The sequence below is a fragment of the Streptomyces sp. CA-249302 genome (genome assembly GCF_050936785.1).
Lineage (GTDB): Bacteria > Actinomycetota > Actinomycetes > Streptomycetales > Streptomycetaceae > Streptomyces.
This window is the reverse complement of the sequence record NZ_JBNJMG010000001.1, coordinates 6,055,001-6,110,031: the sequence shown is the minus strand read 5'-3', so window position 1 is coordinate 6,110,031 and position 55,031 is coordinate 6,055,001. Positions and strand designations below refer to the sequence as shown.

The 55,031-nt window shown below is 69.8% G+C and carries 52 protein-coding genes, 2 rRNA genes and 1 pseudogene (2 of these 55 running past the window's edge); 23 read left to right on the top strand and 32 right to left on the bottom strand.

Annotated features, from left to right (window positions below):
* A protein-coding gene (locus ACQEWB_RS27580) for a helix-turn-helix domain-containing protein (protein ID WP_432835517.1) crosses the window boundary here: on the bottom strand, nucleotides 1-350 show its start. The gene continues 619 nt to the left of window position 1, outside the view; the window shows 350 of its 969 coding nt (coding positions 1-350); the start codon lies at nucleotides 348-350; the stop codon falls past the left edge of the window.
* 129 nt (nucleotides 351-479) lie between these two features.
* Here ACQEWB_RS27580 and ACQEWB_RS27575 point away from each other — a divergent pair, with 129 nt between their 5' ends.
* Nucleotides 480-1,517, top strand: a complete 1,038-nt coding sequence (locus ACQEWB_RS27575; protein ID WP_432835515.1) for a saccharopine dehydrogenase family protein — start codon at nucleotides 480-482, stop codon at nucleotides 1,515-1,517.
* Nucleotides 1,518-1,554: 37 nt separating this feature from the next.
* Here the strand turns inward: ACQEWB_RS27575 and ACQEWB_RS27570 are convergent, their stop codons facing one another.
* Nucleotides 1,555-2,019 carry a hypothetical protein gene (locus tag ACQEWB_RS27570; protein ID WP_432835513.1) on the bottom strand — a complete coding sequence of 155 codons (465 nt, stop codon included), beginning with the start codon at nucleotides 2,017-2,019 and terminating at the stop codon, nucleotides 1,555-1,557.
* Nucleotides 2,020-2,118: 99 nt separating this feature from the next.
* Between ACQEWB_RS27570 and ACQEWB_RS27565 the strand changes: the two genes are divergently transcribed.
* From ACQEWB_RS27565 to ACQEWB_RS27550, 4 genes are all read left to right on the top strand, one after another.
* Complete coding sequence (locus ACQEWB_RS27565; protein WP_432835511.1) at nucleotides 2,119-2,451, top strand: YnfA family protein; 333 nt, start codon at nucleotides 2,119-2,121, stop codon at nucleotides 2,449-2,451.
* A gap of 141 nt (nucleotides 2,452-2,592) precedes the next feature.
* Entirely contained in the window at nucleotides 2,593-3,378 is a 786-nt protein-coding gene (locus ACQEWB_RS27560; RefSeq protein ID WP_432835509.1) for an SDR family NAD(P)-dependent oxidoreductase, read from the top strand.
* Nucleotides 3,378-3,530 carry a hypothetical protein gene (locus tag ACQEWB_RS27555; RefSeq protein WP_432835507.1) on the top strand — a complete coding sequence of 51 codons (153 nt, stop codon included), beginning with the start codon at nucleotides 3,378-3,380 and terminating at the stop codon, nucleotides 3,528-3,530. Before ACQEWB_RS27560 ends, ACQEWB_RS27555 begins: the two co-directional genes overlap by 1 nt.
* 9 nt (nucleotides 3,531-3,539) lie before the next feature.
* The gene (locus ACQEWB_RS27550) at nucleotides 3,540-4,814 is read left to right on the top strand and encodes a tyrosine-protein phosphatase (RefSeq protein ID WP_432835505.1); all 1,275 of its coding nucleotides are present in this window, start codon (nucleotides 3,540-3,542) and stop codon (nucleotides 4,812-4,814) included.
* Here ACQEWB_RS27550 and ACQEWB_RS27545 read toward each other — a convergent pair.
* Nucleotides 4,811-6,004, bottom strand: coding sequence for an RtcB family protein (locus ACQEWB_RS27545; protein WP_432835503.1), 1,194 nt, complete (start codon nucleotides 6,002-6,004; stop codon nucleotides 4,811-4,813). The genes ACQEWB_RS27550 and ACQEWB_RS27545 overlap by 4 nt on opposite strands.
* Before the next feature lie 194 nt (nucleotides 6,005-6,198).
* On the opposite strand from ACQEWB_RS27545, the gene ACQEWB_RS27540 reads away from it, so the two are divergent.
* The 3 genes from ACQEWB_RS27540 (at nucleotide 6,199) to ACQEWB_RS27530 (ending at nucleotide 9,510) form a co-directional block, all read left to right on the top strand.
* Nucleotides 6,199-7,065, top strand: a complete 867-nt coding sequence (locus ACQEWB_RS27540; protein WP_432835501.1) for a DUF3558 domain-containing protein — start codon at nucleotides 6,199-6,201, stop codon at nucleotides 7,063-7,065.
* Nucleotides 7,066-7,197: 132 nt separating this feature from the next.
* Complete coding sequence (locus tag ACQEWB_RS27535; RefSeq protein ID WP_432835499.1) at nucleotides 7,198-8,082, top strand: DUF3558 family protein; 885 nt, start codon at nucleotides 7,198-7,200, stop codon at nucleotides 8,080-8,082.
* A gap of 156 nt (nucleotides 8,083-8,238) precedes the next feature.
* Entirely contained in the window at nucleotides 8,239-9,510 is a 1,272-nt protein-coding gene (locus ACQEWB_RS27530; protein ID WP_432835497.1) for a DUF2637 domain-containing protein, read from the top strand.
* 79 nt (nucleotides 9,511-9,589) lie between these two features.
* Here ACQEWB_RS27530 and lysS read toward each other — a convergent pair whose 3' ends face one another.
* Nucleotides 9,590-11,335, bottom strand: a complete 1,746-nt coding sequence (lysS, locus tag ACQEWB_RS27525) for a lysine--tRNA ligase (RefSeq protein ID WP_432835495.1) — start codon at nucleotides 11,333-11,335, stop codon at nucleotides 9,590-9,592.
* A gap of 127 nt (nucleotides 11,336-11,462) precedes the next feature.
* On the opposite strand from lysS, the gene argS reads away from it, so the two are divergent.
* The gene (gene argS, locus ACQEWB_RS27520) at nucleotides 11,463-13,220 is read left to right on the top strand and encodes an arginine--tRNA ligase (protein ID WP_432835493.1); all 1,758 of its coding nucleotides are present in this window, start codon (nucleotides 11,463-11,465) and stop codon (nucleotides 13,218-13,220) included.
* A 16-nt stretch (nucleotides 13,221-13,236) separates the two neighbouring features.
* Here argS and ACQEWB_RS27515 read toward each other — a convergent pair whose 3' ends face one another.
* Complete coding sequence (locus ACQEWB_RS27515; protein ID WP_432835491.1) at nucleotides 13,237-14,511, bottom strand: serine/threonine-protein kinase; 1,275 nt, start codon at nucleotides 14,509-14,511, stop codon at nucleotides 13,237-13,239.
* A gap of 156 nt (nucleotides 14,512-14,667) precedes the next feature.
* Complete coding sequence (locus ACQEWB_RS27510) at nucleotides 14,668-15,132, bottom strand: peptidoglycan-binding domain-containing protein (RefSeq protein WP_432835488.1); 465 nt, start codon at nucleotides 15,130-15,132, stop codon at nucleotides 14,668-14,670.
* A gap of 286 nt (nucleotides 15,133-15,418) precedes the next feature.
* Between ACQEWB_RS27510 and ACQEWB_RS27505 the strand changes: the two genes are divergently transcribed.
* The gene (locus tag ACQEWB_RS27505) at nucleotides 15,419-16,195 is read left to right on the top strand and encodes a peptidoglycan-binding protein (protein WP_432835486.1); all 777 of its coding nucleotides are present in this window, start codon (nucleotides 15,419-15,421) and stop codon (nucleotides 16,193-16,195) included.
* Nucleotides 16,192-17,085 carry a helix-turn-helix domain-containing protein gene (locus ACQEWB_RS27500; RefSeq protein WP_432835484.1) on the top strand — a complete coding sequence of 298 codons (894 nt, stop codon included), beginning with the start codon at nucleotides 16,192-16,194 and terminating at the stop codon, nucleotides 17,083-17,085. The genes ACQEWB_RS27505 and ACQEWB_RS27500 overlap by 4 nt, the downstream gene beginning before the upstream one ends.
* On the opposite strand, the gene ACQEWB_RS27495 is transcribed toward ACQEWB_RS27500, so the two are convergent.
* The gene (locus ACQEWB_RS27495; protein WP_432835482.1) at nucleotides 17,082-17,480 is read right to left on the bottom strand and encodes an ATP-binding protein; all 399 of its coding nucleotides are present in this window, start codon (nucleotides 17,478-17,480) and stop codon (nucleotides 17,082-17,084) included. The genes ACQEWB_RS27500 and ACQEWB_RS27495 overlap by 4 nt on opposite strands.
* Nucleotides 17,481-17,592: 112 nt before the next feature.
* Here ACQEWB_RS27495 and ACQEWB_RS27490 point away from each other — a divergent pair, with 112 nt between their 5' ends.
* Together ACQEWB_RS27490 and ACQEWB_RS27485 are read left to right on the top strand one after the other, a co-directional pair.
* Nucleotides 17,593-18,420: a helix-turn-helix domain-containing protein gene (locus ACQEWB_RS27490; RefSeq protein WP_432835480.1), complete on the top strand. Its 828-nt coding sequence runs from the start codon at nucleotides 17,593-17,595 to the stop codon at nucleotides 18,418-18,420.
* On the top strand, nucleotides 18,417-18,596 hold the full coding sequence (locus tag ACQEWB_RS27485; protein WP_432835478.1) for a DUF397 domain-containing protein: 180 nt from the start codon (nucleotides 18,417-18,419) through the stop codon (nucleotides 18,594-18,596). The genes ACQEWB_RS27490 and ACQEWB_RS27485 overlap by 4 nt, the downstream gene beginning before the upstream one ends.
* Here the strand turns inward: ACQEWB_RS27485 and ACQEWB_RS27480 are convergent.
* Entirely contained in the window at nucleotides 18,580-19,329 is a 750-nt protein-coding gene (locus ACQEWB_RS27480; protein WP_432835476.1) for a helix-turn-helix domain-containing protein, read from the bottom strand. The genes ACQEWB_RS27485 and ACQEWB_RS27480 overlap by 17 nt on opposite strands.
* Before the next feature lie 223 nt (nucleotides 19,330-19,552).
* Here ACQEWB_RS27480 and ACQEWB_RS27475 point away from each other — a divergent pair, with 223 nt between their 5' ends.
* From ACQEWB_RS27475 to ACQEWB_RS27465, 3 genes are read left to right on the top strand one after another with little or no spacing between them, the layout of a single operon-like run.
* The gene (locus ACQEWB_RS27475) at nucleotides 19,553-20,224 is read left to right on the top strand and encodes a DUF4097 family beta strand repeat-containing protein (RefSeq protein ID WP_432835474.1); all 672 of its coding nucleotides are present in this window, start codon (nucleotides 19,553-19,555) and stop codon (nucleotides 20,222-20,224) included.
* Nucleotides 20,225-20,253: 29 nt separating this feature from the next.
* Nucleotides 20,254-21,216: an ATP-binding cassette domain-containing protein gene (locus ACQEWB_RS27470; RefSeq protein WP_432835472.1), complete on the top strand. Its 963-nt coding sequence runs from the start codon at nucleotides 20,254-20,256 to the stop codon at nucleotides 21,214-21,216.
* Complete coding sequence (locus ACQEWB_RS27465) at nucleotides 21,213-21,998, top strand: ABC transporter permease (RefSeq protein ID WP_432835470.1); 786 nt, start codon at nucleotides 21,213-21,215, stop codon at nucleotides 21,996-21,998. Before ACQEWB_RS27470 ends, ACQEWB_RS27465 begins: the two co-directional genes overlap by 4 nt.
* 8 nt (nucleotides 21,999-22,006) lie before the next feature.
* Here ACQEWB_RS27465 and ACQEWB_RS27460 read toward each other — a convergent pair whose 3' ends face one another.
* Nucleotides 22,007-22,831, bottom strand: a complete 825-nt coding sequence (locus tag ACQEWB_RS27460; protein WP_432835468.1) for a class I SAM-dependent methyltransferase — start codon at nucleotides 22,829-22,831, stop codon at nucleotides 22,007-22,009.
* A 65-nt stretch (nucleotides 22,832-22,896) separates the two neighbouring features.
* On the opposite strand from ACQEWB_RS27460, the gene ACQEWB_RS27455 reads away from it, so the two are divergent.
* On the top strand, nucleotides 22,897-23,481 hold the full coding sequence (locus ACQEWB_RS27455; RefSeq protein WP_432835466.1) for a TetR/AcrR family transcriptional regulator: 585 nt from the start codon (nucleotides 22,897-22,899) through the stop codon (nucleotides 23,479-23,481).
* A gap of 8 nt (nucleotides 23,482-23,489) precedes the next feature.
* Here ACQEWB_RS27455 and ACQEWB_RS27450 read toward each other — a convergent pair whose 3' ends face one another.
* Nucleotides 23,490-25,085, bottom strand: a complete 1,596-nt coding sequence (locus tag ACQEWB_RS27450) for a protein kinase domain-containing protein (RefSeq protein WP_432835464.1) — start codon at nucleotides 25,083-25,085, stop codon at nucleotides 23,490-23,492.
* Nucleotides 25,086-25,169: 84 nt separating this feature from the next.
* Nucleotides 25,170-27,062, bottom strand: coding sequence for a P-loop ATPase, Sll1717 family (locus ACQEWB_RS27445; RefSeq protein WP_432835462.1), 1,893 nt, complete (start codon nucleotides 27,060-27,062; stop codon nucleotides 25,170-25,172).
* 127 nt (nucleotides 27,063-27,189) lie between these two features.
* On the opposite strand from ACQEWB_RS27445, the gene ACQEWB_RS27440 reads away from it, so the two are divergent.
* Nucleotides 27,190-27,996: a DUF4253 domain-containing protein gene (locus ACQEWB_RS27440; protein WP_432835460.1), complete on the top strand. Its 807-nt coding sequence runs from the start codon at nucleotides 27,190-27,192 to the stop codon at nucleotides 27,994-27,996.
* 43 nt (nucleotides 27,997-28,039) lie between these two features.
* Here the strand turns inward: ACQEWB_RS27440 and ACQEWB_RS27435 are convergent, their stop codons facing one another.
* The 3 genes from ACQEWB_RS27435 to ACQEWB_RS27425 all read right to left on the bottom strand — a co-directional run bounded on the left by ACQEWB_RS27435 (nucleotide 28,040) and on the right by ACQEWB_RS27425 (nucleotide 32,213).
* The gene (locus ACQEWB_RS27435) at nucleotides 28,040-29,953 is read right to left on the bottom strand and encodes a protein kinase domain-containing protein (protein WP_432835458.1); all 1,914 of its coding nucleotides are present in this window, start codon (nucleotides 29,951-29,953) and stop codon (nucleotides 28,040-28,042) included.
* Between the two features lie 39 nt (nucleotides 29,954-29,992).
* A complete protein-coding gene (locus ACQEWB_RS27430) occupies nucleotides 29,993-31,195 on the bottom strand; it encodes a PLP-dependent aminotransferase family protein (RefSeq protein WP_432835456.1) in 1,203 nt (400 codons plus the stop codon).
* 115 nt (nucleotides 31,196-31,310) lie between these two features.
* Nucleotides 31,311-32,213, bottom strand: a complete 903-nt coding sequence (locus tag ACQEWB_RS27425) for an SAM-dependent methyltransferase (RefSeq protein ID WP_432835454.1) — start codon at nucleotides 32,211-32,213, stop codon at nucleotides 31,311-31,313.
* 270 nt (nucleotides 32,214-32,483) lie between these two features.
* On the opposite strand from ACQEWB_RS27425, the gene ACQEWB_RS27420 reads away from it, so the two are divergent.
* The gene (locus ACQEWB_RS27420; RefSeq protein ID WP_432835452.1) at nucleotides 32,484-32,705 is read left to right on the top strand and encodes a hypothetical protein; all 222 of its coding nucleotides are present in this window, start codon (nucleotides 32,484-32,486) and stop codon (nucleotides 32,703-32,705) included.
* On the opposite strand, the gene ACQEWB_RS27415 is transcribed toward ACQEWB_RS27420, so the two are convergent.
* Together ACQEWB_RS27415 and hemB are read right to left on the bottom strand one after the other, a co-directional pair.
* The gene (locus ACQEWB_RS27415; protein WP_432835450.1) at nucleotides 32,706-33,077 is read right to left on the bottom strand and encodes a DUF805 domain-containing protein; all 372 of its coding nucleotides are present in this window, start codon (nucleotides 33,075-33,077) and stop codon (nucleotides 32,706-32,708) included. It abuts the gene before it with no gap.
* 289 nt (nucleotides 33,078-33,366) lie between these two features.
* On the bottom strand, nucleotides 33,367-34,359 hold the full coding sequence (hemB, locus tag ACQEWB_RS27410; RefSeq protein WP_432835448.1) for a porphobilinogen synthase: 993 nt from the start codon (nucleotides 34,357-34,359) through the stop codon (nucleotides 33,367-33,369).
* 182 nt (nucleotides 34,360-34,541) lie between these two features.
* Here hemB and ACQEWB_RS27405 point away from each other — a divergent pair, with 182 nt between their 5' ends.
* Nucleotides 34,542-35,936 carry an FAD-binding oxidoreductase gene (locus ACQEWB_RS27405; RefSeq protein WP_432835446.1) on the top strand — a complete coding sequence of 465 codons (1,395 nt, stop codon included), beginning with the start codon at nucleotides 34,542-34,544 and terminating at the stop codon, nucleotides 35,934-35,936.
* A gap of 16 nt (nucleotides 35,937-35,952) precedes the next feature.
* Here ACQEWB_RS27405 and ACQEWB_RS27400 read toward each other — a convergent pair whose 3' ends face one another.
* From ACQEWB_RS27400 to ACQEWB_RS27380, 5 genes and pseudogenes are all read right to left on the bottom strand, one after another.
* A complete protein-coding gene (locus ACQEWB_RS27400; RefSeq protein ID WP_432835444.1) occupies nucleotides 35,953-37,656 on the bottom strand; it encodes a uroporphyrinogen-III synthase in 1,704 nt (567 codons plus the stop codon).
* A pseudogene (gene hemC, locus ACQEWB_RS27395) lies at nucleotides 37,653-38,611 on the bottom strand (hydroxymethylbilane synthase). Before hemC ends, ACQEWB_RS27400 begins: the two are co-directional and overlap by 4 nt.
* Complete coding sequence (locus ACQEWB_RS27390) at nucleotides 38,608-40,371, bottom strand: glutamyl-tRNA reductase (protein ID WP_432835442.1); 1,764 nt, start codon at nucleotides 40,369-40,371, stop codon at nucleotides 38,608-38,610. Before ACQEWB_RS27390 ends, hemC begins: the two are co-directional and overlap by 4 nt.
* Nucleotides 40,368-41,135: a redox-sensing transcriptional repressor Rex gene (locus ACQEWB_RS27385; RefSeq protein ID WP_432835440.1), complete on the bottom strand. Its 768-nt coding sequence runs from the start codon at nucleotides 41,133-41,135 to the stop codon at nucleotides 40,368-40,370. The genes ACQEWB_RS27390 and ACQEWB_RS27385 overlap by 4 nt, the downstream gene beginning before the upstream one ends.
* A 247-nt stretch (nucleotides 41,136-41,382) precedes the next feature.
* Entirely contained in the window at nucleotides 41,383-41,664 is a 282-nt protein-coding gene (locus ACQEWB_RS27380; protein ID WP_432835438.1) for a glutaredoxin family protein, read from the bottom strand.
* A gap of 95 nt (nucleotides 41,665-41,759) precedes the next feature.
* Between ACQEWB_RS27380 and ACQEWB_RS27375 the strand changes: the two genes are divergently transcribed.
* The 3 genes from ACQEWB_RS27375 to ACQEWB_RS27365 all read left to right on the top strand — a co-directional run bounded on the left by ACQEWB_RS27375 (nucleotide 41,760) and on the right by ACQEWB_RS27365 (nucleotide 45,210).
* Complete coding sequence (locus ACQEWB_RS27375) at nucleotides 41,760-42,671, top strand: HAD family hydrolase (protein WP_432835436.1); 912 nt, start codon at nucleotides 41,760-41,762, stop codon at nucleotides 42,669-42,671.
* Between the two features lie 315 nt (nucleotides 42,672-42,986).
* Nucleotides 42,987-43,760 (top strand): ECF subfamily RNA polymerase sigma factor, BldN family, encoded by a 774-nt coding sequence (locus ACQEWB_RS27370; RefSeq protein WP_432835434.1) that lies wholly within the window; start codon nucleotides 42,987-42,989, stop codon nucleotides 43,758-43,760.
* 232 nt (nucleotides 43,761-43,992) lie between these two features.
* Nucleotides 43,993-45,210 carry a DUF5667 domain-containing protein gene (locus ACQEWB_RS27365; protein ID WP_432835432.1) on the top strand — a complete coding sequence of 406 codons (1,218 nt, stop codon included), beginning with the start codon at nucleotides 43,993-43,995 and terminating at the stop codon, nucleotides 45,208-45,210.
* A gap of 239 nt (nucleotides 45,211-45,449) precedes the next feature.
* On the opposite strand, the gene ACQEWB_RS27360 is transcribed toward ACQEWB_RS27365, so the two are convergent.
* The 11 genes from ACQEWB_RS27360 to ACQEWB_RS27310 form a co-directional block, all read right to left on the bottom strand.
* Nucleotides 45,450-46,502 carry a lysophospholipid acyltransferase family protein gene (locus ACQEWB_RS27360; protein ID WP_432835430.1) on the bottom strand — a complete coding sequence of 351 codons (1,053 nt, stop codon included), beginning with the start codon at nucleotides 46,500-46,502 and terminating at the stop codon, nucleotides 45,450-45,452.
* 26 nt (nucleotides 46,503-46,528) lie between these two features.
* Nucleotides 46,529-47,590 (bottom strand): NAD-dependent epimerase/dehydratase family protein, encoded by a 1,062-nt coding sequence (locus tag ACQEWB_RS27355; protein ID WP_432835428.1) that lies wholly within the window; start codon nucleotides 47,588-47,590, stop codon nucleotides 46,529-46,531.
* A 293-nt stretch (nucleotides 47,591-47,883) separates the two neighbouring features.
* Nucleotides 47,884-47,982: a 30S ribosomal protein bS22 gene (locus ACQEWB_RS27350; RefSeq protein WP_003948845.1), complete on the bottom strand. Its 99-nt coding sequence runs from the start codon at nucleotides 47,980-47,982 to the stop codon at nucleotides 47,884-47,886.
* A 153-nt stretch (nucleotides 47,983-48,135) separates the two neighbouring features.
* Entirely contained in the window at nucleotides 48,136-48,345 is a 210-nt protein-coding gene (locus tag ACQEWB_RS27345; protein ID WP_016437488.1) for a helix-turn-helix domain-containing protein, read from the bottom strand.
* 129 nt (nucleotides 48,346-48,474) lie between these two features.
* Nucleotides 48,475-49,290, bottom strand: coding sequence for a phosphatase (locus ACQEWB_RS27340; protein WP_432835424.1), 816 nt, complete (start codon nucleotides 49,288-49,290; stop codon nucleotides 48,475-48,477).
* Nucleotides 49,291-49,380: 90 nt separating this feature from the next.
* Entirely contained in the window at nucleotides 49,381-50,553 is a 1,173-nt protein-coding gene (locus ACQEWB_RS27335; protein WP_432835422.1) for an acetoin utilization protein AcuC, read from the bottom strand.
* On the bottom strand, nucleotides 50,504-51,721 hold the full coding sequence (locus ACQEWB_RS27330; protein WP_432835419.1) for an MFS transporter: 1,218 nt from the start codon (nucleotides 51,719-51,721) through the stop codon (nucleotides 50,504-50,506). Before ACQEWB_RS27330 ends, ACQEWB_RS27335 begins: the two co-directional genes overlap by 50 nt.
* A gap of 78 nt (nucleotides 51,722-51,799) precedes the next feature.
* Nucleotides 51,800-52,528: a VC0807 family protein gene (locus ACQEWB_RS27325; RefSeq protein ID WP_432835417.1), complete on the bottom strand. Its 729-nt coding sequence runs from the start codon at nucleotides 52,526-52,528 to the stop codon at nucleotides 51,800-51,802.
* Between the two features lie 69 nt (nucleotides 52,529-52,597).
* Nucleotides 52,598-53,242 (bottom strand): HAD family hydrolase, encoded by a 645-nt coding sequence (locus ACQEWB_RS27320; protein WP_432835415.1) that lies wholly within the window; start codon nucleotides 53,240-53,242, stop codon nucleotides 52,598-52,600.
* Nucleotides 53,243-53,304: 62 nt separating this feature from the next.
* Nucleotides 53,305-53,421: ribosomal RNA gene (gene rrf / locus ACQEWB_RS27315) — 5S ribosomal RNA — on the bottom strand.
* A 71-nt stretch (nucleotides 53,422-53,492) separates the two neighbouring features.
* Nucleotides 53,493-55,031: ribosomal RNA gene (locus tag ACQEWB_RS27310) — 23S ribosomal RNA — on the bottom strand (it continues 1,582 nt past the right edge of the window).

Below are 55,031 nucleotides of genomic sequence, written 5' to 3'. Positions count from 1 at the left end.
CTGCCGTCGAGCAGTCCGGCCGCGCCCAGGACGAAGGCGCCCGTGCACAGCGAGGCCACGCGGGCGCCGGCCTCGTGGGCGGCGCGCACCGCCTGGACCAGGGCGCCGGGCGGCTCACGGTCGGTGTCGGCCCAGGCGGGGACGATCACCGTGTCGGCGTGCGGGAGATGGTCGAGTCCGTGGTCGGGCGCCAGGAGGAAGCGGCCGACGTGCACCGGACCGCTTCCGCAGACGGAGAAGTCGTACCAGGGGTCCACGATGTGGGTCAGATCAGCGCCGAAGATCTCGATCGCCACGGACAGTTCGTAGTGGAGCATGCCGTCGGTGACGGCCAGCGCGACGGTGGGCATGTCCGAAACTGTACGCGCCTTGTCGTTTCCGACGCTCGTGCGGGGTGCTGCCACGGGGACAGGATGTGCGTGTCAGGCCGCGGCGGATCGACGTCACGGTGGGTGTGCCAGTACATGGGGGGCAGTCTCATGGGGTCAGGTCAGCAGGTGGCGGTGTTCGGCGCGTACGGTCACACCGGGCGGTTCGTGGTCGCGGAGCTGGCCGCGCGCGGATACGTGCCGGTGCCCTCCGGGCGCAACGCCCAGGCTCTGCGGGAGCTGGCCCAGGAGCACGGCCTTGAGGCCCGGGTGGCGTCGGCCGAGGACGCGGCGTCGCTGGACCGGGCCCTGGCGGGCGCGGTGGCCGTCATCAACTGCGCGGGCCCCTTCGCGACGACCACCGGTCCCGTGATCGAGGCCGCGCTCCGTGCGAAGATCCCGTATCTGGACGTGGCCGCCGAGCTCGAGGCCAACCTCGACACCTTCGCCCACTACCAGGAGCGAGCCCGGGAAGCGGGAGTGGTGATCGTCCCGGCCATGGCCTTCTTCGGCGGCCTCGGCGACCTGCTCACCACCGCGGCCATGGGCGACTGGACCGCGGCCGACGAGGCCCACATCGCCTACGCGCTCAGCAGCTGGCACCCCACCGCCGGCACCCGCCGGTCCGGTGCCGTCTCCCGCGAACGCCGCGGCGACGTCCGCCTGCGCTACCGCGGCGGCCAGTGGGAGCGCCGCACCGACGCCGCACCCACCCTTCAGTGGACCTTCCCGGAACCGATGGGAGTCCGGGAGGTGATCGGCGAGTTCACGATGGCGGACGTCGTCACCGTTCCCCAGCACCTGTCCATCCCCGACGTCACCACCTACATGACCGTTGAGGCGGTCCGTGATGTCGCCACCCCCGACACACCGGCCCCCACCGCCGCCGACCGGAGCGGGCGCTCGGACCAGACCTTCCTCGTCGACGCCGTCGTACGCTCCGGCGGAGTCGAACGCCGGGCCACGGCCGGCGGCCAGGACATCTACGCCGTCACCGCACCTCTCGTCGCCGAGGCCCTCGAACGCGTCCTGACCGGCCGCACCAGGGCTGTCGGCGTCGCCTCCGCCGGCGAGATCTTCGACGCACCGGACTTCCTGCACGCACTCGCCCCGTACCTCGCACTCGACCTCCACCCGCAAGACGCCTGACCGCGACGCTCCACGACGCAGGACGTGTGCGGAATGCTCAGAAGTAGTACTCGTCCCCGGTGTCGAGCACGAGCACCCGCTGCCGGTCATTGGCCCGGTTCCGGTCCACGGCACCGCCGTTCCACACGGTGTCCAGCTCCAGCACCACCTCGGTGGGCGCGCCCCGCAGCCGTACCCGAAGACTGATCTGCTCGCCCATGTCGTCGGCGCCCAACGCCCCCACCCGGCACAGCACCCCGCCGGGCCCGGACCGCGCACACCCCAGCGGCAGCACCTGCCGGTCGGCGAGGGGCTCCGACCAGCGCAGCCGTACCGTCGCGTCGGGCACGGCGGACGGGCCGTGGTTGCGCGGGGTGAACCGCACGTACGCCTGACCGGCCGACATCGACGCGGCACCGTGATAGGCGAGGTCGGCCTCCGGACCGCCTCCGACGGCACCGGCGGGCCCGGCCGCCCCGCAGACCGCCACCATCGCCGCGACCCCCGCAAGAACCTTCCGCATACCCGCTCCTCACTCCACGTGGACGTACGGATGTATCCCACGCGCGGCACGGGACAGGCGCCGTCCATCAGGTGACAGCACCCGTGCGAGGCTGCTGCCATGCTCATCGCCCGCTCCGCCGCCCTCTTCCTCGTCGCCGCCGTCTTCGAGATCGGCGGCGCCTGGCTGATCTGGCAGGGCGTACGCGAACACCGCGGCTGGCTGTGGATGGCGGGCGGAGTCCTCGCCCTGGGCGCCTACGGCTTCGTCGCCACCTTCCAGCCGGACGCCCACTTCGGCCGCATCCTGGCGGCGTACGGCGGCATCTTCGTGGCGGGCTCGATCGTGTGGGGGATGGTGGCGGACGGTTACCGTCCGGATCGCTGGGACGTGACGGGGGCCGTGATCTGCCTGACCGGAATGGCGGTAATCATGTGGGCACCAAGGAACTGACGCCGATCCGACCGACCCAAGGGGCGCGGGGCCGTATCGATATTCGGCTCCGCCGCGTGGGCGCGACCAGCCCCCACGGACCCGCAGCCGTCCGATTCCCCAATCCCCCACCGCGCCTAGACTCTCCAAGGCAACCCGTACATGAACCCCCGCCGAGGAGCGAACCCCATGGCCCCGTCCCGCATCGCGATCGTCACCGGCGCAAGCAGCGGAATCGGCGCCGCAACCGCCCGCCGGCTCGCCGAGGCCGGTTACCGAGTGGTCCTCACCGCCCGCCGCGAGGACCGCATCGAATCCCTCGCCAAGGAACTCAACGAGTCCGGCCACCAGGCGACGGCCTACACCCTGGACGTCACCGACAGGGCAGCCGTGGACGAGTTCGCGTCGGCCTTCAAGACGGTCGCCGTACTCGTCAACAACGCCGGCGGAGCCCTCGGCGCCGACCCCGTGGCCACCGGCGACCCCGCCGACTGGCGCTCGATGTACGAGACGAACGTCATCGGCACCCTGAACGTCACCCAGGCCCTGCTCCCCAAGCTGGTCGCGAGCGGCGACGGCACGATCGTCGTCGTCTCCTCCACCGCCGGCCTCGGCACCTACGAGGGCGGCGCGGGCTACGTCGCCGCCAAGCACGGCGAGCACGTACTCGCCGAGACGCTGCGCCTGGAGATCGTCGGCCAGCCGGTCCGCGTCATCGAGATCGCCCCCGGCATGGTGAAGACCGACGAGTTCGCCCTGACCCGCTTCGGCGGCGACGAGGAGAAGGCGGCGAAGGTCTACCAGGGCGTGGCCGAACCGCTCACCGCCGACGACGTCGCCGAGACCATCACCTGGGCGGTCACCCGCCCCCACCACGTCAACGTCGACCTCCTGGTCCTGCGCCCGCGCGCCCAGGCGTCGAACACGAAGGTCCACCGGGATCTGTGATGGCAGAGGACACCGAGCGGCAGGCCGAGCAGGCGCGTCTGCGACTGGAGAAGAAACGCGAGCGGTACGTCTGGTACTACCTCGCGTACTTCCTCTTCGGCATCCACATCGTGGCCTTCGTGATGATCTACGCGGTACTGCACGCGAAGTAGGGTCCCAAGGTGGACAGACACATAGCCTTCGACCAGCTGTGCAACTTCCGTGACCTGGGCGGCTACCGGACGACGGACGGCCGCCGCGTCCGCCCCGGCCGCCTGTACCGCACGGACTCCCTCGGCAAACTGGAGCCCGGCAGCGCGGACTGGTCCCGCTTCCTGTCCCTCGGCATCCGCACGGTGATCGACCTCCGCCACCCCTGGGAGGCGGAGTCGCGGGGCCGTGTCCCGTCCGACGCGTCGTTCACGTACCACAACCTCAGCATCGAGCACCGGCCGTACAACCAGCCGGCGCTGGCCCCGGAGGTCGACCCCGGCCCGTATCTGGCCGAGCGCTACATGGAGGTGGCGGAGGACGGTACGGCGGAGATCCGCGAGGCCCTGCAACTCATAGCGAAGTCGGCGGAGTCAGAGACCCCCCTCGCCTTCCACTGCGCCTCGGGCAAGGACCGCACGGGCCAACTGGCGGCGCTGGTCCTGGACTTGCTGGGGGTCCCCACCCCCACGATCATCGAGGACTTCAGCCTCACGGAACTGGCGGCCCCGGCCCTCCTCGCGGACTGGCAGTCCCGCAACAACGGCAACTCCCCGACCTGGCTGGGCTTCGGCCGCGCCCCCGAGTCGGTGATGCGCCTGTTCCTGAAGTCCTTCAAGTCCCGCTACGGCTCGACGGCGGACTACGTCACCGACGCCCTGGGCCTGGACGCCGACTCCCTGTCGACCATCCTCCGCGCCCACCTCCTGGAACCCCTCCCCACCACCTACCCACCCCTGACGTTCCGCAGGGCAACCCCGGCCGACGCCCCGTCCCTGGTCCGCCTCCGCGATACGGCGGCCCTCTGGCAACTGGCCCGAGGCATCGACCAATGGAAACCGCGCGAAAAGGACGAGACCCACTTCCGCAAGCGCATGGAACAGGGCGAGGTCTGGCTGACCCACACCGGCCCGCACCTCACCGGCGCCTGGGAAATCTGGTGGGACGACCCGGCGGCCTGGGGCCCCCGCCCCGCCGATGCGGGCTACATCCATCGCCTGATGACGACGCCCCACACGTCCCCACCGGGAACGGGCCGCGAAATGCTGGCCCAGGCAGAGTCCCGAATCACCGCAACGGGCCGCCCGTACGCCCGCCTGGACTGCCTGTCCGCCAACCCCCGCCTCCGCGCGTACTACGAGTCCGCGGGCTACCAGGTGGTCGGCGAACAGCAGGCCAAGGTGGACGGCACAGGCAGCCCGTACGCGGTGACCCTGCTGGAGAAGCGGCTGCTGCCGCCCCGCTAACCCTTCACGCAGATGACCTGCTTCAGCTTCGCCACGACCTCCACCAGGTCCCGCTGCTGGTCGATGACCTGCTCGATCGGCTTGTAGGCACCCGGGATCTCGTCCACGACACCGGAGTCCTTACGGCACTCCACGCCCCGCGTCTGCTCCTCCAGGTCCTTCGTCGAGAAGCGACGCTTCGCCGCGTTACGGCTCATGCGCCGACCCGCGCCGTGGGACGCCGAGTTGAAGGACTTCTCGTTGCCGAGACCCTTCACGATGTACGAGCCGGTGCCCATGGAGCCCGGGATGATGCCGTATTCGCCGCTGCCCGCACGGATGGCACCCTTCCGGGTGACCAGGAGGTCCATGCCCTCGTAGCGCTCGCGGCTCACATAGTTGTGGTGGCAGCTCACCTCGGGCTCGAAGGCCACCTTGGCCTTCCTGAACTCCTTACGGACGACGTCCTTGAGGAGCGCCATCATGATGGAGCGGTTGTATTTCGCGTACTCCTGAGCCCAGTAGAGATCGTGCTCATACGCCCCCATCTGCGGGGTGTCCGCGATGAAGACGGCGAGGTCACGGTCGACCAGGCCCTGGTTGTGCGAGAGCTTCTGGGCCACGCCGATGTGGTGCTCGGCCAGTTCCTTGCCGATGTTCCGGGAACCGGAGTGGAGCATGAGCCACACCGAACCGGTTGTATCCGTGCAAACTTCGACGAAGTGGTTTCCGGATCCGAGCGTTCCCATCTGCTTTCCGGCACGTTCATGGCGGAATTTGACCGATTCGGCGACCCCGTCGAACCGCCCCCAGAAGTCGTCCCACCCGCCCGTCGCGAACCCATGGAACCGACCCGGCTCCACCGGATCGTCATGCATCCCCCGCCCCACCGGAATCGCCTGCTCGATCTTCGACCGCAGTCGCGACAGGTCGCCCGGCAGGTCGTTCGCCGTCAGGGACGTCTTCACCGCCGACATTCCGCAGCCGATGTCCACCCCCACCGCCGCGGGGCAGACCGCGCCCTGCATCGCGATGACCGAGCCGACCGTCGCACCCTTTCCGTAGTGCACGTCCGGCATGACCGCCAGGCCCTTGATCCACGGGAGGGTCGCCACGTTGCGGAGTTGCTGGAGGGCGACGTCCTCGACCGTCGTGGGGTCGGTCCACATCCGGATGGGGACCTTCGCACCCGGTATCTCTACGTACGACATAACTTCCTCATTCCCCCGCGAACATAACAAAAGTAGCGAATCGCAAAACCTGCGCCAAGGTCGACAAACAGGACAGCGGACCGGCGTTCACGGTGTTGCGTGCGATACACATTGTCTGCCGGGGGTGCCCCCGTGCGGCAAGCGAATAACCAGCAGGGACACTGGACCTGGACCCCGTCGAGAGGAGCCTGACCGTGCAGCGGAAGGCGTACGTATCCGGCGTCGCAGCGCTCCTCGCGGCGTTGCTGGCCGGCTGCACCGGCGGCTCGGGGGACGGCGGTACGACCGACGACTCCAACCCGGGCGACGCCGGCACCGCGACCGCCGCCGCGCAGCCCGGCAAGTACGACTCGCTCCCGGAACCCTGCGGCGCGATCAGCCACGGCACCCTGGACTCCCTGCTCCCCGGCATCAAGCAGATGACCGACCAGGACCAGCGGGACAAGGCGTACGCCGGCGAGGCCACGCTCACCTACGACACGGACCGCAAGGTCGGCTGCCGTTGGAAGGTCGACTCGACGGACGCGACCGACCATCTCCTCGTCGACCTGGAGCGGGTCGTGTCGTACGACAACGCCGTCAGCGACGACACCCAGGCCAAGGAGTTGTTCGCCGCGAAGGAGGTGGCGGCCGACCTCCCCGAGCCGGCGAGCAGTTCGAGTGCCGACGACGGTGAGAGTGGGAGTGAGGGCGGTAGTGCGAGTGCCGACCCGAGTTCGTCGGCTTCGGGCTCCCCTTCGCCGTCCTCCTCCACCTCCACCTCGGCCTCGGCCTCTTCGTCCTCCTCCGCCTCCCCCTCCTCCTCCACCACCCCGGCCGACCTCCAGCCCCGCGCGCTCTCCGATCTCGGGGACGAGGCGTTCCTGGACGACGTGCTGAGCGGTTCCGGTTCTACGACCGAGCAGCGCACGGTGACTGTGGTGTTCCGCACGTCGAACGTCATCGTGACCATCCAGTACGAGGAGCAGCCGGCCACCGTCGGAGTCGTGCCGGACAGCAAGGAAATGCAGGACAGGGCCCGGAAACTGGCCGCACAGCTGGCCGACGTACTGGCGGGTTAGGGGCTGTTCGCCGCTCCCTCACACCCCTTCGCAAAGTTTTCGAAGCAAAAACGCACAGCCTTCTCACCGCGTACCGTGGCCCCTCGGACCCGATCCGACCGCAGGAACCCCAGCGTGATGAGTGAAGGAACCATGCAGAGAGCAGCAGAGCGAGACCAGCAGAACCGGCGTGAGCGGCGAGCGAAGGGGCGTGGCCGCGTCCTTGTCTGCGCGGCCGCCGTACCGGTGGTGCTGCTCGCGGCCGGCTGCTCGTCCGGCTCGGACTCCGGCTCCGGCGACAGTGGGAGCAAGAGCTCGGGCAGCGGTGGTACGTCGTCCTCGGCGGGCGGCGACGCGACTCCGACCGTGCAGGCGGCGGCGTACAAGAAGCTGCCGGACTCGTGTGCCGTGCTGTCGAAGAAGACCCTGACCTCGCTGGTGCCGAAGGGGGTCAAGGCCGGCAAGGCGGGCACGTCGAGTGATACCGCCACTCGGGCCAGCTGCTCCTGGAGCAGCCTGGACAACAACGGCGTGAAGGGCTCGCAGTTCCGCTGGCTGAACGTCTCGCTGCTGCGCTTCGACTCGGACGCCACGCGCGGCGAGGGCGACCAGCTGGCGCACGCGTACTTCTCCAAGCAGGTCAAGGAAGCCCAGGCCGTGGAGGGTGCGAAGAACACCAAGACGACGACCGTGGCCGCTACGGGCGACGAAGCGACGCTGGTGAGCTACGACCTGAAGAAGAAGGAAGGCGCCTTCAAGCAGCAGACGGTCGTGACGCGCGTCGAGAACGTCGTCGTCACCCTCGACTACAACGGCGCGGGTCTGGCCGGCGAGAAGACGCCGAGCGCGGCCACCCTGGCCAAGCTCGCCGAGCAGGCGGCGAAGGAGGCCGTGGCCACGGTGTCGGCGGCGAACGGCGAGGGCACGGCCCCCGCCGCGTCCGCCTCGCCGTCCAAGTCGGCCTCCAAGTCCCCCTCCGCCTCGCCCTCGAAGTCGTCCTCGGCGTCCCCCTCCGCCTCCGCTTCGAAGAAGAGCTGACCGTCACATCTGGACGCCAACTCGCAGCTCAACCCAGCTGTTTGCAGGAGCCCGGCCCCCTCGGGGGACCGGGCTCCTCCCGTACCGGCAACACGTATGGCGCACACATGTGCCACCCTGTTGCGCGCAACAGCACGCAATGGGAGGGGAGTACGGGTGGCCGCGCCACTGCAGCTGACTCGGATGCACCGCGTTCTCATCGGCGTCGTCGTGGCCGGCGCGGTGGTCATCGCCGGCATCGGCTTCGCCGGTTCGTACGCGGCGGTCCGCGAGTTGGCCATCAAGAAGGGCTTCGGGAACTTCGCGTACGTGTTCCCGATCGGCATCGACGCCGGTATCTGTGTCCTCCTCGCCCTGGACCTCCTCCTGACCTGGATCCGCATCCCGTTCCCGCTGCTGCGGCAGACGGCCTGGCTGCTGACGGCGGCCACGATCGCCTTCAACGGCGCGGCCGCCTGGCCGGACCCACTGGGCGTGGGCATGCACGGCGTCATCCCGGTCCTGTTCATCGTGGCCGTCGAGGCCGCCCGGCACGCCATCGGCCGGATCGCGGACATCACGGCCGACAAGCACATGGAGGGCGTGCGGCTGACCCGCTGGCTGCTGTCGCCCATCCCGACCTTCCTCCTCTGGCGCCGGATGAAGCTGTGGGAGCTGCGCTCCTACGAGCAGGTCATCAAGCTGGAGCAGGAACGACTCGTCTACCGGGCCCGTCTGCACTCCCGCTTCGGCCGCGCCTGGCGCCGCAAGGCCCCGGTGGAGTCCCTGATGCCGCTCAGGCTGGCCCGGTACGGCGTGCCGCTGGCGGAGACGGCCCCGGCGGGCCTGGCGGCGGCGGGCATCGAGCCGGTGCTGCTGCCTCCGGCCCCGGAGCCGGTGGCCCTGCCGGCCCAGGCTCAGGCTCCTCAGCAGGTCGCGCCGCCGGTGGTCAACCGTGCGGTGGAGGCGGCGCCGGTGGAGCAGTACGAGCCCGAGCCGGAGCAGAGCCCGTGGTTCAACGTCCCCCAGCAGGTGGACTACCAGGGCGGCTACGACCCGAGCTACGAGTACGAGTACGACCCCGAGCAGCACGCCGCGTGGTTCGCCGAGCAGCAGCAGGCGGCGCAGTACGGCTACCAGGAGGAGCCGCCGGTTGAGGAACCCTCGCCGGAGGAGACGGGCAGCTTCCCGATCCCGGTGGTCACCGGGGGCCGTACCCGCGAACTCGGTGAGGGCGGGGGCCCTCCGGAGCCTCAGCCGCCGACCGAAGAGGACTACTTCCTGGTCTTCAAGAAGTCGATAGACGGCAGCTACCCCACGGCGGGCCAGTTCCGGGGCGACGTGGAGGCGACATACGGCATCACGCTCCCGCAGCGCGAGGCCGACCGCATGGTCAACCGCTTCACCAACCGCCACACCGCGGAACTGCAGGAAGACCACATCGCCTGACCGGTGCAAAGGTGCATAAGAAAAGGGGCCCTCGATCCCGAGGGCCCCTTTCTCGTACCGCCTGTACCGCCTGTACCGCCTACTCGCCGAGCAGCCGCCGTACCCGCTCCTGACCCACCGCGAGGAGCAGTGTGGGCAGGCGCGGGCCCGTGTCTCGGGTGACCAGCAGCTGGTACAGCAGGGCGAAGAAGGTGCGCTGGGCCGTCTTGATCTCGGCGGGCAGCTCCTTCGGGCCCGCGTCCGCCGAGAAGCCGGCCTGCACCTTCGGGACGCCGTAGACGAGGTGGGTCAACCCGTCCAGGGACCAGTGCTCGGCGAGACCGTCGAGCAGCAGCCGTACCGACTGCTGGGACGCCTCGTCGAGGGACTTCAGCAGTTCGGCGTCGGGTTCGTCGCGCACGATGGTCCGCTGGTCGGCGGGGACGTGCGTGTTGATCCAGGCCTCGGCCTTGTCGTACCGCGGGCGGGCCTCGTCGAGCGATCCGATCGGGTCGGTCGGGTCGAGGTCGGTCAGGATCCGCAGCGCCTGGTCCGCGTGCCCGGCGGTGACGTCCGCGACGGAGGCGAGGGTCCGGTACGGCAGCGGGCGCGGGGTCCTCGGGAGTTCGGCGGCGGCCGTGCCCACCGCGCGGGCGTGCGCGGCGACGTCGGCCGGGAGGGCCGAGCCGTCGGCGACCTTCGCGTCGAGCTTGTCCCACTCGTCGTAGAGGCGCTGGATCTCCTGGTCGAAGGCGATCTTGAAGGACTGGTTGGGCCGGCGGCGGGCGTACAGCCAGCGCAGGATCTGCGGCTCCATGATCTTCAGCGCGTCGCCGGGGGTCGGCACCCCGCCCCTGGACGAGGACATCTTGGCCATGCCGCTGATGCCGACGAAGGCGTACATGGGGCCGATCGGCTGCTTGCCGCCGAAGATCCCGACGATCTGGCCGCCGACCTGGAACGAGGACCCCGGCGACGAGTGGTCGACCCCGCTCGGCTCGAAGACGACGCCCTCGTACGCCCAGCGCATCGGCCAGTCGACCTTCCAGACCAGCTTGCCGCGGTTGAACTCGCTGAGCCGGACCGTCTCGGAGAAGCCACAGGCGGTGCAGGTGTACGTCAGCTCGGTCGTGTCGTCGTCGTACGAGGTGACCGTGGTGAGGTCCTTCTCGCAGTTGCCGCAGTAGGGCTTGTACGGGAAGTACCCGGCGGAGCCGGACGAGCCGTCGTCCTCCTCGGCCGCGCCGGAGCCCTCCGCGGCCTCCAGCTCGGCCTCGTCGACCGGCTTCTGCTGCTGCTTGGGCTTGGCCGGGGCCTTCTTGGTGCGGTACTGGTCGAGGATCGCGTCGATGTCGCCGCGGTGCTTCATGGCGTGCAGGATCTGCTCGCGGTAGACACCGGCGTTGTACTGCGCGGTCTGGCTGATGCCGTCGAATTCCACGCCGAGTTCGGCCAGCGAGGCGACCATCGCGGCCTTGAAGTGCTCGGCCCAGTTCGGGTACGACGAGCCCTTCGGGGCCGGGACGGAGGTCAGCGGCTTGCCGATGTGCTCGGCCCAGGTCTCGTCGACGCCCGTGACGCCGGCCGGCACCTTGCGGTAGCGGTCGTAGTCGTCCCAGGAGATGAGGTGGCGCACCTGGAGGCCGCGGCGGCGGATCTCGTCGGCGACCAGGTGCGGGGTCATGACCTCGCGGAGGTTGCCGAGGTGGATCGGGCCGGACGGAGACAGTCCGGAGGCGACGACTACGGGTTTGCCCGGGGCCCGACGCTCCGACTCCTCGATGACGTCATCCGCGAAACGGGAGACCCAGTCGGCGGTCTCGGTGCTCTGAGCCACGATCGGCACGTCCTTCTTTCTGAACGGGGGACGCTCCATTGTCACAGACGGCCGTGCGACCGGGAAAACCGCTTTACCCCCCATGGGATACTGGCTGGGTATATCCATTCCCACGAGGAGAACGGCTCCCCTTCCTATGGCCCCGGTCACGTCCCTCAGCGACTCCGTCCAGCAGCAGCTCGCGTCCGCCCTCTCGGCTTCCCTGCCGGAGGCCGCCGGTGCCGACCCGCTCCTGCGACGCAGCGACCGGGCGGACTTCCAGGCGAACGGCATCCTGGCGCTCGCCAAGAAGGCCAAGGCCAACCCGCGGGAGCTGGCCACTCAGGTCGTCGCCAACATCGCGACCGGCGAGGTGATCAAGGACGTCGAGGTCTCCGGACCCGGCTTCCTGAACCTCACGATCGCGGACCGGGCGATCACCGAGAACCTGGCCGCCCGGTACGCGGACGGCGAGCGCCTCGGTGTGCCGCCGAAGGCGGAGCCCGGCATCACGGTCGTCGACTACGCGCAGCCGAACGTGGCCAAGGAGATGCACGTCGGCCACCTGCGCTCCGCGGTGATCGGCGACGCGCTGCGCGGCATGCTCGACTTCACCGGCGAGAAGACGATCGGCCGGCACCACATCGGCGACTGGGGCACCCAGTTCGGCATGCTCATCCAGTACCTGTTCGAGAACCCCGGCGAGCTGGCCCCGGCGGCCGACGTCGACGGCGAGCAGGCGATGTCGAACCTGAACCGGGTGTACAAGGCGTCGCGCGCGGTCTTCGACGCGGACGAGGAGTTCAAGGAGCGGGCCCGGAAGCGGGTCGTGGCGCTCCAGTCCGGCGACAAGGAGACCCTGGAGCTCTGGCAGCAGTTCGTGGACGAGTCGAAGGTCTACTTCTACTCGGTCTTCGAGAAGCTGGACATGGAGATCCGGGACGACGAGATCGTCGGCGAGTCCGCGTACAACGAGGGCATGCCAGAGACCGCCCGCCTCCTGGAGGAGATGGGCGTGGCGGTCCGCTCCGAGGGCGCGCTGGTCGTGTTCTTCGACGAGATCCGGGGCAAGGACGACCAGCCGGTGCCGCTGATCGTGCAGAAGGCGGACGGCGGCTTCGGCTACGCGGCCTCCGACCTGACGGCGATCCGCAACCGGGTCACCGACCTGCACGCGACCTCGCTCCTGTACGTGGTCGACGTACGCCAGTCGCTGCACTTCAAGATGGTCTTCGAGGCGGCACGGCGGGCGGGTTGGCTGACCGACGCGGTGACCGCGCACAACATGGGCTACGGCACGGTGCTGGGCGCGGACGGCAAGCCGTTCAAGACGCGTGAGGGCGAGACCGTACGGCTCGAGGATCTGCTGGACGAGGCGGTGCAGCGGGCGGCGGAGGTCGTGCGCGAGAAGGCGCAGGACCTCACCGAGGACGAGATCCAGGAGCGGGCGGCCCAGGTGGGCATCGGCGCGGTGAAGTACGCCGACCTGTCGACGTCCCCCAACCGGGACTACAAGTTCGACCTGGACCAGATGGTCTCGCTGAACGGCGACACGTCGGTCTACCTCCAGTACGCGTACGCCCGTATCCAGTCGATCCTGCGCAAGGCGGGCGAGACGAAGCCGGCCGCGCACCCGGAGCTGGAACTGCACGCGGCGGAGCGGGCGTTGGGCCTGCACCTGGACGCGTTCGGCGACACGGTCTTCGAGGCGGCGGCGGAGTACGCCCCGCACAAGCTGGCCGCGTACCTGTACCAACTGGCTTCGCTGTACACGACGTTCTACGACAAGTGCCCGGTCCTCAAGGCCGAGCAGCAGGAGCAGGTGGAGAACCGCCTCTTCCTGTGCGACCTCACGGCCCGCACCCTCCACCAGGGCATGTCCCTGCTGGGCATCCGGACGCCCGAGCGGCTCTGAGCGGCACGGTGAGGCCTTACGCGATGTGGTCTTCCTGAAGTTCCGCCGTGTGACGGTTCATGAAGCGGTTGACCAGGCGTTGGGCCTCATCCGGCGAGAGCGTGACGGCGTAGACCGCCGTCACGCTCTCCCGGAACAGATCCGGCGTGGGGTAACTGCCGTCGATCGACTGCTTGAAGACCTGGTAGTAGTTCTCCTCGTCCAGCCATAGGGGCTGGTCCACGGGCGTTGGCACGGTGATGTTCTGGATCACGGCCCCGAGTGCCTCGGCCTCCCGCTCCAGCGCGGTCTTCCTCCGCTCGATCACCGTCAGCAGTTCCTCGGCCCTGGCCCGTGTCTCGGCGAGCTGTTCCCAGGTGCGGCGCAGGATCCGGCCCGACGCCGAGTGGCTGTGGCCCAGCGCGGTGAGGCCCCGGAGGTTCTCGTCCGGCTCCATCGTCGCGTGGTCGACAAGGAGGGCGCTCAGGGTGTCGCAGACGGCCGCCGCGTCCGGCGGGCGGTTCTCGGGGTCCTTGGCGAGCAGGCTCAGGATCAGGTCGTCCAGTGCCTCGGGGAACCCGTCCACCATCATGTCGCTCGGCTCGACCGGCGCGTCATCCAGGTGCATCCGCAGCACCGCCAACGGATTGCCGCTCACGAACGGGGGCTGTCCCGTCACCGCGTGGTACAGCAGGCATCCCAGCGAGTACAGATCACTCCGGTGATCCAACTCCCGTATGCCCTCCGCCTGTTCGGGCGACATGTACGGCGGCGAGCCGAGCAGCGTGCCCGTCGCCGTCAGCCCGTGCGCGCTCATCGTCTCGCCCATGAACTTCGCGATCCCGAAGTCCAGGACCTTCACCGTCCCGTCCGGTGTGAGCAGCGCGTTGGCGGGCTTGATGTCCCGGTGGACGACGCCTTCCCGGTGGGCGGCGTGCAGCGCCTCCGCGATCTGCGCGGCCCATCCCACGGCGAGCGGCCAAGCGGGCGTCGCCTCCTTGAGCCGCCGGTCCAGGGACTGTCCCTTCACCAGTTCCATGACGAAGAACAGGGTGGGACGCCCGTCGACCGTCGTCTCCCCCCAGTCGTGCACGGTCACGATGTTCTGGTGTGTCAGCCGTCCCGCCAGCTGGACCTCACGCTCGAAGCGGGCCTGCGTCTCGGCTTCGTCCATGCCGTACGGCGGATGGACGACCTTCACCGCGACCAACCGCCGCATCCGCACGTCTTCGGCGGCCCACACCTGCCCCATCCCGCCGGCGCCCAGCCGGTGGTCGATCCGAAACCGCTCGTCGAGCAGTAAGCCCCGCACCGGTCCCCTCCCCGTCGGCGGACTGCCACCGCCGCACGACGGTCTGGCCCTGAACTCCGTTACAGGGGTACGAGTATGACGCCTCGGGCAGCACGGCACCTACCGGCGAACGCGTCGGCCCGTCCTCTCCCCCGAGAGGACGGGCCGTCGGCTGTGTCAGCACCAGCCTCCGCCGAGGTTGGCGAACGTCTTCCAGGCGGCCCTGGTCTTGGGGCCGGCGTCGCCGTCGATGCCGCCGGTGTCGTAGCCGATGTAGACGAGGAAGCGCTGGAGGGCGCGGATGGTGTTGGGGCCGGGGTCGCCGTCCACGGTTCCGGCGTTGTACCCGCGGTCGTTGAGGAAGGCCTGCCAGGCCTTCCAGCTCTTGGTGCCGAGCTGGCCGTCGATCGTGCCGGGGTCGAACTTCCCGACGGGTGTGGCGTCCCGGACGTAGCACTGGACGCTCTTGCCCTCGGCGGTGTTCAGGCCGAGGTTGTTCGTGGCGAGGATGGAGGCGCCCTGGGCGCTCGCGGCCGGCGCGGAGGCGGCGAAGGCGGTGCCCGCGGTGGCCAGGCCGCCGGTGGCGAGTCCGATCACGGCGGCGGCGCTGACCAGGGTCCTGGCCAAGGCGTTCGATCGCATGCGTTTGCCTTTCGGGTCGTGACTTGAGGTGGCGGGACGAGCCTGCGGGGCGGTCGGCAGGGGTCGCCACGGTTGCCGCGGAAGTGACGTCCAGGCGGGACGCCCAACCCTCCGACCTGCGGTGATGTCGTCCGGTGGGACGGTGGGACGGGACGGGCGGTGGCCGATTCCCATGGATGTGCGGTGCATGTTCCGGTGCGGTCCTGTGAATGCTGGTGCAGAATGCGGCGCGAGGTACGGGGGCCGCTGACCACGGCCGCCGTTTTCATGAACGCGTGGGGGGACCATGTCGCGTTGGAGAGTGCTGCCCGAACGACTCGACCCGCGTGTGCGGCAGTTGGTGGTGCGGCTACGACGCCTGAAGGACCACAGCGGGCTGAGTCTGCGCCAGCTGTCGGCGCGGACCGGGTACAGCCCGAAGTCCTGGGAGCGGTATCTGAGCGGCCGTTCGCTGCCGCCGCGCGAGGCCGTGGAGGCGCTGGCGCGGATCGGGGGCGAGGACCCGACCCGGTTGCTGGCGCTGCACGAGGTGGCGGCGGAGGCGTGGGGAAAGGGGCGGGCGGAGCCGACGGAGCCGGAGCGACCCGAGGTCCTGTCCGCCGGCCCGGACGAAAAACCGCCGCCCAGCCGGGCGTTGCGGGTCGCGCTCGTCGCCGGCGCCGTGGCCCTGGTGCTCGCCGTCTCCTCGGCGGTGCTCGTAGCCGCGCGGTTCATGGACGACGACGGGGGCGAGGGGAGGGCAGCGACCGGGTCGCTGGGCGCGACGGCGGCCGTGTCGCCGACGCCCTCCACACCCACGTACCACTGCCGCGAGCAGCGGACCGACGGGCGTTGGTATGCGGGCAATAGCCGCTCGCTCAACGCCACGGTGGCATACGGGAGTTCCGGGCCCGAGGTCGCCGAGGTGCAGTGTCTGCTGCGGCGGGCCGGGATATCTCCGGGCGGGATCGACGGGATGTTCGGGCCGTTGACGCGGGGCGCGGTGGTGCGTTTCCAGAAGCGGGCGCACCTCGATGCGGACGGGATCGTCGGTCCGCACACCTGGAAGGCGTTACGAGGATGACGCCCTCCCCCGAGAGTGCTCGACTGGGCTCCGCGCTACGGGAGTTGAAGGAGCGGACAGGGCTGAGTCTGGCGGGCCTCGCGGCGAAGACGGCGTTCAGCAAGTCGTCCTGGGAGCGCTATCTCAACGGCAAGACCCTGCCGCCGCGCACCGCCGTGGAGGAGCTGTGCCGCCTGGCCGGGGAGCCGGAGGGGCGGTGTCTGGCGCTGTGGGAGATCGCGGAGTCGGAGTGGAGCGGGCGGGCGGGGGTGGGGGCGGGGGGTGGTGCGGTTCGTTCTTCGGATACGGCGGCTTCGGATACGGCGGCTTCGGATACGGCGGTGCAGGCGCCGCCCCCGGAGGCGGAACCGGGCGTTGCCCAGGAAGCCCCTAGCGCCGGTCACCGGACCCTGACCCTGGTCGCCGTACTCGCGTCCGTGTGCGCGGTCGCCCTCGGCGGGGTCGCGTTGGCCCTGCTCCTGCTGCCACGGCACCACGCCGACGACCACCGCTCGACCGCGAACCCGTCCCCCTCCTCCCCCTCCTCCCCCTTCTCCGTCCGGCCGCGTTGCCGGGGAGCGGCGTGCGACGGCCGGAGTCCGGTGGAGATGTACTGCGGGGCCCAACCGGACACGCTCGCGCAGCGGCGGATGGCGACCGGGGCCTGGATGGAGGTGCGGTACAGCAAGGTGTGCGGGGCGACTTGGGCACGGACCTGGGGGACGCGGGTGGGCGACCGCATCGAGGTGAGTGCGGGCGGCCCGGTACGCGGGGCGAGGATCAGGAACGGCGCCGACGCCGACGCGTTCATCTACACGCCGATGGTGGTCACCCGGCCCGGCGCGGTGGTCCGGGCCTGTTTCCTGCCGACCACGGGCAAGCGGCAGTGTTTCGAGAGCCGGGTCGGCTAGCGCACGAACTCGGCCCACACCAGCTTGCCCGGGTCGCGTTCGCCGACGCCCCACTTGTCGGCGAGGGCGGCGACGAGGAGCAGACCCCGGCCGCCCTCGTCGGCGACGTCAGCGATTCCCGGCACTCCGGAACCACTGTCGTGCACCTCGGTCCGGACGAGCTCGCCGTCGTACTTCAGCCGCAACAGCAGACCACGGCCGGGCGGTACGCCGTGCAGGACGGCGTTGGTGACCAGCTCGCTCACGCACAGCAACAGGTCGTCGGTGCGGGGCCAGTCGACGAGGTCCCAGTGCTCGAGCGATCCGCGGGTGAAGTCCCTGGCGGCGGGGACGGACCTGCGGTCGCGGGCGTAGAACTGGTCGCGCTGGTAGGGGAGTTCGGTTGCGGCAATCACGGTACGAATGTGGCGCAGAGTCAGTAACCTGCATCAGTGTGTAAACCCGTACGGAAATTTTGTACGGGCTCGCACCGAGGCGGTACGCCGGGTGGGGGGAGTTAGGCAGACCATGAACTCCAAGAAGCTGTCGCGGACCAAGAACCAGTCGACCATGCGGATGCTGGGCAAGCAGCTGCAGAGCGCCCGCAAGGCGGCTGGATACACACAGAGTTCCCTCGCCAAAGCGGTCGAGCTGGACGAGGAGACCATCGCGTCGATCGAGCAAGGCAGGCGGCCGCTACTGCCTCACCTCGCCGCCACGCTGGACGAACTTCTGGACGGGAAGGGCATGCTGCCGGCAGGGATCGAGAACCTACCGGAGATTGATCAGTTTCCGCTGAACGCGGAGCAGTTCAACGTGCACGTGCGCGAAGCCATCGCCATCTCCTGGTACGAATGCGTCGTCATGCCCGGCCTGCTCCAGACCCCGCAGTACGCCGCCGCAGTGTTCCGGGAGCACGTACCCGCGTACGACGAGACCGTGATCGAGACCAGGACGGCGGAACGAATCGACCGTCAGGAGATCCTCAACCAACCGTCTCCGCCGACGCTGAGTTTCGTCATCTGGGAGCCGCTCCTCCATCTCGGCGTCGGTGGGGCGGAGATCCGCCGCGCTCAGCTCCAGCACCTGCGCGAACTCGCCGAACTCCGACAACTCACCGTCCAGATCCTGCCCGTTGACGCACCATCGCACGCCGGCCTGGCAGGCCCGTTCACCATCCTGGAGACACCCGACCACCAGCAACTCGTCTACGCCGAAAGTCAGCTCGGCAGTCACTGGATCGCCGACCCCGATGAGGCGGCCAACAGGGCCCACAAGTATGCGATGCTCCGATCACAGGCCCTGTCCCCGAAGGATTCCAAGAGCTTGGTCGACCGTCTGCTAGGAGAACGATGACCAGCGCAGCACCGCAGTGGTTCAAGTCCAGCTACAGCTCCGATTCAGGCCAGGCCTGCCTCGAAGTCGCCCACGAAGACACGACGATCCACATCCGCGACTCCAAGAACCCGGAAGACGGCCCCATCCTCCACGTGACCCCCGCCGCCTGGGCCGCCTTCACTTCCGCTCGCTAGTCCCCGGCGTCTCCGAAGCCGCCGTCGGCTTGGTGTGCAGGATGGCCCGTGCCTGGTCCGCCGCGCGAGCCATCGTCTCGGAGATGAAATCCATGAAACGGGCCGTGTTTTCGAGGCGGACCGCCGCCGGCGTGCCCGCGCCGAGGACGGCGACGCCCTGCCGCGCGGTCTCGGCGACGTGGGCCGAGGCACGGACGCTGGCCATCATCGAGTCGTACATGATGTCGTCGTCCAGGACATAGCGCTCGCGGCGCCGTTCGTCGCGTTCCCGACGGACCATTTCCTGCCCTTCCAGGAACGCGATCGCCTTGGACACGGACGCCGGGCTGACCTGGAGCCGTTGGACGAGTTCCGCCGCGGTGAGGCTGCCCGTGTCGCTGATGGTGAGGGACGCCATCACCCGGGCCGTCATCTTGGTCATGCCGGACTGCATGAAGACGGTCGTGAGCGTCTCCTCGTACTCGCGAACGGCCTCCGCGTCACGGCCGTATGCCTGCGGGACCCCCTTCCCGTCCCGCGGCGCGGTCTGTCGGCGGCGCTGCGCGCGCCGCTCGGTCGCGCGGTGGGCGAGGTCCGAACGGTAGGACGTGGGGCCGCCGTTGCGCATGACCTCGCGGGTGACGGTCGAGGTCGGACGGTCGAGGCGCCTGGCGATCTCCGCGTAGGCGTGGCCGTCCGCCAGTCCCAGCGCGATCTGCTGCCGTTCCTGCTGGGTGAGCCTGCCTCCTGGCATCGCGGCCTCCTTCGTGGTGCGTGGTAGCGCCCAATATAGCGTTCACCCTCAGCCCATTGCAAAGATACGCATGGGTCATGTTGCATTACCCCTCAGCCCGTTGCAATGAAATCCTGCCATTGAGCTGCAACGATGCAATTCATACGCAACAAGCATGTTGCTCGATCCGTGAACGCAACGTAGCGTTTCGCCCATCAGAAACAACGGATCCCAGGAGCTCAAGATGCAGAAGTTCGACACCCCGGCCGCCATCTCCGCCGTTCTCGACATCCCGGCCGGACGTATCCAGTTCATCGCCGCCGACCGCGCCGACACCGTCGTCGAGGTGCGGCCCGCGGACGCCGCCAAGAGCCGGGACGTGAAGGCGGTGGAGGAGATCGAGGTCGCGTACGCCGACGGCGTGCTGCGGATCGAGGCCGCGCCGGCCAAGAACCGGGTCCTCGGCAACTCCGGTTCCGTCGAGGTCACCGTCCAGCTGCCCGCCGGCTCCCGCGTCGAGGGCAAGTCGGGCGCCGCCGAACTGCGGGGCGTCGGGCGGCTCGGCGACGTCGCCTTCGAGGGCGGCTACCGCCAGGTCAAGCTCGACGAGGCAGCGAGCGTCCGGCTCACCGTCCACGACGGCGACATCGCGGTCGGCCGGCTCGGCGGCCCCGCCGACATCCGCACCCAGCGCGGCGACATCCAGATCGCCGAGGCCGCGGGCGGCGCCCTCACCCTGCACACCCAGAAGGGCGACATCTCGGTCAGCGCCGCACCCGGCGTCTCGGCCGCCCTCGACGCCGGCACCAGTTACGGCCGTATCAGCAACTCGCTGAACAACAGCGAGGGTTCCGACGCCGGGCTCACCATCCACGCGACCACCAGCTACGGCGACATCACCGCCCGCAGCCTGTAATCCGCAGTCATCCATAGGGGGCACCTGACATGACCGACCTGGCCATCGCGGCGAACGGGCTGCGCAAGTCGTACGGCGACAAGACCGTCCTCGACGGCATCGACATCGCCGTACCGGAAGGCACGATCTTCTCCCTGCTCGGCCCGAACGGCGCCGGCAAGACCACCGCCGTGAAGATCCTCTCCACGCTCATCTCCGCCGACTCCGGATCCGGTGAGATCCGGGTCGGCGGGCACAGCCTCGCCACCGACGCGCAGGCGGTGCGGGCCGCGATCGGTGTCACGGGGCAGTTCTCCGCCGTGGACGGGCTGATCACGGGTGAGGAGAACATGCTGCTCATGGCGGACCTGCACCACCTCTCCAAGGCGGAGGGGCGACGGACGGCGGCCGAGCTGCTGGAGCGCTTCGACCTGACGGAGGCGGCGAAGAAGCCCGCCTCCACCTACTCCGGCGGCATGAAACGCCGCCTCGACCTCGCCATGACCCTGGTCGGCAATCCGCGGATCATCTTCCTCGACGAGCCCACCACCGGACTCGACCCGCGCGCCCGCCACAACATGTGGCAGATCATCCGCGAACTCGTCACCGACGGCGTCACCGTCTTCCTCACCACCCAGTACCTGGAGGAAGCCGACCAACTCGCCGACCGCATCGCGGTGTTGCACGACGGCGTGATCGCCGCCGAGGGCAGCGCCGAGGAACTCAAGCGACTCATCCCCGGCGGCCACATCCGCCTCCGCTTCACCGACCCCGCCGCCTACCAGTCCGCGGCCGCCGCCCTGCACGACGCCGCCCGCGACGACGAGGCGCTCGCGCTCCAACTCCCCAGCGACGGCAGCCAGCGCGAACTGCGCTCCATCCTCGACTGGCTCGACGCGGCCGGCGTGGAGGCCGACGAACTGACCCTGCACACACCCGACTTGGACGACGTGTTCTTCGCCCTGACCGGCCCCGCCACCATCCCGAACCAGACCAAGGAGGACGCCCGATGAGCACGCTCTCCCTCGCCGTACGCGACTCGTCCACGATGCTGCGCCGCAACCTCCTCCACGCCCGGCGCTACCCGTCCCTCACCCTGAACCTCCTCCTCACCCCGATCATGCTCCTGCTCCTCTTCGTCTACATCTTCGGCGGCACGATGAGCGCCGGGATCGGTGGCGGCGGTCGCTCCGAGTACGTCGCCTACCTCGTCCCCGGCCTGCTGCTGATGACCATCGGCTCCACCACGATCGGCACCGCGGTATCGGTCTCGACCGACATGTCCGAGGGCATCATCGCCCGCTTCCGCACGCTGGCGATCCACCGCCCGTCGGTGCTCATCGGTCACGTCGTCGGCAGCGTGGTGCAGTCGGTGGTCAGCGTGGTCCTCGTCGGGGCGGTCGGCGTGGCCATCGGCTTCCGCTCCACGGACGCCACGGTCCTGGAGTGGCTGGCGGCCTTCGGCCTGCTCGTCCTGTTCGCCACCGCGCTCACCTGGATCGCGGTCGGCATGGGCCTGGTCAGCCCGAACGCGGAGGCCGCCAGCAACAACGCGATGCCGCTGATCTTCCTGCCGCTCATCTCCAGCACCTTCGTCCCGGTCCACGCGATGCCGGGCTGGTTCCAGCCGATCGCCGAGTACCAGCCCTTCACTCCGGCCATCGAGACCCTGCGGGGCCTGCTGCTCGGCACGGAGATCGGCCACAACGGCTGGCTGGCGGTGGGGTGGTGCGTGGGTCTGGCGGTGCTCGGGTACTTCTGGTCCACGGCGAAGTTCAACGCCGACCAGAAGTAACGACTGCTTCAGCTCCTGCGCACGGCGACGGCCAACGTCGCGAACGGCACGGTCACGGAACCGCCTCGCATGTCGATGGCGGTTCCGACGGCTTTCAGGATCTCGGCGAGGGCGTCGGGCGGGAGCCGGGTGAAGGCACCCTGAGTGGGCACGAAGTCCAGCCAGGCGTCCCGGCTGTAGGTGAACTCCCAGTCGTACCGCCACTGTTCGGGCTCGCCGAAGGCGCCGTCGACGGATCGCATACCGTCGGCGGCCTTCGCGAGAAAGCCTTGGTACGCCTCGACCAGGGACCTCGTGACAGCGGCCCGGAAGTCGAACGGCGCGTCGGGCATGACCCGTTCGGCGGCATCGGCGACGGCTTCTGCGAGATCGGCGGGAAGGTCGGCGACGTTCCAGAAGGGCACGAGAAGCCCGCCGGGCCGGAGGACCTGCGCGGCTTTCACAGCCCCCGCCGCCAGATCCACCCAGTGCCAGGCAGTCCCGGCGACGACGACATCGAACGTCCGCCCCTTCGCCTCCCACTCCTCGAAGGTCGCCACGTCGACGTCCGTGCCGCGACGCCGGGCCAACTCGGCCATACGGGCGTCGGGTTCGACGCCGAGGACGGTGCAGCCGGCGTCCTGGAACTGCCGGGCGACGATCCCCGTACCGCATCCGACGTCAAGGACCCGGGCCCCTGGGCTCGCGTCGACGATCCGCCGGACCAGGGCGTCGGGATAGCGGGGGCGGGCACGGTCGTAACGCTCGGCGTCGGTCCCGAAGGACTCGGCTACGTCTCGGTGACGGTGGGGCTCGTCGGGATCGGCAGTCCGGCCGTTCGCTAAAGTGGGCATGCGCCCACTATGAATGGGCGCTCGCCCACTCGTCAACGCTTCACGCTTCGCTTGGAGACCCCGGCATGCCAACAGGTGTGGCCATCCGCGACCCCCGCCAGCAGCTCTTCGAGGCCGCCGAACGCGTCCTCCTGCGCACCGGCCCAACGGGCCTGACCAGCAGGGCGGTCACGGAGGAGGCGGGCGTGGCGAAGGGCGTACTGCACCGCCACTTCACGGACTTCGACGGGTTTCTGACGGAACTGGTGCGGGGGCGTATCGACCGGTTGGCGCTCCGGGGCTCGGCCCTGCTTGCCGCGGCCGGCACAGGAACGGTCGCCGACAACCTCACGGCCGCGCTGATCGACGTATTCGACCCGGTGGGAGTGGCGGTGGTCGGCCTGGTGATCGCCCGCGACGAACTCCGGACGCGGCTGCGGGCGTTGGGCTCGACGGGGATTCCGCTGATGGGTGAGGCGGCGGGGGTGCTGGCGGGGTATCTGGCGGCGGAGCGGGACTTGGGGCGGATCGCGGGGGACGCGGACGTGGACGTCCTGGCCCCGACGCTGCTGGGCGCGGCACATCTGCTGTTCGCGGACCGGGAGGCGGGGGCGCCGGATGGGGGGGCCGTGCGCAAGGTCGTTACGACGGTGGTCGCGGGGGCGGCTTAGGAGCGGGGTCAGCCGCGTTGCATACCGGAGGTGTCTTCGAGGATCCCCCGCCGGCCGTTTCCGGACTGGACCAGTAGCCCGGACCCACGAGGCTCCACCGCGAGGTACCAGATACCCGGAGAAAGTTCGTCCACGGGTTCTCGGCTGCCGTCCTCGCGCAGCAGCGTCCTGGCCGTGGGCACGGTCATCCAGAACGGAGTGAACTTCTTCTTGGCGCCCTCATGGGCCCGCACGCCCTGCGTCGCGCGAGGGACCGCGCCCGGCGCAGGACCGCCGTAGGCGGCCTGCTGCGGCGCGTCGGCGCCGGCGGGAACCGGCCCGAGGGGCTCCCCTGCCCTGCTCTGGGCGACATTCCGCTCCCCTCCGGCCGCCGCTCCCGCCACGCGCCGGAACTCCGCAAGGATGCGCTCGGCCTCCGCCTCGGCACGCTCTCTCACCTCCTGGGCCTCGATGGCCGCCTTCGCGCGCAAATCGGCGCTCTCCTCCACGTTCCGCCGCGCCTCGGCCCGTAGCTGTTCCATTTCCTCCCTGGCCGCCGCGCGGATGGCGCCTATGTCCTGCGCGGCCTCTTCCCCCAGCCTGCTTGCCTCGCGCCGGGCTTCCAGGAGGAAGCGCTCGGCCTCCGCTTTGGCGTTATCCGCGATCGCCGAGGCCTCGCTGAGCGCGACGAACGCCTTACCCAACAGCCGCCCCGCGACCGAGTCGGCGTGCCCCAGTCGCGCAGCCTCCAGGATGCTGCCGTCCCCCACCACCACAGACTGCTCCACCAGCACCGTGCTCAACGCGTCGTGAACCGCCGCCGCGTCCGCCGGACGATCCCCCGGATCCTTGGCCAGCAGCCGCAGGATGAGGTCGTTCAAAGAAGCGGGAAGGTCCCCGACCCGATCCCGCGGCGGCACCGGCGGAGCGTCCGCCTGCATCCGCAGCACCGCCAACGGACTGTCACTCACGAACGGCGGCCGTCCCGTCACCGCGTGGTACAGCAGGCACCCCAGCGAGTACAGGTCGCTGCGGTGATCGATCTCCCGGGCCCCCTCGGCCTGTTCGGGGGACATGTACGGCGGCGACCCCAACAACGCCCCCGTCACCGTCGGTTCGTGCACACTCAGCGTCTCGCCCATGAACTTGGCGACCCCGAAGTCGAGCACCTTCGTCGTCCCCTCCGGCGTCAGCAGCACGTTGGCCGGCTTGATGTCGCGGTGGACGACGCCCCGCCGGTGCGCCGCATCCAGCGCGTCCGCGATCTGCGCCGCCCAGCCGACCGCGCGCGGCCAAGGAGGCGTGCCCTCCTTCAACTGCCTGCCGAGCGAGACCCCGCGGACCAGTTCCATGACGAGGTAGAAGACGGGCCGCCCACCCATCTGCACCTCCCCCCAGTCATGCACAGTCACGATGTTCTGGTGCGACAACCGCCCCGCCAGCTGCACCTCACGTCGGAACCGCGCCTGCGTCTCCGCCTCCCGCGCCCCGAACATCGCGTGCACCAGCTTCACGGCCACATCCCGCCGCATCCGCTCGTCCTGCGCGGCCCACACCTCGCCCATCCCGCCCGAACCGAGCCGCTCCCCGATCCGGAACCGCTCAGCGAGCAGTACCCCGTGCACGTGCCGCCTCCCCCGCCGACCGACCACCGCCGTACGACGGTACGCCCTCGCCCCGCCCTACGCCCCTCGCTCGCCACCTCCCGCTCAGGGCCCCGCCGAACTCCCCGAGCTCCCGTACGAACCCCCCGCCACCCGCCGCAACCGCCGCGCCTCGTCCTCCAGCCGCCGTGCCACCCCGCCCGCACCGCCCGCCCCCTCCCCCAGCCCACTGGCCAGGAGTTGGGCCGCGAGGCCGTCGAAGTAGTGGGCGGCGACGAAGAGTTGGTCCTCGCCGTCCATGGCGAGACCCCTGGCCTCGTTCAGGACGTGGGTGACGCGCTGGCTGATCTCGTCCCGCGCGTCCTGCGCCAGCCCGACCGCCCGACCGGTCTGCGCGAGCACGGAGTGACAGGAGCGTTCGAGTTCGCCGACCAGCCGGTCACCCCGGTCGAACACGCTGTTCGCGCCACCGGTCTGCGCGACCCGGGTCTCCAACTGGAAGGCCTCGTACGGCTCGAAGCGCCGCAGATCCACCGCGTTCGTCGCCCCGAGCGCCGCCCGGAAGCACGGATGGACGTGGAACTCGGTCTCGTGCGGCTGCACCGGCAGGTCGTCGTCCCCGACGAACACCACGTCGTTGCCCCGCCGCACCCCGAGAAACCCGACGCCGTACAGCACGTCGACGATCCCGGGCAGCGTCAACGCGCTCGCGTACGCCGGAAACAGCGCCCGCAGCGACTCCGCCGCCGCCTCGAACCGCGTCCCCAACGCCGTCCGCGTGACGACGTACCCGTTGTTCTGGAAGAGCGGGAACAGGTTCTTCAGGAAGGGGTGCGCGACCAGGTACTCCAGGGACAGGTCCTTCAGCTTCCACGCCGAGAACTGCCGCCCCGCCTGCAGCACGTCCCCCTCCGTGATCCGCTCCCGCCCGTTGATCAACCAGGCGGTCTCCTGGCAGAGGTTGAGGAACTGGATCGCGTCCCGCGGCCGCGGCAGACAACGCCGGAAGAGGTACGACGGCGTCTCCTCGCCGTCGACGACCCGCGGGAACACCTCCCGCCACAGCCGCTCCCCGCTCACCTCAACCCCGGCGGACGCCCGCGCCCGCGCCAACGCCAGGTCCCCGAGCGCCTGTTCGGTCCAGGCGATCCGCAGCTCGTCACCCCGGTACTTGTCCCCCTCCCCGAAGGAGAGGGAGTCGTAGATGTCCGCGCGGAGGAAGAGCAGGAAACGGACTGAACGGCCGTACAAGCCCGCCCCGTGCTTGGCCGCCAGCAACAACCCGATCACCATCGAGATGCTGTCCGCCTCAGCCGACCACACCTGCTCCAACTGGTCGACCATGACGAGGAACGGCCCGTGCGCGCCGTCACAGCCGAGGTCCGCGAAGGCCCGCGCCACCCCGCCCTCGACGACGTCCAACTGCCGTGCCGCCTGCGCCCCTTCGGACGGCGCCTGCGCGAGATCCAGCCCCGCCTTCAGCCCGAACGCCTCCAGCGACAACGACGTCTGCAACCCCCGCGCGCCCTGCGCCAGCCGGTCCACCAGCCGCTCCCCGCCCCCCGCCTCCCCGTTCTGCTTGAGGAACCGCGCCAGCGCCTTGACCGAGTCCGGCTGCTTCTTGCCGTGCGCGCTCGCGTGCGCGACGAGATGACGAGCGGCGTGTACGGCGAAGACGTACCGCCAGATCAGGGCCTTCGCGGAGTCGCCGGGCAGCCCCTGGAGCTCGAAGCGGCGGATCTCCTCCCCGGCGGCCTCGTCCGGAGTGACCAGCACCCGCCCCGCGTAGTACCCCTCGCTGTCCGCCATCAGATGCATGCATACGGCGCTCTTGCCGGAGCCCTTGCGCCCGATGATCAGCATCTTGCGGCCGCTGAGCGCGGCGCGATAGGCGGCGTTGGGCAGGAACCCGCCGCGTAACAGCAGCCCTTCGGTCGAGTCCCGCTCGGCGTCCTCGCGCCCGAAGTGCAGCCGCGCGAGCAGCGGTCCGTCGGCCATACCGTCCCCCTTGGTGTCACCGGTAACCGACACCGTAGCGGTGGGCCGCGGTTCCGCTTCGGGGATCTGCTCGATGATCCCCGGGCTCCCGGAGGCGTTGTCAGTGGCGGCCCTTACAGTCGGTGGCATGGCGACACTTCCCAACCCGCTGCCGAGGCTCGCGTCCCTCGGTCTGGACCTCCCGCCCGGGAGGCTCATCGACACCGGGGGCCCCTCCCACGCCCTTGAGGCGGTGGCGGACTACGACGGTCCGTGGCACGAGCCGCTGCTGTGGCTGGCGGACGCACCGGCCGCGCCCGGCGCCTGGTCCGCGCCGGCGGAGGCGGCACCGGCGGTCGGCCTGCTGCCCGTCCTGCTCGATGTGGGCGGCGGCCATGGCGGGCCGGAGGAATGGGAGTTGATGCCCGGGGAGATGTCCTACCCGGGCGACCACGACGCCGAGGAAGTACTGGAGGACGCCTGGGACGAGTGCGCGGAGGAGGACACCGACTGGCCCGGCCTGGCGGAACCGGGTCAGGGCGAGGACGTCGACGCCGACTCGGTCGCCTCCGGCATCGTGGACACCCTCCTCGACGGCGCCGGCCCCCTCAAGGACCCCCACCTCGCGCTCGTCCCCGCCCGCCGCAGCGCCGACATCCCCACGGCCATCGGCTGGACGGGCCCGGCCAACCACGAGAGCGACACCGCCCGCCTCTCCGCCGTACTCCGCTCCTGGGAGGACCGCTTCGGCATACGGGTCCTGGCGCTCGGCTTCGACCACCTGCTGGTGTCGGTCGCCCATCCGCCGACCACCCTCGCCGACGCCGAGGCCCTGGCCGCCGAGCACTTCGCGTTCTGCCCGGACAACATCTGGCAGGGCGCCGACACCACGCTCACGTCCTACGCCGAACACCAACTCCTCAACCGCCCGGCCTGGCACTTCTGGTGGGACTGACCCCGGATAGCCCCTGCGGCCCGGATGACTAGGGCAACAGGCCCTAGGGGGCCCGCCAGACCGTCATGTCCGCGGTCACGAAGCTCATCCCGGGGGTGTCCCACAGCGCCGTCGACTTCACCTGGATCACCAGCAGCGCGATGTCCCCCGACCGGTTCCTGACACAGATCTCGCTGCCCTTCGCCGCCCAGGCCAGCCCGAGGCTGTGGCTCTTGACGCCGGTGAGCGCGGTACGGCACGTGTCGTAGGTGGCCCCCGGCCTACCCGTCAGCTGGGTGATGACACTGGTCCTGCTGTCCAGCGCACAGCCCGCGTCCTTGCAGTCGAGCCGGATGTCGCCCTTGGCGTTCTTGGGCTCGATCGGCTCCCTGAGGTTCAGCGAGTTCTTCTCGTCGATCCAACGGAAGGGGTACGGAAGGGCCTCCGGCGACGCGGACCCACCGGAGGACGAGCCCGTCCCGCCGCCGCTCCCCGCGGCCGACCCCGACCCGGACTTCGCTCCCGACCCCGATGAGGAGGACGCCGACGACCCCCCGCCCCCTGTCGCACCGGCCGTGGAGGAGGAGGCCGTGTCCCGGTCCCGAATCCCGTCCATGGCGTCCTTGAGCAGCCACGCCAGCCCCGCCATCAGCAGCACACCGGCCGACACGATCCCGACGACGATCAGCACGGCACGTCTCCGCCGGGCCTGCCGCTCCTCCGGCGCGACGGTGTACGGCCCCGCCGGATAGGGACCCATCGGATAGGGACCCATCGGATACGCCCCCACAGGCACAGGCCCCACCGGATAGGGCCGGTCCGCAGCCATCCCGCCCGCAGCCGCCCCACTCGGAGCCACCGCGCTCGGAACCACCCCGCTCGGAACCACCCCGCTCGGAACCACCGCGCTCGGAGCCATCCAACCCGCAGACGGCCCCTGCAACTGCGGCCCTCCCGATGCCACTTCCTCCGAAACCCCGGCCTCCGCCGCCCCCTCGCCCATCGGCAACGTCCGCGTCGGCGTCGGCGTCGATCCCACCCCCGGTGCCAGAGCCGGCACCGGCCCCGCCACCGGCCCAGGAACCGTGACCTCCGCCCCCATGACCTCCCGCCAAACCGTCGGCCCCGCCCCCGCGTCGGCCCCCCGCCCCAGCCACTCCCGGCACCACTCCACGACCTCACCCGGCGTCGCCCGTTCCCCCGGATCCGCGGCCAGGCACCGGGCGATCAGCGGACGCAGCTCCGACGGCAGCCGGGACAGGTCGGGTTCCGAATGCACGATCCGATAGAGGATGTTGACCGCCGCCCCCTCCCCGTACAGCGGCTCCCCCAGCGCCGCGAACGCCGCCGTCTGCCCCAGTGCGAACACATCCGTCGCCGCCGTCACCTCACCCCCGGACGCCTGCTCCGGGGCCATGAACGACGGCGTCCCGATGGCACTCCCCGTGGCGGTGTACGACGTGGAGTCCGCCGCCAGCGAGATCCCGAAGTCGATCACCCGGGGCCCGTCCGCGGCGAGCAGCACGTTGGACGGCTTGAGATCCCGGTGCACGATCCCCGCGCCGTGGATGGCCTGCAAGGCCTCGGCCACCCCCGCCACCAGCCACAGCACCGCCGGCACCGGCAGCGGCCCACGCCGGGCGACCGCCTCCGACAGCGAGGGCCCGGGCACGTACAAGGTGGCCAGCCACGGCGGTACGCCGTCCGCGTCCGCGTCGATCAGCTCGGCCGTGTAGGCGCCACGGACCCGCTGGGCCGCCTTGATCTCCCGCCGGAACCGCCGCCGGAAGTCGGGATCGTCGGCCAGTTCCGGCCGTACGACCTTGATCGCCACCGGCCGCCCACCCGCCGTGTGCGACAGATAGACCCGGCCCATCCCACCCGCACCGAGCCGCGCGGCGAGCCGATAACCGGCCACCACAGCCGGATCGTCCGCCTGCAAGGCCTCGAACGCCTCAGCCGCACCGGCCTCGTTCATGAATCCCCGTCCCCCTGCCCCCCGAGCCCCTCCGGAATGCTAGGCCTTCAACCCCTTCCCCAGCCTCCGAAGCCCCTCCCCGATCTCCTCCGGCGTCTGTGTCACGAAGCACAGTCGCATCGTCGACCGGTCCGGCTCACCGGCGTAAAAGGGCGCACCCGGGACGTAGGCGACATCGTGCCGAACGACCTCCGGCAGCAGGGCCGTCGTGTCGTACGACTCCGGAAGCCGGGCCCAGAGGAACATCCCGCCCTCCGGCCGCTCCCAGGTCGAGCCGGACGGCAGCGCGTCGGCCAGCCCCGCCAGCATCGCGTCCCGCCGCTCCCGGTACGCCCCGGCGACCCGGGCGACGTGCGCGTCCAGGTCGCGGTCGGCCAAGTACCGTGCCGCGGCGAGCTGGTTGACGGTCGGCGTGTGCAGGTCCGCCGCCTGTTTGGCGACCGCGCAGGCCCGCCGCAGCTCCGCCGGCGCCCGCAGCCAGCCGAGCCGCAGCCCCGGCGCCATCACCTTGGAGAAGGAGCCGAGCAGGACGGTACGGTCGCGGGCCGCTTCGTGCGCGGCGATCCACGGCACCCGCTCACCCTCGAAGCGCAGTTCGCCGTACGGGTCGTCCTCGACGATCCACAGCCCGCACCGCCCCGCCACCGCGGCGACCGCGGCCCGGCGCGCGGCGGACATCGTGCGACCGGTCGGATTCTGGAAGGTGGGGACGGTGTAGAGCAGCTTCGGGCGTTCCCTCTCCACGAGTTCCGCCAGCGCCTCCGGGTCGACGCCGTCCGCATCGCCCGGCACGGCGACGACCCGCGCGCCCGCGAAGGAGAAGGCCTGAAGTGCCGCCAGATAACAGGGACTCTCGACCAGGACGGTGTCCCCGGGCTCCAGCAGCGCGGTCGCGAGGAGCGAGAGCGCCTGCTGGGAGCCGGTGGTGACGAGGATGTCGTCGGCCTCGGTCGGCAGCCCCCGCACCGTCGTCCGCACGGCCAGCGCGCCCCGCAGCGCCGGCTCGCCCTCGGTGGTGGCGTACTGGAGGGCCCGCGCCGGCGTCTCGGCCAGCACCGCCCGGAACGCCTCCGCGATCCCCGCCGCGTCGAACAGCTCCGGCGCGGGCAGCCCGCCCGCGAAGTTGACCACCTCGGGGCGGGCGGTGACGGCGAGGATGTCCCGCACCGGCGAACCCCCGACGGACCGGGCGCGCGCGGCGAGCGGTGGAACGGGCGCGAGGACGGATGGCGCGACGGTCATGACGGCTCCTTCGACTGCGGGCGGGCGGCGACTCGTGCCCGCAGCCTAGAGATGTACGTGCCGTCTACAACCAGGTTTCCGGGATACGGACGCCCGCCCGGCCCGCCACCGCCGGCTAGGCCTTCGTACCGATCGCCCCGTACACGTTGATGTCGTCGTCCGTCACGTCGTTGATGTCCCGGTAGCGGATCTTCTCGATGTCGTCGAGGCTCTCGAAGTACGCCTCCTCCACCGCCGGCGGGGCCGGTGCCGGGCCCGGGTGCCAGTGGTGCGCGGGGACGACGCCGGGCTCGTCCAGGGTCAGGCCCGGTGTCTCGGCGTAGAACCGCTCGACCTCGGCCCGGGAGCGGAACACGAAGGTGAAGCCACGCTCGGTGTACGTCCGTTGGACCGCGCGGGTCGGCTCCGGGTGCATCTCGTCGGTGAGGTGGCTGAGCACCACCTGGCTACCGGCGGGCAGCGCCTCCACCAGCTCGCTGACCAGCGGGTACGCCTCCTCGTCCTCGACGAAGTGCAGGATCGCCACGAGGAGGAGGGCGACCGGCCGGCTGAAGTCGAGGGTCTTGGCGGCCTGTTCGAGGATCTCGGCCGGGCGGCGCAGATCCGCGTCGATGTAGTCGGTACGTCCCTCGGGGCTGCTGGTGAGCAGGGCGCGGGCGTGCGCCAGGACGACCGGGTCGTTGTCGACGTACACGATCCGCGACTCGGGGGCGATGGCCTGGGAGATCTGGTGGACGTTCTCCGCGGTGGGCAGCCCGGTGCCGATGTCGAGGAACTGCCGGATGCCCTGCTCCTGGGCCAGCCGGGTCACCGCGCGCCGCATGAAGTCGCGGTTGTGCCGTACGTCGAGGTAGCCGCGCGGGTTGGCGGCGAGCGCGGCGGCGGCCGCGGCGCGGTCCACGGGGTAGTTGTCCTTGCCGCCGAGGAAGACGTCGTAGACGCGGGCCGGATGCGCCTTGGTGGTGTCGATCCTCCCTCTCAGCAGCGCGGGGTCTTGGCTCAGAGCGTCACCGGGCACGGGCGTCTCCCTGGGAGAGTCGAGGCGGGTCATTCAAGCGACAACAACGTAACTCCCGGCGGAAGTTGATGGTGCCCGAGCGCCGATCTCACAGCTCCCGGGCCGCCACGACGTCCCACAACCCGTCCCCGGGACGGCACATCCCCGCAGGTCAGCACCCGTCCCGCCACCCCGCCGTCCCGAATCCCGCGCGAACTGTGGCGCCCGGCGCCGATCACCGACCAGGCTGGGCCCGTCGCCCCACCGAGCCCCCACGGAAGGCCCACCACCATGCCCGCCCGAGCCGACCGCACCCGCCGCCGTCTCGCCGCCGCCACCCTCGCGGCGCTCACCGCCCTCACCCTCGCGGGCTGCCAGGACGGCACCGGCGTACGCGACGAGGGCCCGGCCACGAGCCACGCCCTGCACGCCCCCGCCGTGACCCTGAACCATGGCGCGCACAACGCGAAGAGGCCGCCCGGTCTGCAACCGGACGGCCTCGAAGCGCGATGATCAGCCGGCGTACGCCGGAGCCGCTTCCTTCGGGTTCGGGCCGTACTCGTTCGCGCCCGGCTGGCTGTCGGAGACGGTGAAGACCAGCAGGGTGATCGGGCCGGCGATCGGGACGATGCCGAACAGCAGCCACCAGCCGGAGCGGCCCGTGTCGTGCAGACGGCGGACGCCGACGGCCAGGCTGGGGATCAGGATGGCGAGGTAGAAGATGCCCACGAGGGCGAAGAGCGCCGCGGTCTTGGTGGCGAGGGCGAGGACCATCAGCACCACGTAGATGATTCCGACGAACAGCGCGAAGTTCCAGTACTCCTTGCGGCGCGAGCGCCCGCTGAACACCGCGTACTTCTTCAGCGCCTCGATGAACCAGCTCATTGCGTCCCCCTGGGATCGACGTTCAGCCCGTTCCGGAACGGATCAGGCCAGGCGCAGAAGGTAGGGACGATGACGAGAACTCGTCAATTCGGTTTGTACGGCACACCGGTTGAGCGATTTCCGGACAGATGCACATCTGTCCGGAGGTAACCACAGGTCGGACAACGCACGTTCACGGCACCGAGTTGCTTCCGTTGCCGAACCGAACACGTTCCGATGCGGGGCGGTGTCCGATTCGACGCCGGATCTGTCCCGTTCCGTTGCCCAACCGCCCCACCCGCAACGGCAGTCAGCGCAGTTTCTGCGCCACCTCGGTGGCCCAGTAGGTGAGGATGTTCTGCGCGCCGGCCCGCTTGATGCCGGTGAGGGCCTCCAGGATCGCCTTGTCCCGGTCGATCCAGCCCTTCTCGGCGGCGGCCTCGATCATCGAGTACTCGCCGGAGATCTGGTAGGCGGCGACCGGCACGTCCACCGCGTCCGCGACCCGCGCGAGGATGTCGAGGTAGGGCCCGGCCGGCTTCACCATCACCATGTCGGCCCCCTCCTCCAGATCGAGGGCCAGCTCACGCAGCGACTCCCGTGCGTTGGCCGGATCCTGCTGGTACGTCTTCCGGTCACCCTTGAGCGAGGAGCCGACGGCCTCCCGGAAGGGCCCGAAGAACGCGGAGGCGTACTTGACGGTGTACGCGAGGATCGCGACGTCCTCCCGCCCGATCTGGTCGAGCGCGTCCCGGACGACCCCGATCTGCCCGTCCATCATCCCGCTGGGCCCCACCACATGGGCGCCGGCGTCGGCCTGCACCTGGGCCATCTCGGCGTACCGCTCCAGGGTCGCGTCGTTGTCGACGCGCCCTTCCGCGTCCAGCACCCCGCAGTGCCCGTGGTCGGTCGTCTCATCGAGACAGAGGTCGGACATGACGAGCAGATCGTCGCCCACCTCGGCCCGCACGTCACGGAGCGCGACCTGCAGAATCCCGTCCGGATCGGTCCCGGGCGTCCCGAGGGCGTCCTTCTTCCCCTCCTCCGGCACCCCGAAGAGCATGATCCCGGAGATCCCGGCCGCGACCGCCTCCGCGGCGGCCTTCTTCAGGCTGTCCCGGGTGTGCTGCACGACCCCGGGCATCGCCGAGATCGGCACCGGCTCGCTGACGCCCTCGCGCACGAAGGCGGGGAGGATGAAGTCCGCGGGGTGCAGCCGGGTCTCGGCGACCATGCGCCGCATGACGGGGGTGGTCCGCAGTCGCCGTGGACGCGAGCCGGGGAAGGATCCGTACTTCGACATGCCACCTACGCTACGCCCGGCCCAGGGGCACCTTTGCCGACGGCCCGTCGGAGCACCGGCCTCCACCATGCGCCCCGTCCGCCCCGGGTTCATCCTGAAATGACAGGAGCACCGACGACCCAGACCCCTCCGTCGCGCGCACAGCGCACCGGCGCTGCCCGCGGGCGCCCCGGGAGGACGCGATGACCGCCACCCACCACACCCCCGACCTGTTCGCACTGTCCGAGATCCACGGCCCCGTCCTGCGCCCCGGCGACCGGGAGTACGAGGCCGAGGTCACCGGCTTCAACCTCGCCGCCCGGCACACCCCGGACGTCGTCGTGGGCGCGACCGACACCGACGACATCGTCACGGCGATGCGCTGGGCGGCGGCCACCCACACCCCCGTGGCGGTCCAGGCGACCGGCCACGGCGCCAACTTCCCCATAGAGAGCGGCCTGTTGATCACCACGGGCCGCATGACCGACGTACGCATAGACCCGGTGGAACGCACCGCGACGGTCGCCGCCGGCGCGAAGTGGCGCCACGTCCTGGACGCAGCCGCTCCCCACAACCTCGCCGCCCTCAACGGCTCCTCCACGGACGCGGGAGTCGTCGGCTACACCCTCGGCGGCGGCCTCCCGGTCCTGGGCCGTACCTACGGCTACGCGGCCGACCGGGTCCGCACCTTCGAGCTCGTCACCCCGGCCGGCACCCTCCTCACGGTGGACGCGGACACCGAACCCGACCTCTTCTGGGCCCTGCGCGGCGGCAAGGGCAACGTCGGGATAGTCGCCGGGATGACCTTCGACCTGCTTCCCCTGTCCAGGCTCCTGGGCGGCGGCATCTACTTCCCCGGCGAACACGCGGAAGCGGTCCTGCGCACCTGGGCCGACTGGACGACGACACTCCCCACCCAGATGTGCAGCGCGTACACACTCCTGCGCCTCCCGCCGATCCCGCAGATCCCGGAACCCCTCCGAGGCGGCTTCTGGGCAAGGGTGGCGGTGGCCTGGACCGGCGACCACCAACAGGGCGAGGAGCTCCTGACCCCCGTCCGCGCCGCGGCACCGATCACGATCGACACGGTGGAGGAGATGCCGTACACGGCCGTGGACCGCATCTACATGGACCCGCAGGACCCGCTCCCCGCCCGAGAGGCCTGCACCCTGCTCCACGGCCTCCCCCAGGAGGCCCTGACGGCGGTCCTCACCCAGGCAGGTCCGCAGGCACCCCCCGACTACCCGCTCCTCCTGACCGAACTCCGCCACATGGGCGGCGAACTCGCCCGCCCCGCCGCCATCGAGGACGCGATCTGCGCCCGGGACGCCAGCTACGTCCTGGAAACGGTCGGCCTACTGGCCGGCCCGGAGGCGGCGAGGGCAGTGGAAACAGCCACAACAGCCCTCCACACGGCCATGACCCCGTACGGCACAGGCCACACGATGGTCAACCTGCACGGCACCCCGGGCGACGAGAAGGACCGGGCAAGGGCCTGGACGGAGGAGGCTTACGCACGCCTGAGCAGAACGAAGTCGACGTACGACCCGGAGAACCTGCTGCGCTACGGGCACACGGTCACGCCTGTACCGGCGTGACCCGTGCTTCCCGTCCTCAGGTCGTACGACGACGCCTGGCCCCCGGTCGCCTCTCGCTCGGCCGCGTCACCGGATCCCCGGCCTCGACAGCCGCAGCCCGCCTCCGCAACCCGAAGTCGGCCAAGGCTTCCGCCAGCTTGTGCACGGACGGCTCCGGAGCCATCACATCCACCCGCAGCCCATGCTCCTCGGCGGTCTTCGCCGTAGCCGGACCAATACACGCGATGACCGTCACGTTGTGCGGCTTCCCGGCGATCCCCACCAGGTTCCGCACGGTCGAGGACGACGTGAAGAGAACGGCGTCGAAGCCACCCCCCTTGATCGCCTCCCGGGTATCCGCAGGCGGCGGCGACGCCCGCACGGTCCGATAGGCCGTGACGTCGTCGACCTCCCATCCGAGCTCGATCAGCCCGGCGACCAGCGTCTCCGTCGCGATGTCCGCCCGCGGCAGGAACACCCGGTCGATCGGATCGAAGACGGGGTCGTACGGCGGCCAGTCCTCGAGCAGCCCGGCGGCGGACTGTTCCCCGGACGGCACCAGATCCGGCTTCACGCCGAAGGCGACGAGCGCCCTCGCGGTCTGCTCCCCGACCGCAGCGACCTTGATGCCGGCGAAGGCCCGCGCATCGAGGCCGTACTCCTCGAACTTCTCCCGTACGGCCTTCACCGCGTTCACCGAGGTGAACGCGATCCACTCGTACCGCCCGGTCACGAGCCCCTTCACGGCCCGCTCCATCTGCTGCGGCGTCCGCGGCGGCTCGACGGCGATCGTCGGCACCTCGTGCGGCACCGCGCCGTAGGACCGCAACTGGTCGGAGAGCGAGGCCGCCTGCTCCTTCGTACGCGGCACGAGTACCTTCCAGCCGAACAGCGGCTTGGACTCGAACCACGACAACTGGTCGCGCTGGGCGGCGGCGGAACGCTCACCGACCACGGCTATCACCGGCCGGCCGCCGTCCGGCGAGGGCAGCACCTTCGCCTGCTTCAGGGTCTGCGCGATGGTGCCGAGCGTGGCGGTCCAGGTCCGCTGACGAGTGGTCGTACCAGCCACCGTGACGGTCATCGGCGTATCGGGCTTGCGCCCGGCCGACACCAGCTCACCGGCGGCCGCACCGACGGAGTCGAGCGTCGTCGACACGACCACGGTCCCGTCCGAGGCGCCCACCTCCGTCCAGCACCGGTCGGAGGCGGTACGGGCGTCCACGAACCGGACGTCCGCGCCCTCGGCGTCCCGCAGCGGAACACCCGCGTACGCGGGCACCCCGACGGCCGCGGCGACACCCGGCACGACCTCGAAGGGCACGCCCCCGCGAACGCAGGCGAGCATCTCCTCGGCGGCATAGGCGTCCAGGCCGGGGTCACCGGACACCGCACGGACGACCCGCCTGCCGCCCCGCGCGGCCTCCATGACAAGATGTGCGGCATCCCGTACCGCGGGGACCCCAGCGGTTGTTGACGAGCTGTCAACAACCGCGAGCTGAGGTGTGCCCGTGCCCGGAAGCGGGTCCGACGAAGGACCCCCGTCCGTGTGCACTTCGGCGACACCTTGTCTGGCGTGCAGGCGCACCACGTCGAGCACGTCGTGCTCGGCGACGAGGACGTCCGCGTTCGCCAGCGCCTCGACGGCGCGCAGAGTCAGCAGTCCCGGATCCCCGGGTCCGGCACCCAGGAAGGTGACGTGCCCGTGCTCCGGACCGGCGGGAAGAGAGGTGGGGCTCACTTGGCTTGCTCCCCCATCAGACCGGCCGCGCCCTGGGCAAGCATCTCGGCAGCGAGTTCACGGCCGAGCGCCATTGCTTGGTCGTACGTCTCGGGCACGGGACCGGTGGTGGACAGCTGCACCGTGCGCGAACCGTCGGTCGTGCCGACTATCCCGCGCAGGCGCATTTCTCTGACAATCTGCCCGTCGGCCAGAAGGTCGGCCAGCGCGCCCACAGGGGCGCTGCAACCGGCCTCCAGGGCGGCGAGCAGGGACCTTTCGGCGGTCACGGCGGCCCGCGTGTACGGGTCGTCGAGTTCGCCGAGCGCCGCGATCAGGTCCGCGTTGTCCGCGGCACACTCGATCGCGAGTGCCCCCTGGCCGGGGCGGGCAGAACGGTGTCGACCGACAGGAAGTCGGTCACGTCGTCGATCCGACCGAGTCGGCTGAGGCCGGCGGCGGCGAGCACGACCGCGTCGAGCTCACCCTCCCGCACGAACCCGATCCGGGTGTCGACGTTCCCCCGGATCGGCACGGTCTCGATGTCCAGCCCGTGGCTGCGCGCATACGCGTTCAGCTGGGCCATCCGCCGCGGCGAACCGGTTCCGATCCGTGCCCCGCGGGGCAGGTCGGTGAACTTCAGCGCGTCCCGGGCGACGATCACGTCCCGCGGGTCCTCGCGCTCGGGTACGGCGGCCAGGACCAGGTCCTCGGGCTGCGCCGTCGGCAGGTCCTTGAGCGAATGAACGGCGAAGTCCACCTCACCCCTGAGCAGCGCGTCCCGCAGCGCGGTCACGAAAACACCCGTGCCGCCGATCTGCGCGAGGTGCTCGCGCGAGGTGTCGCCGTACGTCGTGATCTCGACGAGCTCCACGGGCCGTCCGGTCACCTGGCTCACGGCGTCCGCCACTTGCCCGGACTGGGCCATGGCGAGTCTGCTCCGCCTGGTCCCGAGCCTCAGTGCCTTGTCAGTCATGCTGGCCCTCGGTTCTTGCTGTTCTCAGATTCGTCATCGGCGCGGTCGGCCCGGGAGACGGCGGCCACCGCCTCCTGGTCGAGGTCGAACAGGGTCCGCAGGGCATCCGCGTACCCCGCACCGCCCGGTTCGGCGGCGAGCTGCTTGACCCGCACGGTGGGCGCGTGCAGCAGCTTGTCGACCACCCGCTTCACGGTCTGCGTGATCTCGGCCCGGTGCTTGTCGTCGAGCTCCGGCAACCGCCCCTCGAGCCGGGCGATCTCACTGGAGACGACATCGGCGGCCATGGTCCGCAGCGCCACGACGGTGGGCGTGATGTGCGCGGCCCGCAGCGCGGCCCCGAAGGCGGCAACCTCATCGCCGACGATCCGCCGCACCTGGTCCACATCGGCGGCCATGGGCGCATCGGCGCTGGCCTCGGCCAAGGACTCGATGTCGACGAGCCGCACCCCGACCTGCCGGTGCACGGCGGCGTCGATGTCCCGAGGCATGGCCAGGTCGAGCAGAAAAAGCACAGGAGCGGGCCGCACCGCTTCGACAACGGACTCGGGCTTACGACGCTCAGGAATCCGCAGACCGACGGAGGCAAGCGCGGCAAGCGCGACGATGGCCTCGGCGTCGTCCGCCACCGGGTTGGAACTCTGCGGCCGAGGAGCGTTGTCCACCCAGGCGGCATGCTGCTCGAGCTCAGCGGCCCCCATACCGGCAACGGCAGCTTCCCCGAGCACGGAGAACCCGGCGGTGGCGGAGAGGGAGGGCAGATCCAGCGGGCAGTTCTCTTCATCCGCCGCTGAGTCTGCGGGCAGTCGTGCCGCCGGGGCGGCTCCCGACCCAAAGCGAGACGGCACCCCGCCCGCGCGGGCAGGCGAAACCCACCCAGCACCCGCGGCCGGCACCCGCCCAGCCACAGCCGCACCAACCGCCTCAGCGCTCAGCACAAGCCCGGTCGCCCCCGTACAAGACACCACAACATCGGCACGTGTCAGCTCGTCCGGCACCGCATCCATCGGTACCGCGCGGGCCACCACGTCCAAGTCCCCGGCGTCATTCAGGCGTTTTCCATATTGCTCTCCGAGCAGGGCGGCAAGCCGCTCGGCCCGATCAGCGGTCCGGTTGGCGACGACGATCTCGCCGACTCCGGCCCGCCCCAGCGTCGCCGCAGCCAGCGAGGACATCGACCCGGCCCCGATGACCAGCGCCTTCTTCCCCCGGGCCCACTCCCGCACATCCCCGCCGGAGGCAAGCTGCTCCAGCCCGAACGTGACCAGCGACTGCCCGGCCCGGTCGATCCCGGTCTCGGAGTGAGCCCGCTTCCCGACCCGCAAGGCCTGCTGGAACAGGTCGTTGAGCAGCCGTCCCGCCGTGTGCAGATCCTGCGCCTTCGCCAGCGAGTCCTTGATCTGCCCGAGGATCTGCCCCTCACCGACGACCATCGAGTCGAGCCCACAGGCCACCGAGAAGAGATGGTGGACGGCCCGGTCCTCGTAATGCACATACAGATACGGCGTGAGCTCATCCAGCCCCACCCCACTGTGCTGGGCGAGCAGGGTCGACAGCTCGGCGACCCCCGCGTGGAACTTGTCCACGTCGGCGTACAGCTCGATGCGGTTGCAGGTGGCCAGCACCGCCGCCTCGGTGGCGGGCTCCGCGGCGACGGTGTCCTGGAGCAGCTTGACCTGGGCGTCCGCATGCAGCGCGGCCCGCTCCAGAACGCTGACCGGAGCGCTGCGGTGACTCAGCCCGACGACGAGGAGACTCATGCCGGCATCACGGCGGGTACGTCCCCGTCGGGTCCCTGCTCGGCGGAGTCCTTGCGCGCGGCGGCGGCCGGCCCGGCACCGTCGGCGGCGGCCGCGCTCTCCTCACCGGCCTTGCGCTGCTCATGGAAGGCGAGGATCTGGAGCTCGATGGAGAGGTCGACCTTGCGCACGTCGACGCCGTCCGGGACGGTCAGCACGGTCGGCGCGAAGTTCAGGATGGACGTGACCCCGGCGGCCACGAGCCGGTCGCAGACGGGCTGGGCGGCACCGGCGGGCGTGGCGATGACGCCGATGCTCACGCCGTTGTCCTCGATGATCTTTTCCAGGTCGTCGCTGTGCTGCACGGGGATCCCGGCGACGGGCTTTCCGGCCATTGCCGGATCGGCGTCGATGAGCGCCGCGACCCGGAAGCCACGGGAGGCGAAGCCGCCGTAATTGGCCAGGGCGGCACCGAGGTTACCGATACCGACGATCACAACCGGCCAGTCCTGGGTGAGCCCGAGCTCACGCGAGATCTGATAGACGAGATACTCGACGTCGTAGCCGACACCGCGCGTTCCGTAGGAGCCCAGGTACGAGAAATCCTTGCGCAGCTTTGCGGAGTTGACCCCCGCGGCGGCGGCCAGCTCCTCGGAGGAGACCGTGGGTACCGAGCGCTCCGACAGTGCGGTCAGCGCGCGGAGGTACAGCGGAAGCCTGGCGACGGTGGCCTCGGGAATCCCTCGGCTTCGGGTCGCCGGTCGGTGAGTTCGGCCAGTTGCCACGGTGCTCCTGCGGGTAGAGCGGGGCTGTAGGCGGTCACACGTACCCAGACCGCCCCGTCGACAGCAGGCTATGTCTTTGTGAACGCGTGCACAAAGATGGTGTCCGATTTGCCCGGCCAACGTGACCGGGGTCACGCACTCCTGTCCCAGGCGCATCCCAAGGGGCAAAACCGACACTCTCCTCGTGAATCCCGCCCCCGAGACCAGATCGCCATCGATCCTAAGCGACTTGCCGGGTACCTCTGTACTACTCGGTCAGTTCCTTGCGCAGGCGAACCTCGTCCACCCGCCAGAACGTGTGCTGACGGCCGTCGACGAGAACGACCGGAATCTGCTCCCAGTACTGCTCGTACAGTTCCGGGTCCCGGGTGATGTCCTTCTGCTCCCAGGGAACGCCGAGTTCGTCACACACCTTCCCGACCACCAGCTGCGCGTCCTCGCACAGATGGCAGTCGGGCTTGCCGATGAGGGTGACCAGCCGGTCCTGCGGAGCCGGCTTGCGTCGGAAGAGGGGGCTCATGCCGGCCATTGTCCCGCCTGTTTAACGGGCCGGTCGCGGAGAGTTCACAGCCTGCAAACCTCGCGCGTCTGGAGGCACCGAACAAACTGGCTATGCTCACGGGCATGGCCGCTCTCGGATGGCTCACTCCCCGTAGGCGCTCCGCCACGGCGCGGAGCGTGTTGGCAGGCGAGGCCTCGGCGGAGGCCGCGCGCAAGTCCTCGCAGGACGTCCCCCAAGAGGAACCGGAGTTCCCGGTGCTCGGTGACGACAGGGCTGCCGCGTTCTTCGACCTGGACAACACCGTGATGCAGGGTGCGTCCCTCTTCCACTTCGGCCGTGGCCTGTACAAACGGAAGTTCTTCGAGACCCGCGACCTGGCCCGCTTCGCCTGGCAGCAGGCGTACTTCCGGCTGGCCGGCTCCGAGGACCCCGAGCACATGCAGGAGGCCCGCGACTCGGCGCTCTCCATCGTCAAGGGCCACCGCGTCGCCGAACTCCAGTCGATCGGCGAGGAGATCTACGACGAGTACATGGCCGAGCGCATCTGGCCGGGCACCCTGGCCCTCGCGCAGGCCCATCTCGACGCCGGCCAGAAGGTGTGGTTGGTCACAGCGGCCCCGGTCGAGATCGCCACGGTGATCGCCCGCCGCCTGGGCCTGACCGGCGCCCTGGGCACGGTCGCGGAATCGGTCGACGGCGTCTACACGGGCAAGCTGGTGGGCGAGCCCCTGCACGGCCCCGCGAAGGCAGAAGCGGTCCGGGCCCTGGCCACAGCCGAGGGACTGGACCTGTCCCGTTGCGCGGCCTACAGCGACAGCCACAACGACATCCCGATGCTCTCGCTGGTGGGCCACCCCTACGCCATCAACCCGGACACCAAGCTCCGCAAACACGCCCGCAACCTGGACTGGCGCCTGCGGGACTACAGGACGGGCCGGAAGGCCGCGAAGGTGGGCATCCCCGCGGCAGCGGGCGTAGGCGCGGTGGCGGGCGGCACAGCAGCCGCGATCGCAATCAGCCGACGCCGTCGCTGACGGAGAACTCGCGCCCGAAACATGAGGCGTACCCCTCACACACGTCTCCCAGTCCTCTTGTCGGCGCACAGCCACAACACGCCCTGTTCCCAGTCCCAACCCGAACCTTTTCGATCAACAACCGGTCACTCTCCGGTACTTGATCGCACGTCATTCGGTTACAGAAGCGACGTAATCGATGATTTGAGCAACTGGGTGTAGCAGCGCCTGCACGAAGCGTTATTCTCCTCAGACGCAAACCGGTACCCCTCCGTCGCTACGACGGGTGAACGGTCCCGTACTGCACGTGATGGAAGCTCTGCCTCTGGGAGTCCCGTGTACCCACACGTCGGGGTTGACGCCTCGGGCCTGGCTACGCTGCGCGCAACGGTCCAAGGACTGCTGCGCGACTTCGTCCCCACCGCGTACGCCGTCCCCGCACTGGCCGTGGCCACCGCACCGGCCGGCCCGTGCTACGCGCTTGCCGACGGCACCGCCGCCGTCGGCAGACGGGGCCGTACGGCCGGTGCCACCACCGCGCGCCGACCGGCCGCGGACAGCGACAGCGCCCGCATGATGGACCTCGTCGAGCGGGCCCAGGCCGGCGAGGCCGACGCGTTCGGGCGGCTCTACGACCAGTACAGCGACACCGTCTACCGGTACATCTATTACCGGGTCGGCGGGAAGGCCACCGCCGAGGACCTCACCAGCGAGACGTTCCTGCGCGCCCTGCGCCGCATCGGCACGTTCACCTGGCAGGGCCGCGACTTCGGCGCCTGGCTCGTCACCATCGCCCGCAACCTGGTGGCCGACCACTTCAAGTCCAGCCGCTTCCGGCTGGAGGTCACCACCGGCGAGATGCTCGACGCCAACGAGGTCGAGCGCTCCCCGGAGGACTCCGTCCTGGAGTCCCTCTCCAACGCGGCGCTGCTCGAAGCGGTCCGCCGCCTCAATCCGCAGCAGCAGGAGTGCGTGACGCTCCGCTTCCTACAGGGCCTCTCGGTCGCCGAGACCGCCCGCGTGATGGGCAAGAACGAGGGCGCCATCAAAACCCTCCAGTACCGGGCCGTGCGCACCCTGGCCCGGCTCCTGCCGGAAGACGCCCGCTGAATCAGCACCCTCAGTGACACCCAACTCGCCCTCAGTGAAAGTCCGTTGACTCCCCGATCCGATCATCCGTCGTCCGTAACCCAAGTGCCGCGCCGCTCGTTGTGCCGGATGCAGGCTCCCTGTGGTCACTCCCTGGCCGTCCCCGATCACTCGATCGTGTGGATGTGTTCAGAGCGTGCAACCCTCAGGACCCCTGGGGAGTCGACCGTCATGACGAGAGGAGGTGCCGCCAGTGATCGCGAACGTATCGGCGCACCGGCGGGCGAACGCCTTCGCCCAGGCCCTGGACGAGTCCGACCCGGACACGGCGGCCGAGCAGTCCGAGGGATCCCCACCGGCCCCGGCAGCCGGGGAACGCCCGGCGGACGAGCGCCTGTTGGGCCTCGCCCACGGCCTCGCCGCGCTGCCCCGGCCGGAGCTGGACCCCGAGGTCAAGGTAGTCCAGCGGGCCCAGCTGGTGGCCGCGTTCGAGGCCATGCTGCTGGAGGGCGCTGGTGGCGAGGCGTCGGACCCTTCGGTACCGGAGCAGCGCTCCCACCGTGCCCGGGGCGGCTCGCACCGGGCGAGTCCACTGGGCAAGCTGCGACCGCGGTCCCGGCTGACCAAGGGTCTCGCCGCGGGCGGGCTCAGCGTCGGCGTCGCCGCGGGCGCCTTCGGCGGAGTCGCCGCTGCCAGCTCGGACGCGCTGCCCGGTGACTCGCTCTACGGCCTCAAGCGCGGCATCGAGGACTTCAAGCTCAACTACATGTCCGAGGGCGACGACGAGCGCGGTGTGGCCTATCTCGACCAGGCCTCCACCCGGCTCAGCGAGGCCCGTCGGCTCATGGAGCGCGGCCGCGGCGGCCACCTCGACCACGAGTCCCTCGGCGAGATCCGCCGCGCCCTCTTCGGCATGCAGCGCGACGCCACCGAGGGCCACCGCCTGCTGCACGAGGCGTACGAGCGCGACCCCAACTCGCTGGGCCCCATCCAGGCCCTCTCCGCCTTCTCCCGCTCGCACCGCGAGGCCTGGGGCGCCCTGCGCGACCGCCTCCCGGTCCAGCTCGGGGACGTCAGCGACCAGGTGTCCTCGGTCTTCGACGCCATAGACGAAGAGGTCGCCCCGCTCCAGTCCCTGCTCCCCCAGCCCCCGGCCCAGGGCGGCAGCAGGAGCGGCTCCGGTACGGCGTCCACGGGCACCTCCGGCAGCGGCCATGGCTCGACCCAGCCGAGCACCGGCGACGGCACCTCCGAGAGCGGCCACTCGGCGAGCCCCAGCAAGTCGGCGTCCACCGGCGACGGCCTGCTCGGCGGCAACACCGGAGGCCTCCTCGACCCCCCGAAGGACAGCGGCACCGCCTCCCCGTCGGCAAGCAAGTCCCCGAGCGCCGCCCCGGACGTGACAATCCCACCCCTCCTCCCAGGCCTGCTGCCGGGCCTCGGAATCAACGGCGAGGACACGAGCTCGTAGCGGTACGGCGGCGGGGGCGCCCCTTCTACAAGGGGCGCCCCCGCCGCCGTACCCGAAAACTCAGAAGAACACTCAGAAGAACACCGACCGCCGCTGCACCAGCAACTTGGCCCCTCCTGTCTGCTGCTCTCGCACTGCTTCGCAGGCTTCGAACAGCTGCGCCGGCCTCCGACCGGCGGCTCCCGCGGCCGCGTCGCCGCGCTGTTCGCCTGTCCTTTCGCCGGAAGCCGTGCCGGCCTTCAGAAGAACACCGACCGCCGCTGCACCAACAACTTGTACAGCGTGTGCTGGATCTGTTCTCTTACCTGGTCGGTCAGGTTGAACATCAGCATCGGGTCCTCGGCGGCCTCCGGTGGGTAGCCGTCCGTGAGGATCGGTTCGCCGAACTGGATCGTCCACTTCGTGGGGAGCGGGATCGCGCCCAGCGGGCCCAGCCACGGGAAGGTCGGGGTCAGCGGGAAGTACGGGAAGCCCAGGACGCGCGCGAGGGTCTTCGCGTTGCCGATCATCGGGTAGATCTCCTCCGCGCCCACGATCGAGCACGGGATGATCGGGGCGCCCTTGCGCAGGGCCGTCGAGACGAAGCCGCCGCGGCCGAAGCGCTGGAGCTTGTAGCGCTCCGAGAAGGGCTTGCCGATGCCCTTGAAGCCCTCCGGCATCACGCCGACCAGCTCGCCCTGGCCGAGCAGGCGTTCGGCGTCCTCCGCGCAGGCCAGGGTGTGGCCCAGCTTGCGGGCCAGCTCGTTGACCACCGGCAGCATGAAGACCAGGTCGGCGGCGAGCAGGCGGAGGTGGCGGCCCGCGGGGTGATGGTCATGGACGGCGACCTGCATCATCAGGCCGTCCAGCGGCAGCGTCCCCGAGTGGTTGGCGACTATCAGCGCGCCGCCCTCGGCCGGGATGTTCTCGACGCCCTTCACCTCGACCCGGAAGTACTTCTCGTACACCGGCCGCAGCACGGACATCAGGACCTGGTCGGTCAGCTCCTCGTCGTAGCCGAAGTCGTCGACCTCGTAGTCGCCGGTCAGGCGACGGCGCAGGAAGTCGAGGCCGCTCGCGAGGCGCCGCTCCAGGCCGCCGTCCTCCTGCGGCTTCTCGGGCTGCTGTTCCTCACGCGTCACGGGAACATCATCCTGCGCCGGCGCCCTGCTGGGCAGGGGCTGGACCTCTCCGACCAGCGCGGGTTCGGTGTTCTTGCGTCGGCTCCCCGCGCCCCGGCGCCGCGCGGGCCGCTGCACGGCACCCCCGCGGGACCGGTCGTCGTCGAACGGAATGACCTTGGCATCCGCCATCGTTGATGCGCTCCTCGGTTGGCGCTCTAGTTGGCGCTCTGCGTCGGGGGGTGGCCGCCGCCCAGGGCGGGCAGCGCGGCGATCCGGTCGACGGCCCCCGCGAGGGCCTCCGGCGGCAGGAGTCCGGGACCCCGGCTGCGCGCGAAGTCCGCGAAGGTCTCCGCCGTCGTGTACTTCGGCCGGAATCCGAGCGTCTCGCGCATCTGGGTCGTCGCCACGACCCGGCCATGGGTCAGCAGCCGGATCTGCTCGGGCGAGAAGTCGGTCACGCCCAGCGTACGCACCAGCGAGCCGGCCCAGTTGACGGCCGGCAGCAGCAGCGGAACGGTCGGCTTGCCGAGCCGCCGCGAACACTGGGACAGCAGCAGCACCCCATCCCCGGCGATGTTGAACGTGCCGCTGTTGAGGGTGCCCCGCTCCGGCTCGTGCGAGGCGATCCGCAGCACCTCGATCACATCGTCCTCGTGCACGAACTGCAGCCGCGGGTCGTAGCCGAACACGGTCGGCAGCACCGGCAGCGCGAAATAGGCGGCGAGCGGGGTGTCCGCCGAGGACCCCAGGATGTTGGCGAACCTGAGCACGCACACGGCCACATCGGGCCGCCGGCGCGCGAAGCCCCGTACATAGCCCTCGACCTCGACGGTGTCCTTCGCGAAGCCGCCGCTGGGCAGCGACTTGGGCGGGGTCGTCTCGGTGAACACCGCGGGATCCCGGGGCGCGGACCCGTACACGTTCGTACTCGACTTCACGACGAGCCGCTTCACCGTCGGCGACTTCTGGCAGGCGCCGAGCAGCTGCATCGTGCCGATGACGTTGGTCTCCTTGACCGTGGTCCGGCTGCCGCTGCCGAGCGCCATCGCCGTCACATCGAGGTGTACGACCGTGTCGGCGCCCGTCTCGGCGAGCACCCGCGCGATGGTGGGCTGCCGGATGTCGGCCTGGATGAACTCCGCACCGCCCAGGTGGTGCTCGGGTGGGACCGCGTCCACCGCGATGACCCGGTCCACCTGCGGGTCACGCTGGATCCGTCGTACGAACCGGCCCCCCAGCCTGCGGGCCACTCCGGTCACGAGCACGACCTTGCCCAAGATCAGCGCCTTCCTTCCAGCCGACGTGCGGCCGTCGTATGCCCTCGTAGCGTGCCGCGTTCCCCGTGTGCGGCCAACCTAGCGGGTCGATGTTGCGCTGTGATGACCGCCCAATGCACGAAGTGACGACATCCACAGACGTACGAACAGACCAAGCCATGTGAAACTCGTGCGTAGGCACAGGGCCATTGCGATTGTCGTTGAGCATTCACGGAACTTCTGTGAAGCGGAAACGCGTGTGGCCCCCCACCGGTTGCGGTGGGGGGCCACAGAACACGCTCTGACGGCGTCGCTTACTTCTTGTTGCGACGCTGAACGCGCGTGCGCTTGAGCAGCTTGCGGTGCTTCTTCTTAGCCATCCGCTTGCGCCGCTTCTTGATAACAGAGCCCACGACTACCCTCGCTCACTTCTCATCACTCGGCGTTTGGGCGCCATGGGCCCATACGACCTACGAGGGGCCAGCCTACCCGTCCGAGCGCTGAGGTCGTAATCGAGGATGCCGGGGAGATCCACTGGTGCCCTGAGGATCCCCCCGGGCCGGCCGTCAGGCGGTTTCCACCCCCACGTAACTCTCGCGAAGGTACTCGTGAACCGCGTTCTCGGGGACGCGGAAGGACCGCCCCACCCTGATCGCGGGCAGATGACCGCTGTGCACCAAGCGGTACACGGTCATCTTCGACACTCGCATCACCGAGGCGACCTCCGCCACGGTAAGGAACTGAACCTCGCTCAGAGGCCTCTGCTCAGCAGCCATGACACACCTGAACCTTCCGCACTCGACGGCCACCGGCTTCCCCTTCCGGTGACTCTTCGTCGCTGCGTGCTCACTCCCCAATGTAGGGGCGGGTGATGCGAGTGGGGAAGAGGTGCACCCATCGGCGGCCTACTGTGACAGACACGCTCGATTGAGTACGTAGCGGGTAAGCGGCCGGTAGTAATCAGACCGCACAGCGTCATCAAGTGGAACGACGACGGACACGGACCCCTCGGCCTCCCCCACGAAGAGCGCGGGGTCGTCCGTATCGGCAAGACCAATGGCCTCGAACCCCAGCTGACCTGCCCCGCAGACCCACCCGTGGTCCCCGACAACCAGCTCCGGAAGCGGCCCGCCGGACTCGGCCGCCGCCGCCAGCGCGAGTCGAACCGGGAGCGGTGAGTGCGTGTGTGCGCCGGTCGCACAACCGGGGCGAGGCGCCCCCGGTTCTCGCACGAGCGCGACTCCTCGTACGTAGTCAAGGTTGTACGTGCGTAGACCGAACCGGGTCGTTATGTCGACACAGTGACCATGCGCCGGTGTGAGGACGGTACATCCCGCCGCCGACAGCGCGTCCGCCAACGCGGCGTAGAAGCCGAGCAGTCGGTGGGGGTGGCCGGTGCCGAGGAGTACAGGGGCGCTGCGCTGGGCGGCTGCCGCGAGGCGCTCGGCGAAGGCATCCAGAGCGGTCAGAGTCCGCTCCGGATCGATCACATCATGGCCTGAGACATGCTGCGGATCGGCCGAAACCCCGCACTTGTCCGCCATCAACTCGATCAAATCCCGCTGCCGCCATGTCCATTCGGGATCGAGTCCGATCAGCACGCGTGGATCGCGCGCCGCGAAGAGCCGGTAGCTACGGAGGCTCTCCTCACGGGAGGTGGCCACCGCACCGGCGAGACGGGCGGCCAGCAGGTGGGCCCGCAGGGCCCCGGTGCTCAACACGTCTGCGATGGTGGCCGACCGGGCGGGGGACGGCCACAGGAACCGGCGAACACCGCACGGTTGGCGTAACGCCCCTCGTGCCGCCCTCGGCTACGCCAGCAGCCCCCGCAGCGGGAACACCGCCCGCCGGGTCGCCAGGACGGCCTGGTCGAGCCGGTCCGCGGGGTCGTATCCGGCGTCCCACTCGGCGTAGGACACCGGCCAGCGCCCGTCCGTCATCCGGGCCGGCGCCAACTGCCGGGTCTTCGCGAAGACTTCCTGCCGCCAGCCCTCCGGGATCACCGTCTCCGGCGCGATCTCCCGCCCGGCCGCGATCGCCACCAGGTGGGTCCAGGACCGCGGTACGACCTCCACCACGGCGTAACCGCCACCGCCGAGCGCGATCCACTTCCCGTCGGCGTACTCGTGCGCGAGCTCGTGGCAGGCGACCTGCACGGCCCGCTGCGCGTCCAGCGACACGGCCAGGTGCGCGAGCGGGTCCTCGAAGTGGGTGTCGGCCCCGTGCTGCGTCACCAGCACCTGCGGCCGGAAATCGGCGATCAGTTCCGGCACGACGGCGTGGAAGGCCCGCAGCCACCCCGCGTCGCCGGTCCCGGCGGGCAGGGCGACGTTCACGGCCGACCCCTCCGCGGCATCCGCCCCCGTCTCCTCCGGCCACCCGGTCTGCGGGAACAGCGTCCGCGGATGCTCGTGCAGCGAGATCGTCAGGACCCGCGGGTCCTCCCAGAAGGCCGCCTGCACGCCGTCCCCGTGGTGCACGTCCACGTCGATGTACGCGACCCGCTCGGCGCCGAGCTCCAGCAGCCGGGCGATGGCGAGCGAGGCGTCGTTGTAGATGCAGAACCCGGAGGCACCGCCGGGCATCGCGTGGTGCAGCCCGCCGGCGAAGTTCACGGCGTGCAGCGCCTCACCGCGCCACACGGCCTCCGCGGCCCCCACCGACTGCCCGGCGATCATCGCGGAGACCTCGTGCATCCCGCCGAAGGCAGGATCGTCGATCGTCCCGATCCCGTACGCCCCCCGGGCCGCCTCAGGATCCGCGGAGGCGGCCTTCACGGCGTCGATGTAGTCCTCCCGGTGGACGAGCCGCAGCGTCGACTCCCCGGCCGGCTTGGCCGCGACCACGTCGACGTCCTTGTCGAGCCCGAAGGCGTCGACGAGTCGCCTGGTCAGGGCGAGCCGGACCGGGTCCATCGGATGGTCCGGACCGAAGTCATAGCCCGTTACTGCCTCGTCCCACATCAGCTGTGCGCGGCCGCTCATGCCCGACACCGTATCGGTCCGGTTGAGGAGCGAACGACCTGGCGTAGAAGACGGTCACCAGCACCAACGCCATCGGCACGAGCATGGCCCCGCGATAGCTCCACGCGTCCCCCAACGCCCCCACCAACGGGGAACCGATCAGGAACCCGACGTAGTTGAAGATGTTCAGCCGCGCGATGGCCTGGTCCGACGCCCCCGGGAACAACCGCCCCGCGGCCGCGAAGGTCTGCGGCACCAGCACGCACAACCCCAGCCCCAGCAGCGTGAACCCGAGCATCCCGACCCACGCCCCCGGCGCCAGCGCCACCACCGCGAACCCGAGCGCCGCCACCAGCGCCCCCAGCCGCACGACCGCGACGGCCCCGAACCGCCGTACCCCGGAGTCCCCCAGCGTCCGCCCCAGCAGCGTGGTCACCATGTACACGTTGTACGGCACGGTCGACAGCTGCTCCGAGCTCCCCAGGGTGTCCTTCAGGTACTTCGCACTCCAGTTGGAGACGGTCGAGTCCCCGATGTACGCGAAGGTCATCACCAGACACAGCGGCAGCAGCATCCGGAAGACGACGGTCCCGCCCTGCCCCTTCTCCTCCTCCGGCGCGTCCGCCGGGCCATCCCCGTCGACGTACCACCGGCTCCCGATCAGCGTGGCCGGCAGCAGCACCGCGACGACCGGGAGATACGACACCCACAGCGAGAGATGCCAGTGCGCCCCGACCCAGGCCAGCGAGGCCCCCACGATCCCGCCCAGGCTGAACACGGCGTGGAAACTGAGCATGATGCTCCGCCCGTACGCCCGCTGGAGACTCACCCCGAGCATGTTCATGGAGGCGTCCAACGCCCCCACCGCCAGCCCGAACGCGGCGAGCGCGATCCCCAGCTCGACCATCGAGTCCCCGGCTCCGACACCGAGCAGCGCCAGGAGTACGACGGGCTGGGCGCACCGCAGCAGCAGGCTGGGCGGTATTCGCTTCACCAGCTGCTCGGTCGTCACGCTGCCCACGCCTGCCAGGATCGGGACGGCGGCCAGGAAGGCGGGCAGCAGCCCGTCGGAGACGCCGTACCGGTCCTGGATGGCCGGAATGCGGGTCACCAGGAGGGCGAAGGTGGCGCCCTGAGCGAAGAAGCTGAACGCCAAAGAGGCCCTACCGCGCCGCAGCACATCTGTCATGGCGGCGAGCGTAGGGCCCCGGGCTACCTGTGGGTAGATCAGGCCAAAGATGAATTTCCTTCAGCTTTATTTTGTTACTCAGGCGGCGACGGTGACATCGGCCTTGGCGGCCGCCTCGTGGGCCTCCGCCTCGGCGCGGACCATCTCCTCCATGGGCCCGGCGGCCAGCCCACCGCTGACGAGGAAGGTCAGGGCCATGACGCCGATCATCATGACGCTGCCGAGCCAGACCATGGTGTCCACGGGGACGGTGTACGCCCCGATGACCCGGGCCACGCACTCGGTGAGCAGCGCCACACCCCACACCACGGAGAACGCCCGCTCCTTGCGCAGGAAGTCCGCGGAGGCGGCGGCCTGTCCCGACGCCAGCCGCTGCCACGCGGCCTCCTTCGCCGGGTTGCCCTTCACCAGGAAGGGCTTCATCCCGGCGGTCATCATCGGCCGGCCGAGCGCCACCGAGACCAGGATGCCGATGCCGACGGTGCTGCTGACCGCGCCGTCCTTGGCGAGCATCAGCCGCGGGTCGCCGGAGAGGAAGCTCAGCAGCAGCGAGACCACGTTGACCGTGAGGATCAGCGCCGCGAGCCCGTTCGTCCGGCGCTCCTTCACCAGGCTCCAGAGGGTCCGCACCGCCGGGACGACGCTGCTCCAGGCGAGCGCCGCGAAGGTGCTCATCCCGAAGGCGTCCTTGAACAGGTAGTACGAACCGAGGGGGACCGCCACATCCACGATCAGCGGACGGAAGTTGTCGAGCGGGCTGGGGGTCTGGTCGCTGTTCTGGCCCTGGGACACCGTGTTCGTCGTCATGCCCTCAGCTTCGCGTCCGGCACCCGGTCGCCAGTAGAAACGTTCGTCCGGAGCTCCGCATGACAAATGTCAGTGCAGCAGCCCTGACAACTCCCCCATGCCGGAGAAGAGTTGAGTGGCCCCCGCGAGCCGCTCGGCAGGCGTCATGGCGGTGAACCCGTAGACGTCCATCCCGGCCGCGACAGCCGCCTGCACGCCCAGCGGCGAGTCCTCCACGACCACACACCGCTCGGGCGCGACGCCCATCCGCTCGGCCGCGTACAGGAACAGATCGGGTGCCGGCTTCCCCCGCCCCACATCCTCCGAGCTGAAGATCCGCTCCTCCCCGAACCACCGGTCCAGCCCGGTCGTCCGATGCCCCACCCGAATCCGCGCATGGCTCCCGGAGGACGCGACACAGTACGGCACCCCGTCCGCCGCCAGTTCCTCCAGTACGTCCGTTGCCCCAGCCACGGGCTTCAGCTCCCGCTCGAAGGCATCGAACACCCGCGCGTGGAAGACGTCGTCGAAGTCCGCCGGCAGCCGCTGCCCGGTCCGCTCCAGGACCAGCTCATGGACGCGGTGCATGGCGGACCCCATGTAGTCCCGGATGGAGTCCTCGTACGAAGTCGGGTGCCCCAGCTCGGTGAGGTAGGCGGCCAGGAGCCGGTTGGAGATCGGCTCGCTGTCCACGAGGACACCGTCGTTGTCGAAGATGACGAGGTCGTAGCGCATGCCTTTGAGCATAAACGCAAAAAGGCCCACACCATTTCTGGTGTGGGCCTTTCGCAATGATTGTTCGGCGGCGTCCTACTCTCCCACAGGGTCCCCCCTGCAGTACCATCGGCGCTGTAAGGCTTAGCTTCCGGGTTCGGAATGTAACCGGGCGTTTCCCTCACGCTATAACCACCGAAACACTATGAAACTCGACCGGGAACATGACACGGTCGTTGCCTCAGAACTAACACAGTGGACGCGAGCAAATATGGACAAGCCCTCGGCCTATTAGTACCGGTCACCTCCAGCAGTTACCTGCCTTCCAGATCCGGCCTATCAACCCAGTCGTCTACTGGGAGCCTTACCCCATCAAGTGGGTGGGAATACTCATCTCGAAGCAGGCTTCCCGCTTAGATGCTTTCAGCGGTTATCCCTCCCGAACGTAGCCAACCAGCCATGCCCTTGGCAGAACAACTGGCACACCAGAGGTTCGTCCGTCCCGGTCCTCTCGTACTAGGGACAGCCCTTCTCAATATTCCTGCGCGCGCAGCGGATAGGGACCGAACTGTCTCACGACGTTCTAAACCCAGCTCGCGTACCGCTTTAATGGGCGAACAGCCCAACCCTTGGGACCGACTCCAGCCCCAGGATGCGACGAGCCGACATCGAGGTGCCAAACCATCCCGTCGATATGGACTCTTGGGGAAGATCAGCCTGTTATCCCCGGGGTACCTTTTATCCGTTGAGCGACGGCGCTTCCACAAGCCACCGCCGGATCACTAGTCCCGACTTTCGTCCCTGCTCGACCCGTCGGTCTCACAGTCAAGCTCCCTTGTGCACTTACACTCAACACCTGATTGCCAACCAGGCTGAGGGAACCTTTGGGCGCCTCCGTTACTCTTTAGGAGGCAACCGCCCCAGTTAAACTACCCATCAGACACTGTCCCTGATCCGGATCACGGACCCAGGTTTAGACATCCAGCACGACCAGACTGGTATTTCAACGACGACTCCCCCCGAACTGGCGTCCGGAGTTCACAGTCTCCCAGCTATCCTACACAAGCCGAACCGAACACCAATATCAAACTGTAGTAAAGGTCCCGGGGTCTTTCCGTCCTGCTGCGCGAAACGAGCATCTTTACTCGTAGTGCAATTTCACCGGGCCTATGGTTGAGACAGTCGAGAAGTCGTTACGCCATTCGTGCAGGTCGGAACTTACCCGACAAGGAATTTCGCTACCTTAGGATGGTTATAGTTACCACCGCCGTTTACTGGCGCTTAAGTTCTCAGCTTCGCCACACCGAAATGTGACTAACCGGTCCCCTTAACGTTCCAGCACCGGGCAGGCGTCAGTCCGTATACATCGCCTTACGGCTTCGCACGGACCTGTGTTTTTAGTAAACAGTCGCTTCTCGCTGGTCTCTGCGGCCACCCCCAGCTCACCGAGTAAATCGGATCACCAGTGATGGCCCCCCTTCTCCCGAAGTTACGGGGGCATTTTGCCGAGTTCCTTAACCATAGTTCACCCGAACGCCTCGGTATTCTCTACCTGACCACCTGAGTCGGTTTAGGGTACGGGCCGCCATGAAACTCGCTAGAGGCTTTTCTCGACAGCATAGGATCATCCACTTCACCACAATCGGCTCGGCATCAGGTCTCAGACACATGGTGTGCGGATTTGCCTACACACCGTCCTACACCCTTACCCCGGGACAACCACCGCCCGGGCTGGACTACCTTCCTGCGTCACCCCATCACTCACCTACTACAGGTCTGGTCCGTCGGCTCCACCACTCCCCTTTGCCCG

What these genes read in the sequence shown, in the direction of transcription:
- ACQEWB_RS27345 (WP_016437488.1), bottom strand. Translation starts at nt 48,345, where the DNA reads ATGGCTGCTGAGCAGAGGCCTCTGAGCGAGGTTCAGTTCCTTACCGTG.
- ACQEWB_RS27475 (WP_432835474.1), top strand. Translation starts at nt 19,553, where the DNA reads ATGCAGAAGTTCGACACCCCGGCCGCCATCTCCGCCGTTCTCGACATC.
- ACQEWB_RS27470 (WP_432835472.1), top strand. Translation starts at nt 20,254, where the DNA reads ATGACCGACCTGGCCATCGCGGCGAACGGGCTGCGCAAGTCGTACGGC.
- ACQEWB_RS27480 (WP_432835476.1), bottom strand. Translation starts at nt 19,329, where the DNA reads ATGCCAGGAGGCAGGCTCACCCAGCAGGAACGGCAGCAGATCGCGCTG.
- ACQEWB_RS27560 (WP_432835509.1), top strand. Translation starts at nt 2,593, where the DNA reads ATGAACCCCCGCCGAGGAGCGAACCCCATGGCCCCGTCCCGCATCGCG.
- ACQEWB_RS27320 (WP_432835415.1), bottom strand. Translation starts at nt 53,242, where the DNA reads ATGCGCTACGACCTCGTCATCTTCGACAACGACGGTGTCCTCGTGGAC.
- ACQEWB_RS27390 (WP_432835442.1), bottom strand. Translation starts at nt 40,371, where the DNA reads ATGAGTCTCCTCGTCGTCGGGCTGAGTCACCGCAGCGCTCCGGTCAGC.
- ACQEWB_RS27455 (WP_432835466.1), top strand. Translation starts at nt 22,897, where the DNA reads ATGCCAACAGGTGTGGCCATCCGCGACCCCCGCCAGCAGCTCTTCGAG.
- ACQEWB_RS27435 (WP_432835458.1), bottom strand. Translation starts at nt 29,953, where the DNA reads ATGAACGAGGCCGGTGCGGCTGAGGCGTTCGAGGCCTTGCAGGCGGAC.
- ACQEWB_RS27360 (WP_432835430.1), bottom strand. Translation starts at nt 46,502, where the DNA reads ATGGCGGATGCCAAGGTCATTCCGTTCGACGACGACCGGTCCCGCGGG.
- ACQEWB_RS27330 (WP_432835419.1), bottom strand. Translation starts at nt 51,721, where the DNA reads ATGACAGATGTGCTGCGGCGCGGTAGGGCCTCTTTGGCGTTCAGCTTC.
- ACQEWB_RS27420 (WP_432835452.1), top strand. Translation starts at nt 32,484, where the DNA reads ATGCCCGCCCGAGCCGACCGCACCCGCCGCCGTCTCGCCGCCGCCACC.
- ACQEWB_RS27415 (WP_432835450.1), bottom strand. Translation starts at nt 33,077, where the DNA reads ATGAGCTGGTTCATCGAGGCGCTGAAGAAGTACGCGGTGTTCAGCGGG.
- ACQEWB_RS27335 (WP_432835422.1), bottom strand. Translation starts at nt 50,553, where the DNA reads ATGAGCGGCCGCGCACAGCTGATGTGGGACGAGGCAGTAACGGGCTAT.
- ACQEWB_RS27565 (WP_432835511.1), top strand. Translation starts at nt 2,119, where the DNA reads ATGCTCATCGCCCGCTCCGCCGCCCTCTTCCTCGTCGCCGCCGTCTTC.
- ACQEWB_RS27380 (WP_432835438.1), bottom strand. Translation starts at nt 41,664, where the DNA reads ATGGCCGGCATGAGCCCCCTCTTCCGACGCAAGCCGGCTCCGCAGGAC.
- ACQEWB_RS27430 (WP_432835456.1), bottom strand. Translation starts at nt 31,195, where the DNA reads ATGACCGTCGCGCCATCCGTCCTCGCGCCCGTTCCACCGCTCGCCGCG.
- ACQEWB_RS27490 (WP_432835480.1), top strand. Translation starts at nt 17,593, where the DNA reads ATGAACTCCAAGAAGCTGTCGCGGACCAAGAACCAGTCGACCATGCGG.
- ACQEWB_RS27505 (WP_432835486.1), top strand. Translation starts at nt 15,419, where the DNA reads ATGTCGCGTTGGAGAGTGCTGCCCGAACGACTCGACCCGCGTGTGCGG.
- ACQEWB_RS27325 (WP_432835417.1), bottom strand. Translation starts at nt 52,528, where the DNA reads ATGACGACGAACACGGTGTCCCAGGGCCAGAACAGCGACCAGACCCCC.
- ACQEWB_RS27545 (WP_432835503.1), bottom strand. Translation starts at nt 6,004, where the DNA reads ATGTCGTACGTAGAGATACCGGGTGCGAAGGTCCCCATCCGGATGTGG.
- hemB (WP_432835448.1), bottom strand. Translation starts at nt 34,359, where the DNA reads ATGTCGAAGTACGGATCCTTCCCCGGCTCGCGTCCACGGCGACTGCGG.
- ACQEWB_RS27405 (WP_432835446.1), top strand. Translation starts at nt 34,542, where the DNA reads ATGACCGCCACCCACCACACCCCCGACCTGTTCGCACTGTCCGAGATC.
- ACQEWB_RS27465 (WP_432835470.1), top strand. Translation starts at nt 21,213, where the DNA reads ATGAGCACGCTCTCCCTCGCCGTACGCGACTCGTCCACGATGCTGCGC.
- ACQEWB_RS27485 (WP_432835478.1), top strand. Translation starts at nt 18,417, where the DNA reads ATGACCAGCGCAGCACCGCAGTGGTTCAAGTCCAGCTACAGCTCCGAT.
- ACQEWB_RS27575 (WP_432835515.1), top strand. Translation starts at nt 480, where the DNA reads ATGGGGTCAGGTCAGCAGGTGGCGGTGTTCGGCGCGTACGGTCACACC.
- ACQEWB_RS27440 (WP_432835460.1), top strand. Translation starts at nt 27,190, where the DNA reads ATGGCGACACTTCCCAACCCGCTGCCGAGGCTCGCGTCCCTCGGTCTG.
- ACQEWB_RS27460 (WP_432835468.1), bottom strand. Translation starts at nt 22,831, where the DNA reads ATGCCCACTTTAGCGAACGGCCGGACTGCCGATCCCGACGAGCCCCAC.
- ACQEWB_RS27535 (WP_432835499.1), top strand. Translation starts at nt 7,198, where the DNA reads ATGCAGAGAGCAGCAGAGCGAGACCAGCAGAACCGGCGTGAGCGGCGA.
- argS (WP_432835493.1), top strand. Translation starts at nt 11,463, where the DNA reads ATGGCCCCGGTCACGTCCCTCAGCGACTCCGTCCAGCAGCAGCTCGCG.
- ACQEWB_RS27510 (WP_432835488.1), bottom strand. Translation starts at nt 15,132, where the DNA reads ATGCGATCGAACGCCTTGGCCAGGACCCTGGTCAGCGCCGCCGCCGTG.
- ACQEWB_RS27445 (WP_432835462.1), bottom strand. Translation starts at nt 27,062, where the DNA reads ATGGCCGACGGACCGCTGCTCGCGCGGCTGCACTTCGGGCGCGAGGAC.
- ACQEWB_RS27570 (WP_432835513.1), bottom strand. Translation starts at nt 2,019, where the DNA reads ATGCGGAAGGTTCTTGCGGGGGTCGCGGCGATGGTGGCGGTCTGCGGG.
- ACQEWB_RS27500 (WP_432835484.1), top strand. Translation starts at nt 16,192, where the DNA reads ATGACGCCCTCCCCCGAGAGTGCTCGACTGGGCTCCGCGCTACGGGAG.
- ACQEWB_RS27375 (WP_432835436.1), top strand. Translation starts at nt 41,760, where the DNA reads ATGGCCGCTCTCGGATGGCTCACTCCCCGTAGGCGCTCCGCCACGGCG.
- ACQEWB_RS27555 (WP_432835507.1), top strand. Translation starts at nt 3,378, where the DNA reads ATGGCAGAGGACACCGAGCGGCAGGCCGAGCAGGCGCGTCTGCGACTG.